At 65.9% G+C, this 55,953-nt stretch carries 54 protein-coding genes (2 of these 54 running past the window's edge); 17 read left to right on the top strand and 37 right to left on the bottom strand.

The annotated features are described in order from the left end of the window. The 3 genes in view from scpB to Mrose_RS01245 are tightly spaced (at most 34 nt apart) and all read left to right on the top strand, a layout consistent with a single transcriptional unit that may run on beyond the window. Positions 1–409 carry the 3' portion of an SMC-Scp complex subunit ScpB gene (gene scpB, locus Mrose_RS01255; protein ID WP_119275661.1) on the top strand. 110 nt of this gene lie to the left of the window's left edge, so 409 of the gene's 519 nt are visible here — the last part of the coding sequence; the start codon falls outside the window, past its left edge; the stop codon is at positions 407–409. Positions 410–443: 34 nt separating this feature from the next. Next, positions 444–1,184, top strand: a complete 741-nt coding sequence (locus Mrose_RS01250) for a 2-phosphosulfolactate phosphatase (protein WP_119275616.1) — start codon at positions 444–446, stop codon at positions 1,182–1,184. Further along, positions 1,184–1,903, top strand: coding sequence for a WecB/TagA/CpsF family glycosyltransferase (locus tag Mrose_RS01245; protein ID WP_119275615.1), 720 nt, complete (start codon positions 1,184–1,186; stop codon positions 1,901–1,903). Before Mrose_RS01250 ends, Mrose_RS01245 begins: the two co-directional genes overlap by 1 nt. Here Mrose_RS01245 and cimA read toward each other — a convergent pair. From cimA to Mrose_RS01180, 13 genes are all read right to left on the bottom strand, one after another. Next, positions 1,900–3,486, bottom strand: a complete 1,587-nt coding sequence (gene cimA / locus Mrose_RS01240; protein ID WP_119275614.1) for a citramalate synthase — start codon at positions 3,484–3,486, stop codon at positions 1,900–1,902. The two genes, Mrose_RS01245 and cimA, sit on opposite strands and share 4 nt — an antisense overlap. Beyond that, positions 3,483–4,028 carry a GNAT family N-acetyltransferase gene (locus Mrose_RS01235; protein WP_119275613.1) on the bottom strand — a complete coding sequence of 182 codons (546 nt, stop codon included), beginning with the start codon at positions 4,026–4,028 and terminating at the stop codon, positions 3,483–3,485. The genes cimA and Mrose_RS01235 overlap by 4 nt, the downstream gene beginning before the upstream one ends. After that, the gene (locus Mrose_RS01230) at positions 4,001–4,294 is read right to left on the bottom strand and encodes an antibiotic biosynthesis monooxygenase family protein (protein ID WP_027892711.1); all 294 of its coding nucleotides are present in this window, start codon (positions 4,292–4,294) and stop codon (positions 4,001–4,003) included. Before Mrose_RS01230 ends, Mrose_RS01235 begins: the two co-directional genes overlap by 28 nt. A gap of 72 nt (positions 4,295–4,366) precedes the next feature. Continuing rightward, positions 4,367–5,926, bottom strand: a complete 1,560-nt coding sequence (locus tag Mrose_RS01225) for a 2-isopropylmalate synthase (protein ID WP_119275612.1) — start codon at positions 5,924–5,926, stop codon at positions 4,367–4,369. Positions 5,927–6,015: 89 nt separating this feature from the next. Next, entirely contained in the window at positions 6,016–7,035 is a 1,020-nt protein-coding gene (gene ilvC / locus Mrose_RS01220) for a ketol-acid reductoisomerase (RefSeq protein ID WP_119275611.1), read from the bottom strand. A 64-nt stretch (positions 7,036–7,099) separates the two neighbouring features. Next, positions 7,100–7,612, bottom strand: coding sequence for an acetolactate synthase small subunit (gene ilvN / locus Mrose_RS01215; RefSeq protein ID WP_119275610.1), 513 nt, complete (start codon positions 7,610–7,612; stop codon positions 7,100–7,102). Positions 7,613–7,631: 19 nt separating this feature from the next. Further along, complete coding sequence (gene ilvB, locus Mrose_RS01210) at positions 7,632–9,320, bottom strand: biosynthetic-type acetolactate synthase large subunit (protein ID WP_119275609.1); 1,689 nt, start codon at positions 9,318–9,320, stop codon at positions 7,632–7,634. Between the two features lie 232 nt (positions 9,321–9,552). Beyond that, entirely contained in the window at positions 9,553–10,545 is a 993-nt protein-coding gene (locus Mrose_RS01205; protein ID WP_119275608.1) for a Gfo/Idh/MocA family protein, read from the bottom strand. A gap of 7 nt (positions 10,546–10,552) precedes the next feature. Further along, a complete protein-coding gene (locus tag Mrose_RS01200) occupies positions 10,553–11,530 on the bottom strand; it encodes a Gfo/Idh/MocA family protein (protein WP_119275607.1) in 978 nt (325 codons plus the stop codon). Positions 11,531–11,541: 11 nt separating this feature from the next. Further along, the gene (locus Mrose_RS01195) at positions 11,542–12,369 is read right to left on the bottom strand and encodes a carbohydrate ABC transporter permease (RefSeq protein ID WP_119275606.1); all 828 of its coding nucleotides are present in this window, start codon (positions 12,367–12,369) and stop codon (positions 11,542–11,544) included. 36 nt (positions 12,370–12,405) lie between these two features. Beyond that, positions 12,406–13,320 carry a carbohydrate ABC transporter permease gene (locus tag Mrose_RS01190; protein WP_119275605.1) on the bottom strand — a complete coding sequence of 305 codons (915 nt, stop codon included), beginning with the start codon at positions 13,318–13,320 and terminating at the stop codon, positions 12,406–12,408. 64 nt (positions 13,321–13,384) lie between these two features. After that, on the bottom strand, positions 13,385–14,653 hold the full coding sequence (locus Mrose_RS01185; protein WP_119275604.1) for an ABC transporter substrate-binding protein: 1,269 nt from the start codon (positions 14,651–14,653) through the stop codon (positions 13,385–13,387). 147 nt (positions 14,654–14,800) lie between these two features. Further along, positions 14,801–15,205 (bottom strand): hypothetical protein, encoded by a 405-nt coding sequence (locus Mrose_RS01180; protein ID WP_147371543.1) that lies wholly within the window; start codon positions 15,203–15,205, stop codon positions 14,801–14,803. Positions 15,206–15,411: 206 nt separating this feature from the next. On the opposite strand from Mrose_RS01180, the gene Mrose_RS01175 reads away from it, so the two are divergent. Next, a complete protein-coding gene (locus Mrose_RS01175; protein ID WP_119275602.1) occupies positions 15,412–15,675 on the top strand; it encodes a hypothetical protein in 264 nt (87 codons plus the stop codon). Positions 15,676–15,749: 74 nt separating this feature from the next. On the opposite strand, the gene Mrose_RS01170 is transcribed toward Mrose_RS01175, so the two are convergent. Continuing rightward, complete coding sequence (locus tag Mrose_RS01170) at positions 15,750–16,937, bottom strand: PQQ-dependent sugar dehydrogenase (protein ID WP_119275601.1); 1,188 nt, start codon at positions 16,935–16,937, stop codon at positions 15,750–15,752. A 92-nt stretch (positions 16,938–17,029) separates the two neighbouring features. Then, entirely contained in the window at positions 17,030–18,013 is a 984-nt protein-coding gene (locus Mrose_RS01165; protein WP_119275600.1) for a YpdA family putative bacillithiol disulfide reductase, read from the bottom strand. Here Mrose_RS01165 and Mrose_RS01160 point away from each other — a divergent pair. The 3 genes from Mrose_RS01160 to Mrose_RS01150 all read left to right on the top strand — a co-directional run bounded on the left by Mrose_RS01160 (position 18,005) and on the right by Mrose_RS01150 (position 20,797). Further along, a complete protein-coding gene (locus Mrose_RS01160; RefSeq protein WP_245969416.1) occupies positions 18,005–18,655 on the top strand; it encodes an MFS transporter in 651 nt (216 codons plus the stop codon). The two genes, Mrose_RS01165 and Mrose_RS01160, sit on opposite strands and share 9 nt — an antisense overlap. Before the next feature lie 12 nt (positions 18,656–18,667). Further along, entirely contained in the window at positions 18,668–20,062 is a 1,395-nt protein-coding gene (gene fumC / locus Mrose_RS01155) for a class II fumarate hydratase (protein ID WP_119275599.1), read from the top strand. Positions 20,063–20,191: 129 nt separating this feature from the next. Further along, positions 20,192–20,797, top strand: a complete 606-nt coding sequence (locus Mrose_RS01150) for a superoxide dismutase (RefSeq protein WP_119275598.1) — start codon at positions 20,192–20,194, stop codon at positions 20,795–20,797. Between the two features lie 56 nt (positions 20,798–20,853). On the opposite strand, the gene Mrose_RS18735 is transcribed toward Mrose_RS01150, so the two are convergent. From Mrose_RS18735 to Mrose_RS01105, 8 genes are all read right to left on the bottom strand, one after another. After that, complete coding sequence (locus Mrose_RS18735) at positions 20,854–21,276, bottom strand: DUF7452 domain-containing protein (RefSeq protein ID WP_182482624.1); 423 nt, start codon at positions 21,274–21,276, stop codon at positions 20,854–20,856. Positions 21,277–21,538: 262 nt separating this feature from the next. Continuing rightward, entirely contained in the window at positions 21,539–24,796 is a 3,258-nt protein-coding gene (locus Mrose_RS01135; RefSeq protein WP_245969387.1) for an ATP-binding protein, read from the bottom strand. A 228-nt stretch (positions 24,797–25,024) separates the two neighbouring features. Next, positions 25,025–26,065, bottom strand: a complete 1,041-nt coding sequence (locus tag Mrose_RS01130; protein WP_119275597.1) for a PIN/TRAM domain-containing protein — start codon at positions 26,063–26,065, stop codon at positions 25,025–25,027. Next, positions 26,062–27,375: a DNA repair protein RadA gene (radA, locus tag Mrose_RS01125; RefSeq protein WP_119275596.1), complete on the bottom strand. Its 1,314-nt coding sequence runs from the start codon at positions 27,373–27,375 to the stop codon at positions 26,062–26,064. Before radA ends, Mrose_RS01130 begins: the two co-directional genes overlap by 4 nt. An 85-nt stretch (positions 27,376–27,460) precedes the next feature. Next, positions 27,461–29,665 (bottom strand): ATP-dependent Clp protease ATP-binding subunit, encoded by a 2,205-nt coding sequence (locus Mrose_RS01120; protein ID WP_119275595.1) that lies wholly within the window; start codon positions 29,663–29,665, stop codon positions 27,461–27,463. Positions 29,666–29,870: 205 nt separating this feature from the next. Continuing rightward, the gene (locus Mrose_RS01115) at positions 29,871–30,656 is read right to left on the bottom strand and encodes an HAD family hydrolase (protein ID WP_119275594.1); all 786 of its coding nucleotides are present in this window, start codon (positions 30,654–30,656) and stop codon (positions 29,871–29,873) included. Then, positions 30,653–31,204 (bottom strand): protoglobin domain-containing protein, encoded by a 552-nt coding sequence (locus tag Mrose_RS01110; protein ID WP_119275658.1) that lies wholly within the window; start codon positions 31,202–31,204, stop codon positions 30,653–30,655. Before Mrose_RS01110 ends, Mrose_RS01115 begins: the two co-directional genes overlap by 4 nt. A 105-nt stretch (positions 31,205–31,309) precedes the next feature. After that, a complete protein-coding gene (locus Mrose_RS01105) occupies positions 31,310–35,806 on the bottom strand; it encodes a glutamate synthase-related protein (protein WP_119275593.1) in 4,497 nt (1,498 codons plus the stop codon). Between the two features lie 288 nt (positions 35,807–36,094). Here Mrose_RS01105 and Mrose_RS01100 point away from each other — a divergent pair, with 288 nt between their 5' ends. Both Mrose_RS01100 and Mrose_RS01095 read left to right on the top strand, forming a co-directional pair. Next, positions 36,095–36,367 (top strand): stage V sporulation protein S, encoded by a 273-nt coding sequence (locus Mrose_RS01100; protein WP_026234850.1) that lies wholly within the window; start codon positions 36,095–36,097, stop codon positions 36,365–36,367. An 84-nt stretch (positions 36,368–36,451) separates the two neighbouring features. Continuing rightward, the gene (locus Mrose_RS01095; RefSeq protein WP_182482623.1) at positions 36,452–37,132 is read left to right on the top strand and encodes a zinc metallopeptidase; all 681 of its coding nucleotides are present in this window, start codon (positions 36,452–36,454) and stop codon (positions 37,130–37,132) included. A gap of 69 nt (positions 37,133–37,201) precedes the next feature. On the opposite strand, the gene Mrose_RS01090 is transcribed toward Mrose_RS01095, so the two are convergent. The 8 genes from Mrose_RS01090 to Mrose_RS01060 form a co-directional block, all read right to left on the bottom strand. After that, on the bottom strand, positions 37,202–37,726 hold the full coding sequence (locus tag Mrose_RS01090) for a YceI family protein (RefSeq protein WP_119275592.1): 525 nt from the start codon (positions 37,724–37,726) through the stop codon (positions 37,202–37,204). Positions 37,727–37,778: 52 nt separating this feature from the next. Then, positions 37,779–39,077 carry an alpha/beta hydrolase gene (locus Mrose_RS01085; RefSeq protein WP_119275591.1) on the bottom strand — a complete coding sequence of 433 codons (1,299 nt, stop codon included), beginning with the start codon at positions 39,075–39,077 and terminating at the stop codon, positions 37,779–37,781. Between the two features lie 95 nt (positions 39,078–39,172). Further along, the gene (locus Mrose_RS01080; RefSeq protein ID WP_119275590.1) at positions 39,173–39,667 is read right to left on the bottom strand and encodes a fasciclin domain-containing protein; all 495 of its coding nucleotides are present in this window, start codon (positions 39,665–39,667) and stop codon (positions 39,173–39,175) included. Positions 39,668–39,798: 131 nt separating this feature from the next. Then, entirely contained in the window at positions 39,799–41,103 is a 1,305-nt protein-coding gene (locus Mrose_RS01075; RefSeq protein ID WP_119275589.1) for a cryptochrome/photolyase family protein, read from the bottom strand. 313 nt (positions 41,104–41,416) lie between these two features. Then, entirely contained in the window at positions 41,417–41,542 is a 126-nt protein-coding gene (locus tag Mrose_RS19585) for a hypothetical protein (RefSeq protein ID WP_275052646.1), read from the bottom strand. A gap of 122 nt (positions 41,543–41,664) precedes the next feature. After that, positions 41,665–42,168 (bottom strand): peroxiredoxin, encoded by a 504-nt coding sequence (locus tag Mrose_RS01070; protein ID WP_119275588.1) that lies wholly within the window; start codon positions 42,166–42,168, stop codon positions 41,665–41,667. Between the two features lie 111 nt (positions 42,169–42,279). After that, positions 42,280–44,271 carry a protein kinase domain-containing protein gene (locus Mrose_RS01065; protein WP_119275587.1) on the bottom strand — a complete coding sequence of 664 codons (1,992 nt, stop codon included), beginning with the start codon at positions 44,269–44,271 and terminating at the stop codon, positions 42,280–42,282. Further along, positions 44,268–45,026 (bottom strand): PP2C family protein-serine/threonine phosphatase, encoded by a 759-nt coding sequence (locus Mrose_RS01060; protein WP_119275586.1) that lies wholly within the window; start codon positions 45,024–45,026, stop codon positions 44,268–44,270. Before Mrose_RS01060 ends, Mrose_RS01065 begins: the two co-directional genes overlap by 4 nt. Before the next feature lie 24 nt (positions 45,027–45,050). Between Mrose_RS01060 and Mrose_RS01055 the strand changes: the two genes are divergently transcribed. The 7 genes from Mrose_RS01055 to Mrose_RS01025 all read left to right on the top strand — a co-directional run bounded on the left by Mrose_RS01055 (position 45,051) and on the right by Mrose_RS01025 (position 50,274). Continuing rightward, a complete protein-coding gene (locus tag Mrose_RS01055; RefSeq protein WP_119275585.1) occupies positions 45,051–46,835 on the top strand; it encodes a hypothetical protein in 1,785 nt (594 codons plus the stop codon). Positions 46,836–46,870: 35 nt separating this feature from the next. Continuing rightward, complete coding sequence (locus tag Mrose_RS01050) at positions 46,871–48,079, top strand: MFS transporter (RefSeq protein ID WP_119275584.1); 1,209 nt, start codon at positions 46,871–46,873, stop codon at positions 48,077–48,079. Positions 48,080–48,096: 17 nt separating this feature from the next. After that, the gene (locus Mrose_RS01045) at positions 48,097–48,411 is read left to right on the top strand and encodes a YbaB/EbfC family nucleoid-associated protein (protein ID WP_119275583.1); all 315 of its coding nucleotides are present in this window, start codon (positions 48,097–48,099) and stop codon (positions 48,409–48,411) included. A gap of 55 nt (positions 48,412–48,466) precedes the next feature. After that, on the top strand, positions 48,467–49,084 hold the full coding sequence (gene recR / locus Mrose_RS01040) for a recombination mediator RecR (protein ID WP_119275582.1): 618 nt from the start codon (positions 48,467–48,469) through the stop codon (positions 49,082–49,084). A 224-nt stretch (positions 49,085–49,308) separates the two neighbouring features. Continuing rightward, positions 49,309–49,641, top strand: a complete 333-nt coding sequence (locus Mrose_RS01035; protein WP_119275656.1) for a roadblock/LC7 domain-containing protein — start codon at positions 49,309–49,311, stop codon at positions 49,639–49,641. 22 nt (positions 49,642–49,663) lie between these two features. Continuing rightward, positions 49,664–50,017 carry a roadblock/LC7 domain-containing protein gene (locus tag Mrose_RS01030; protein ID WP_119275581.1) on the top strand — a complete coding sequence of 118 codons (354 nt, stop codon included), beginning with the start codon at positions 49,664–49,666 and terminating at the stop codon, positions 50,015–50,017. Then, positions 50,014–50,274: a DUF3467 domain-containing protein gene (locus Mrose_RS01025; RefSeq protein ID WP_119275580.1), complete on the top strand. Its 261-nt coding sequence runs from the start codon at positions 50,014–50,016 to the stop codon at positions 50,272–50,274. The genes Mrose_RS01030 and Mrose_RS01025 overlap by 4 nt, the downstream gene beginning before the upstream one ends. Before the next feature lie 113 nt (positions 50,275–50,387). Here the strand turns inward: Mrose_RS01025 and mobA are convergent, their stop codons facing one another. The 3 genes from mobA to hslO form a co-directional block, all read right to left on the bottom strand. Beyond that, positions 50,388–50,948, bottom strand: coding sequence for a molybdenum cofactor guanylyltransferase (gene mobA / locus Mrose_RS01020; protein WP_119275579.1), 561 nt, complete (start codon positions 50,946–50,948; stop codon positions 50,388–50,390). A gap of 74 nt (positions 50,949–51,022) precedes the next feature. After that, positions 51,023–52,606 carry a sensor histidine kinase gene (locus tag Mrose_RS01015; protein ID WP_119275578.1) on the bottom strand — a complete coding sequence of 528 codons (1,584 nt, stop codon included), beginning with the start codon at positions 52,604–52,606 and terminating at the stop codon, positions 51,023–51,025. Positions 52,607–52,711: 105 nt separating this feature from the next. After that, on the bottom strand, positions 52,712–53,638 hold the full coding sequence (gene hslO, locus Mrose_RS01010; RefSeq protein ID WP_119275577.1) for an Hsp33 family molecular chaperone HslO: 927 nt from the start codon (positions 53,636–53,638) through the stop codon (positions 52,712–52,714). Between the two features lie 149 nt (positions 53,639–53,787). Between hslO and Mrose_RS01005 the strand changes: the two genes are divergently transcribed. Then, positions 53,788–54,303, top strand: a complete 516-nt coding sequence (locus tag Mrose_RS01005) for an HNH endonuclease (RefSeq protein WP_119275576.1) — start codon at positions 53,788–53,790, stop codon at positions 54,301–54,303. 73 nt (positions 54,304–54,376) lie between these two features. On the opposite strand, the gene Mrose_RS01000 is transcribed toward Mrose_RS01005, so the two are convergent. From Mrose_RS01000 to Mrose_RS00990, 3 genes are all read right to left on the bottom strand, one after another. Beyond that, entirely contained in the window at positions 54,377–54,703 is a 327-nt protein-coding gene (locus tag Mrose_RS01000) for an AzlD domain-containing protein (RefSeq protein ID WP_119275575.1), read from the bottom strand. Between the two features lie 15 nt (positions 54,704–54,718). Continuing rightward, entirely contained in the window at positions 54,719–55,426 is a 708-nt protein-coding gene (locus Mrose_RS00995) for an AzlC family ABC transporter permease (RefSeq protein ID WP_119275574.1), read from the bottom strand. Between the two features lie 203 nt (positions 55,427–55,629). Continuing rightward, a protein-coding gene (locus Mrose_RS00990; protein WP_182482622.1) for an alpha-amylase family glycosyl hydrolase crosses the window boundary here: on the bottom strand, positions 55,630–55,953 show its 3' portion. It continues 1,842 nt past the right edge of the window; 324 of the gene's 2,166 nt are visible here — the last part of the coding sequence; its start codon lies beyond the right edge, outside the window; the stop codon is at positions 55,630–55,632.

Here is a 55,953-nt window from a genome sequence, read left to right as displayed (position 1 = left end):
GGCGGGCCTGCAGCACTGGCTCCTTCAGCATCCCATCGGCGTGCAGATCGAGCGGGTGGCGGGGGGGTGGCGGCTGGTGGTTCACCCCAGCTACCTCGATGCCGTCGAGCGGGTCCTGCGGCCTAATCCCCCCCGGCTTTCGCGGGCCGCGCTGGAGGTGCTGGCCATCGTGGCCTACCAGCAACCCATTACCCGCGCCGAACTCGAGGCCGTGCGCGGGCGCAGCGTGGACGGGGTGCTGGAGGGGTTGCTCGAGCGCGAGCTGATCCGGGTGGTGGGCGAGAAGGAGGCCATAGGCCGACCCAAGCTCTACGGCACCACCGAGCGCTTTTTGGAGGTCTTTGGCCTAGAAAGCCTCAAGGAGCTGCCCCCGCTCGAGGAGGGCCCGGTGCTGCTGCTGCGTGGCTGAGCCTTTATCCGCCGATTCTTGATAATATGCCGTGATGCGTTTGCGGGTCGACCTTCAACGAAACAAGGACAGTTATGCCGACCAAATGATCGTAGTCGCGGTTTTTCACGGCAGCGCGATCGGAGCCTTGCTCGGCCAGGGGGCCCGCGAGGTCTGGGTTGCGCCGAGTGTTCGATCGGCTCGGTCACTGGCCCAGCCCGGCGACGTCTTGCTGGGCGAGGAAGAGGGCATCCCCCCCGAGGGCTTCCATCACAGCCTTTCCCTGCGGGACCTGCTCAAGATCGACTTCAGCGACAAGCGGGCCATCGTCTTCGCCTATACCCTCTGCAAAGCCCTGGCCCCCACCGACACGCGGGTAATGCTGGGCTACTTCCGCAACGCCAGAGCGGTAGTGGAAGCCAACCTCCACGCCCGCGAGGAAGTAGCGCTGGTGTGTGCCTCCGACGCAAGCGGAGAACCCAGCCTGGGGAACATCCTGGCGGCGGGGTTTCTGGCTAGGCGCATCCAGCAACTCGCCAAGGCGGAGCGCCTCGAGGGCGCGCTGCTGGCCTCGAGCCTGCTCAAGGCCTTCCCCGACCCCCAGGAGGGGCTTTTCACCAGCGCCGCCGGGCAGCGACTCTACCGCATGGGCCGCAGCGAGGACCTGGCCCTGGCCAGTCTGATCGGCGTGGAAGACGTGATCCCCGAGCTCAAGGAGGTACGGGTGCTCGAGGCGAAAGAGCATGGTCTGAGCAAAGACCGTCCGGTCTATCGCTTTGGTCGCCGGGAGGAATGATGCCAAGGGTGGAGATCCTCGGCCTCCCGGTGGACCTGGTGAGCCTCGAGCAGGCCGTAGAGCGCATCGGGGAGATGCTGGAGTCGCCTGGAACCCATCAGGTCATCACCCTCAACCCCGAGTACGTGGTGCGGGCTCAGGGCGACCCCCAGCTCGTGCAGGCTGCACGGGAGAGCGAGCTGGTTACGGCGGACGGGGTGGGCATCGTGTGGGCGGTGCGCCAGCTGACCAAGCAGCAGCTGCCAGAGCGCGTCACCGGAGCCGATCTGGTCCCGGCCCTGCTCGAGCGCTTCGGCCCCAGATTGCGGGTCTTCTTCCTGGGGGCCAGACCCGGCGTGGCCCAGAAAGCCGCCGAGAACACCATGGCCCGCTGGGGAATCCAGGTGGTGGGGGTGCAGGACGGCTACTTCAAGGACGAAGCCCCGGTGATCGAGGCGATCGCCCAGGCCCGGCCCGACCTGCTGCTGGTGGGCATGGGCGAGCGCCAGGATTTGTTCATCCACCGCAACAAGGCCCGACTGGGCGCCAGAGTGGCTATCGGCATCGGTGGGATGCTGGACGTGCTCTCGGGCGAGGTCAGGCGCGTACACCCGCTATTCCAACGGCTGGGCCTGGAGTGGCTGGTGCGCATCGCAGGCGACCGCAAGCGCTGGGGACGCTTTCCCCGGCTCATCCAGTTCGTGCGGCTGGTGCGGGCGGCGAAGAGGGCTCATGGCTAATCCTGCGGTACCGGCTGGGCTTTCACCAGCGCGTAAGCATAACCGTCGGTGAGGGCCTTGAGCGAGGCCTCGAGGCTGTTGCGGCTGGCACCCACCGTAGTCCAGCGCTCGCCGGCGCGGTGCATCTCGATCATGACCCGCACCCCGCTCGAGGTGCCGCTCTCCTGCCCGCTGAGGATGCGCATCTTGTAGTCGGAGAGCTCGATCTCGCCGATCTCGGGGTAGAAGGCCTGCACCGCCTTGCGGAAGGCTACGTCCAGCGCCGAGACCGGGCCGAACTTGCTCTCTCCCGCCGTGTGCTGCACGCTCTCCCCCACCTTCACCCGCACCGTGGCCTCGGCCCAGGTGGGGGTGTCGGGCCGGTCGTCGTTGGCGTGCATGAAGACGCTGAAACCCATGAGCTCGAAGGGGAGCTTCCCGCCGCGCAGCCGGTGGGCCAGCAGGTAGAAGCTCGCCTCGGCGCCCTCGAAGGAGTAACCGGCGTGCTCGAGCTGCTTGACCTCCTCCAAGAGCGCCCCCGCCGTCTCCTTGGGCACCTGAACCCCGGCCTCGGCCAGCTTGGCCAGCAGGTTGCTTCGGCCCGAGAGGTCGGAGACCAGCACCCGTCTTGTGTTTCCCACCGCCTCGGGGGGCACGTGCTCGTAGGTGCGCGGGTTCTTGAGCACCGCCGAGACGTGGATGCCGCCCTTGTGGGCAAAAGCCGCGTCGCCCACGTAAGGCGCCCGCAGATTGGGCGTGAGGTTGGCCCGCTCGTCCACGTAGTGCGAGACCTCGCGCAGTTCCGAGAGCTTCTCCCGGCTGATGCCCTCTAGCTCGAGCCCGTACTTGAGGATGAGGTTGGGAATGGTGCTGGTGAGGTTGAGGTTGCCGCAGCGCTCCCCATAGCCGTTGATGGTGCCCTGCACGTGGGTCGCCCCCGCCCGCACGGCGGCCAAGGCGTTGGCAACGGCCAGCTCCCCGTCGTTGTGGGGGTGGATGCCGATGCGAAGGCCTGGGAAGGCCTCAACGACAATACGGGTGATCTCGGCAACCTCCTCGGGGAGGCTGCCGCCGTTGGTGTCGCACAGGCACAGCGTGTCGGCCCCGCCCCTCACGGCGGCCTCGAGCGTCGCGAGGGCGTAGCCCCGGTTGGCCTTGAAGCCGTCGAAGAAGTGCTCGGCGTCGTGGATGACCCGCCGACCCTGGCTCACCAGGTAGCGGTAGGTCTCCTCGATCATGCGCAGGTTCTCCTCCAGGCTCACCTCGAGCGCCTCGGTGACGTGAAAGTCCCAGGACTTGGCGACCACCGTGACCACCGGGGTGTGGGCTCCCAGCATGGCCTGCACCGAAGCGTCGTCCTGTGGCCTCAGCCCCTTGCGCCGGGTCGAACCGAAGGCCACCAGCCGGGTCTGGCCCAGGTCCACGCCCTTCATGCGGGCGAAGAACTCGGCGTCCTTGGGGTTCGACCCCGGCCAGCCGCCCTCGATGAGGGGCACGCCAAAGGCCGCCAGCCGCCGGGCGATGGCCACCTTGTCGTCGCTGGAGAGGCTTACAGCCTGCCCCTGGGTGCCGTCTCGTAGTGTGGTGTCCAGAATTTCGATCACGCCTCACTCCCCCTCAGGTCGCGCCAGCCGTACGCCCACTCCACCAGCTTCTTCCCCCCGACCTCGATCTCCCTCTCGCGCACCCTCACCCCGCCCATGTGCTCGTAAAAGTTCGTGGTCGGGTTCTCGGCCAGCACCCACAGCAGCGTGGAGGAATGGCCCCCCTGGGCCATCTCCTCCATGAAGCGCCGGAAGAGCTGCCCCCCGGTTCCCTTTCCCTGGTGTGCCCGCAGGAGATAGATGGCCCACAGCTCGCAGGAAAACTCCCCATCAGGCTCTTGCGGCGGGCCACCGGCCACGAAGCCCACGACCCCGTGTTCGGGGTCTTCCGCCACGAACAGCACGCCCTTCCAGCCGGGGTGCTCGAGCCCGCTGCGCCACATCTGCTCGCGCCGCTCGTAGGAGAGCGAGGCCAGGAAGTCGTCGGGGACCAGACCTGAGTAGGTCTCGCGCCAGGAGTCCACGTGGACGCGGGCGACGGCGGGGGCGTCGTCGGGGCGGGCCGGGCGGATGGTCACGGGTATACCTGGGTGTGGTGCCATACGGTGGGAAAGGGTTCGTAAAAGTGGTGGAGCAGCTTTTTCCAGTCCTGATACCGCGGCGACTGCCGGAAGCCGACGGTGTGGGCCTCGAGCGTGTCCCACTCCACGAGCAGCAGGTAGAGGCTGGGGTCCTCGAGGGTGCGGTGCAGCCGGTGCCAGCGGTAGCCGGAGGTCGAGGCGATCAGGGCCGACGCCCGGGCGAAAGCGGCTTCGAACTCCGGCTCCTGGCCGGGCTTGACGCTGAGGTAGGCGGACTCGAGGACCATCACCGCTCCTGCCCACGGCTATCGGCTATCAGCTATCAGCTATCGGCCATCGGCGAATTCTGAAAGAAGCCTTCAGCGCACGATGCCCTTGATCTGCACCTCGTCCAGGCTCGGCGGGTGCTTGGCCGCCTGCCCGGCCACCAGCTTGTTGGCCGCGTCGAGGTAGGCGCGGGCCGAAGCCTCGATGATGTCGGGCGAGATGCCGTGGCCGGTGGCGAGGACTTCGCCCAGCTTGAGCTTGACCGTGACCTCGCCCAGCGCCTCGGTGGTGCCGGTGACGGCCTCCACGCGGTAGAGCTCGAGTTCGGGCTGAATCTCGATGGCCTCGGAAAGCGCCTTGTAAACCGCGTCTACTGGCCCGTCCCCAATCGCCGTGGTGGTCACCTCGCCCTTGGGGGTCTTCAGGCGCACGGTGGCCGTGGGGAGCATGCCGTAACCAGAGAAGAACTGAAGCTGCTCGATGGCAAAGAGATGCGCGGTGGGCGCGGTCTCGCTCTCGACCAAAGCCCGCAGTTCCTCGGTAGAGATGGGGCCCTTGCGGTCTACGATCTCGCGGAAGCGCTGGAAGACGGTCTGCATCTGGCTTTCGTCGAGTTCATAGCCCAGGTCGTGCAGGGCCTTCTTGACCGCGGCCCGGCCCGAGTGCTTGCCCAGCACCAGCACGGCGGCCTCGCGGCCCACCAGCTCGGCGTTCATGATCTCGTAGGTCTCTTTGTTCTTGATCACCCCGTCCTGGTGGATGCCCGACTCGTGGGCGAAGGCGTTGTCGCCCACGATGGCCTTGTTGGGCTGCACCACCATGCCGGTGTAACGCTCGACCATGCGGCTGATGCGGTAGATCTCGCGGGTGTTGATCTGGGTCTCGGCCTGGTAGTGGTCGCGGCGGGTGTAGATCGCCATCACCACTTCCTCCAAAGCGGTGTTCCCCGCACGCTCCCCGATGCCGTTGATGGTGCACTCGATCTGGGTTGCGCCGTTCTCCACCGCCGCCAGGCTGTTGGCGGTGGCCATGCCCAAGTCGTCGTGGCAGTGGGCGGAGATGTGCACGTCGCGCCCGCGCACCACCTCGTCGTGGATGCGCTTGATGAGGGCGCCGTACTCCAGCGGCGTGCCGTAGCCGGTGGTGTCGGGGATGTTGATGGTGGTGGCCCCGGCGGCAATCGCCGTGTCGTAGAGACGCAGCACGAAGTCGAAGTCGGCCCGCATGACGTCCTGGGCGCTGAACTCTACGTCATCGGTGAAGGTGCGGGCGTAGCGCACCATCTCATCGGTGAGCTCTATGATCTGCTCAGGGGTCTTCTTGAGCATGTACTCCAGGTGCACCCGGCTGGCGCTGGTGAAGACGTGGATGCGCCGCTTCTCGGCGGACTCGAGGGCGGCGGCGGCCCGCTCGATGTCGAGCTTGTGGGTGCGGGCCAGGGCGCAGATCACCGGCCCCTGCACCTCGCGGGCGATGCGAGAGACGCACTCGAACTCGCTGGCCCCGTTCACCGGGAAGCCCGCTTCGATGATGTCGACGTTAAGGCGGGCCAGGGCGTGGGCGATCTCGAGCTTCTGCTGCAGCGAAAGAGCTACGCCAGGGGATTGTTCCCCGTCCCGAAGCGTGGTGTCGAAGATTCGGATGTGCCGCATAAAAATCTCCGGTTTCCGTCGAGGGTCAGGGGCTCAGGGTCTAGGGCTCAGAATGGCCCTCGACTCTCGACCCCTGACCCCCGACAAATTCACTGGGCTACCTCTTCCTTGCTGAAGCGCGACTTGAGGAAGGGCATCATGGCCCTGAGCTTAGGGCCGACAACCTCGATGGGGTGGTTCTTCCAGTAGTTGCGGTTGGCGTTGAGCACGGGCTGGCCGGCCTGGTTCTCCAGCATCCACTCTCGCGCGAACTCGCCCTGCTGGATCTGGCGCAGCACCTCGCGCATGCGGGCCTTGGTCTCTTCGCGGTTGATCACCATCGGGCCGCGGGTGTAGTCGCCGTACTCGGCGGTGTTGGAGATGGAGTAGCGCATCCCGGCGAAGCCCGACTCGTAGATCAGGTCCACGATGAGCTTGACCTCGTGCAGGCACTCGAAGTAGGCCATCTCGGGCGGGTATCCCGCTTCCACCAGCGTCTCGAAGCCCGCGGCGATGAGCTGGGTCAAGCCGCCGCACAGCACGGTCTGCTCGCCGAAGAGGTCGGTCTCGGTCTCGTCCTTGAAGGTCGTCTGGATGGTCCCCGCGCGGGTGCCGCCGTTGGCCTTGGCGTAGGCCAGCGCGGTGGGCAGGGCCGAGCCGGAGGCGTCTTGGTAGACGGCGACCAGGCTGGGCACGCCTGAGCCCTTCTCGTACTCGCTACGCACGAGGTGGCCGGGGCCCTTGGGGGCCACCATCCACACGTCGAGATCGGGCCGGGGCTTGATCTGGCCGAAGTGGATGTTGAAGCCGTGGGCGAAGGCCAATGCTGCGCCCTCCTTGAGGCCCGGCTCGATCTCCTCGCGGTAGACCTTGCCCTGGGTTTCGTCGGGCAGCAGGACCATCACCACGTCGGCCTTCCGCACCGCTTCGGCTACAGGGAGCACCTCGAGCCCCGCCCCCCTGGCCTTGGCCTCGTTGCGGCTGCCGGGCCGCAGGCCCACGACTACCTTGATGCCGGAGTCGCGCAGGTTTAGCGCGTGGGCGTGGCCCTGCGAGCCGAAGCCCAGGATGGCCACGGTCTTGTCCTTGATGAAGCCGATGTCTGCGTCGGAATCGTAATAGATCTTCATGTGCTTGCTCCCTTTCGTATACCGCTGCGTCTTTGCAATGAAAAGGCAGACCCAGAGGCCTGCCCTACACCGCCGGTTTCTTCTCGCGTACCTTCAAGACCTGCTCGCCGCGCGAGAGCGCGACCGCGCCGGTACGCATGACCTCCAGGAGGCCATAAGGCCGCATGGCCTCGATGAAGTTGTGCACCTTGCTCGAGTCGCCGGTGAGCTCGAAGATGATGGACTTTCGCGCCACGTCCACGATGCGGGCGCGGAAAGCCTCGGCGATATCCTTGATCTCCAGCCGCTCCTCCATGCCCGGCACCGCCACCTTGACCAGCGCCAGCTCGCGCTCGACGTGGGGCTCAGAGTGGTCGGTGACCTTGATGACCTCGATCAGGCGGTTGAGCTGCTTCTCGACCTGCTCGAGCACCCGGTCGTCGCCCGTCACCACCAGCGAGATGCGCGAAAGCCCCTCCTGGTGGGTGCGGCCCACCGCCAGCGACTCGATGTTGAAGCCCCGGCGGGCGATCAGGCCTGCGATGCGTTGCAGGACGCCGGGCTTGTCTTGGACCAAAACGGAAACCACGTGTCGCATGAATTCTCCTGTCTACCGGTCAATCACCGGCCTCCACCGCCTCGCGCGGGTTCTCGATGATCATGTCCTCGGCGGCCCCACCCGAAGGAATCATGGGGAACACGCCTTCCTCGTGGTGCACGCGGCAGTCGAGCAGCACCGGGCCCTCGTGCTCCAGCACCTCCTTCACCGTCTCGGCCAGCTTGCCCCTGTCGCTGAGGGTGAGCCCCTTGATGCCATAGGCCTCGGCCAGCTTGGCGAAGTCGGGGTTGGAGTCGGCGAGGTAGACCTCGCTGTAGCGCCTGGCGTGGAAGAGGTCCTGCCATTGCCGCACCATGCCCAAAAACCCGTTGTTGAGGATGACGATCTTGACGGGGAGGTTGTACTTCTTCACCGTCGCCAGCTCCTGCAAGGTCATCTGGAAGGAGCCGTCGCCGTCGAAGTCGATGACGGTCTCGCCGGGCCTCGCCAGCGCCGCGCCGATGGCGAAGGGCAGACCCACCCCCATCGTGCCCAGCCCGCCGGAGTTGATCCAGGAGCGGGGCTTGTCGAACTTGAAGAACTGCGCGGTGAACATCTGGTGCTGCCCCACCCCCGACGTCACGATGGCCTTGCCCCCGGTGGCCTCCCAGAAGGCGTGGATGACCTCCTGGCTTTGCAGGTAGGGCTTGGAGTTCCAGCCAAAGGGGTGCTTGGTGCGCCACTCGTCCACCTGCTGCCACCACTCGGCGATGGAGAGCTTCCTGGCTCCCTTGGCCAGCTCAGCGGCCACCCACTTGGCGTCGCCTACCACCGGGATGGCGGTGCTCACCAGCTTGCCGATCTCAGCGGGGTCGATATCGACGTGGATGATGGTGTGGGCGTTGGGAGCAAAGCGCGAAACCTTGCCGGTCACGCGGTCGTCGAAGCGCAGGCCGATGGCCAGGATGGTATCGGCGTTGTGAATGGCCCAGTTGGCCGCCACCGAGCCGTGCATGCCGGGCATCCCCAGAAACTGCCGGTGGGTGCCGGGAAAGGCCCCCAGCCCCATCAACGTGGGGATCACCGGGATGCCCGACTTCTCGGCGAACTCGATGACTTCAGCCGAGGCGTGCTGGGCCCCGCCGCCCACCATCAGGACGGGTTTTTTGGCTTTCGCGAGCGCCTCGAGGGCCCGCTCGATCTGGCGGGGATGCCCCTTGAAGGTAGGCTTGTAGCCGGGAAGGTCGATCTCGACGTCGAAGCTGCCGCTGAAGGGCGCGAGTTGCACGTCCTTGGGGACGTCAACGAGCACCGGCCCAGGGCGGCCTGTGGAGGCGATGTAGAAGGCCTCGGCGATGACGCGAGGGATGTCGCGCACGTCGCGGATCTGGAAGTTGTGCTTGGTGACGGGCTGGGTGATGCCGCACACGTCGGCCTCCTGGAAGGCATCGGTGCCGATGAGCGCCTGCGGCACGTTGCCCGTGATGGCTACCACGGCGGTGGAGTCCATTAGGGCGTCCTGCAGCCCGGTGACCAGGTTCAGCGCCCCCGGCCCCGAGGTCGCCATCACCACGCCCACCTTGCCGCTGGCGCGGGCGTAGGCGGTAGCGGCGTGGACCCCGCCCTGCTCGTGCCGCACCAGGATGTGCCGGATGGGAGAATCGTAGAGGGCATCGTAGGTGGGCATGATGGTGCCCCCTGGATGCCCGAAGATGATGTTCACCCCTTGTTTTTCCAACGCTTTGAGGATTGCCGCCGCTCCGTTCATACCCACTCCCCTTCAAAAAAAACTTCCCCCGGCTGGTATCCGGGGGTTTGCGATGCGCTCGTAGGTCGTATAGCTACACCCTATCCCCCGTAGACCCGATAATTACTAGGCCTACTACGACTAGGGTTAGGGTGAGGCTCTCAGGCATCTCGTCTGTGAGTCTAAGGGGCTTTGGTATACCGTGTCAACCACCTGGCTCGAGACCGGCGCGGCTTCCACGCCGCAGGAGCCGCTACAACGCCACCACCGAGCGGCTTTTGGAGGACTCGTAAGCCGCCAGGGCCACCCGCAGCGCCTGGAAGCCGTCGTTCCAGGTCACGCTGGGTTGCCGGCGCTCGCGGATGCTGGCGATGAACTCCTCGAGCATGGCCCGGTTAGGGTCGGAGCCGAAGCCCACCCAGCTCACCGGGCGCGGTCCATGGCGCGCGTAGAGCGTGAGGTGCTGGGCGAAAGCGTCCAGCACCACCGCGCCCCCCTCCCCCACCACCTCCATCTTGAGGTGGCCCCAGCGCGGATACCAGGTAGGGCGGCTCCAGCTACAGTCAATGCTGGCCTGAACCCCGTTGGAAAGCGACACCAGCAGGAGCCCAGCGGTGTCCACGTCCACCTCGCCAGGGTAGAAGAGGTTGTCCAGCTCGGCGTAGACCCCGGTGATCTCGGCGTCGAAGTACCAGCGCAGCAGGTCGGCCAGGTGGACGATGTGGTCCATCGCTGCGCCCCCTCCGGCCAGTTCCCTCTCGGCGAACCAGGCCCGGTGAGCCCTGGGGATCTCGCTGTGGTTGACGCCGTTGACCCCCAGGACGCGGCCTAAGCGGCCCTCCTGGATAGCCCTACGCACCGCCTGCACCGAGGGAGCGAAGCGCATGGGGAAAGCGGTCATGAAGCGAACCCCGTTGGCTTCGCAGGCGGCCTGCATGGCCAAGGCGTCGGCGAGATCGGTCTCGATGGGCTTCTCGCACAGGATGTGGCACCCGGCCTGGGCGGCTAGCTCAACGAGCTCAAGGTGGCGCGCGTTCTCCGAGCACACGATCACCCCGTCCAGCCCCTCGGCCAGCAGGTCCTGGTGGCGGGGAAAGCACTTCAGGCCGTATTCGTGGGCGAAGTGCTTGGCTTCCTCCGCGTTTTCGTGAGAAAAACCGACCAGTTCGACCCCCGGCATGTTTTTGAGGTGGGCCTGATAGCCTTCGGCGTGCAGGTGAGCGAAACTCAAGATGCCAATGCGCATGTCGTCCTCACAGCGAGACGGGCTTTCCGGTGGCGATGGATTCCCTGGCGGCCAGGGCCAGGCGCAGGGCCTCGAGGCCGTCCTGAGCGCTCACCTCGAAGGGCGCGCCGGTCTGGATGCAGCGGTAAGCGTGCTGGAGCTCGAGGGCGTAGGGGTCTTCGGCCAGCCCCGCCACCGGCAAGCCCACTGAGGCTGCCTCACCTGGCCTGTGCAGCACAAAGCTTCGCACGGGGCCATGCTCGTCGGAACTCCACTCAATGAGGCCGTCCGTGCCCGCGAGGTCGAGCGCGGTGCGGAACACCCCCGGCGGGTAGGCCCATCCCCCTTCGATGAGCGCCATCGGCCCCGACTTGAAGCGCAGGATGACCTGAGCGTATCGCCCCACGCCGTCGGCGCTGCGGGAGAGCCGGGCGAAGACCCGCTCGACCTCGCCACCCAGCCAGCGGGCGTAGTCGAAGTCGTGGATCATCAGGTCCACCACCATCCCGCCCGAGCGCGCTTCGTCGAAGTACCAGTTGTCGTCGGATTTTTGGGGCGGATACGAGACCCGTTTGAGCCGCATCACCCCCAGCTTCCCGATCTGGCCCTTGGTCACCAGCTCACGCGCCAGGCGGTACTGGGGAAAAAAGCGCACCACCATGGCCACGAAAAAGCGCACCCCGGCCCGCTCGCAGGCCTCGATCATCTCCTGGCCGTCTCGCACGCTCAGGGCGATGGGCTTCTCACAGATCACGTGCTTCCCGGCCCCAGCCGCCTGCAACACCATGGCCTTGTGCAGGTGGGTGGGCACGCAGATGTCCACGATGTCCACGGCCTTTAGCAGCTCACCATAGCTCGGATACACCTCGAAGCCGAACCGCTCGGCCAGCCGGGCGGCTTGCTCGAGATGGGCCGAAGTGCAGCCCACCAGCTCGGCCCCCGTGCTGCGCCAGCCCGCCGCGTGAACCTCGGCCATCACCCCGCTTCCCACGATTCCTACGCGCATTGAACCTCCCTTCACTTCACCGCCCCCGAGGTGATGCCCCGGATCAGTTGCTGCGAGAAGACGAAGTACAGCAGCACCGCCGGCACGATGGCCAGGGTTAAAGCCGCCAGCACCGCGTTGTAGTCGTTGACGAACTGGCCCAAAAACACGCTGGCCCCCAGCACCACGGTCTTGGTGGCCTCGCCAGGAGCGAGGATGAGCGGGAACCACAGGTCGTTCCAGATGGGGATCATCGAGATGGCCAGCACCGAGCCGATGGCCGGACGAATCAGGGGCAGGGTGAGCCAGTAGATGCGGTATTCGCTGGCCCCGTCAATGCGGGCAGCGTCTTTGAGGTCCTTGGGCAACTGGCGCATGAACGACGAGAGCACGAACACCGCCAGCGGGATGCCCTGGGCGGTGTAAACCAGGATCAGGATCCACAGGGTATTGACCAGCTCGAGGTCCTTGGCCAGTTGCAAGATGCCCACGGTGCCCAGGCGGATGGGCACCATGATCCCGATGGACAAGTACAAGCCGATGAGGTTGTTGAGGCGGAAGCTGTATTCTGCCAGAGCGAAGGCAGCCATCGAGCTCAGCAAAATCATCAGCGCCAGAGCCCCCACCGTGACGATGAGGCTGTTGAGGAAGTAGGCAGGGAAGTTGGCGGTGGATTGCAGGGTGCGGAAGCCCTCGAGGGTAAAGGTCTGGGCGTTGGGCAGAGCGTAGGGCGCGCTGAAGATCGTCAGCCGGTCCTTGAAGGCGTTGAGGATGACCAGCAGCACTGGAAACAGCGCCAGCAGCGAGTAGACGACTAGGGCGAGGTGCACGCCCAGCACTCCCAGCCAGTTGCGGGTCATGCAAGCCTCCTGGGCACTTGGCTCATGGCGCTTCTCCTAAAACTGGATGTTCTGCAATCGGCGCTGCCAGGCGAAGAGGTAGACCAGCACGCCACTGAGGATGATCAGGAGCATCACCCCGGCCACCGTGGCTCCCATGTAGGGGTCGCCAGGCTGGAGCTGGTAGCCGAAGAAAGTGCGGAAGAAGAAGGTTCCCAGGATGTCGCTGGCGAAGTTGGGTCCGGCCAAGGCACCTTGGGTGGCGTAGATCAGGTCGAAGGCGTTGAAGTTGCCCACGAAGGTCAGCACCGCCACGATGCCCGCCGTGGGCAGGATCAGCGGGAGCTGAATGCGCCAGAACACCGTCCACGCCCCCGCCCCGTCCACCCGCGCCGCCTCGATGAGCTCGTCGGGGATGCGGATGAGCGCCGCCAGGAAGAGCATCATGGGGATGCCGATGTTTTGCCATACGGAAATCAGTGAAAGGGTGGGCAAGGCGGTGGACTCGAGGCCCAGCCAGGGCTGGTTGAGGTGGCCCAATCCGAGGAGGTCGAGAATGCCCTGCGAGATGCCCCAGGCCGGGTTGAGGATGAGCTTCCAGGCGAAGCCGACGATCACCACCGACAGGATGGTGGGTGTGAAGATGACGGTGCGGTAGAGCCAGGCCCCGCGAATCCTCGAGGCCAGCAGCACCGCCAGGAACAGGCCCACGGGGTTCTGGATGAGCATGTGGTAAGCAAAGAACTCCACATTGTTCCAGAAGGCGTTCCAGAAGGGCTGGGCCCAGTTTTCGCTGGTGAACAGGGCCAGGTAGTTTTGCAGGCCGACGAACACCTCCACGCCGCTTTGGGTCTTGTTTTGCAGCGAAAGGGCCAGCGATCCGACCAGCGGGTAGACCATGAACAGCGTGTAGACGAAGACTGCCGGGGCGAGAAAGACCACGATGTGCCAGGGGAAGGGTCTGCGCTTCATGGGGATGGAGCCCTTTGAGCACTGCGGGGGCGCAAAAGCCCGCGCCCCCGCCTGAACTGCCGGGCTACTTGCCCTTTTGTGGCCCGTACCAGGAGGCCAGCCGCGACTGCACGTAGTCGGCAGCCTGCTTGGGGGTCATGGTGCCGTTGAGAACCTGCGCCGAGGCGTTCCACAGATCGTTCTCGTTGTTGGGGTTGGGGTTGCGGGAGAGGATCTGGTAGGCCGTGCGGAAGGAAGCCTGGCATTGCTTGCGCCAGTTCAGGAACTCCTGTGCTACGGGGTCGGAGACGGTGTAGCTCACGTTGGCCAGGGGGAAGAAGCCGGGCAGGGCGTTGGCGTAGAGCTGGGCGAACTCGTCAGAGGCCACCCAGGAGAGGAAGGTGCGGGCAGCTTCCTTGTTCTTGCTGGCCGAGTTCAGGCCGATGGCAATGTCGGGGTGGTCGTTGATGACGCATTGGCTGGCCCCCAGGTTGGGGAAGGTGTAAGGCTTGAAGGCGCCGAGCTCGAGCCGGGGGTTCATCTGGCGGAAGACGCCGATGTCCCACGAACCGGCGGGGTAGATCGCCCCGCGCCCCTGGGCGAAGAGGTTCTGCGCGTCGGGGTAGGCCAGGGCCTGGTAGCCCCTGGGCAGGAAGGGTCGCCACTTGGCCAGCGCTTCGAAGGCTTGCAGGAAGCCGCCCTTGTTGTACTGCTGGGTCCCATTGATCAGACCCTTGCGCCCGGCCTCCCCTTTCCAGAGGGTAGGGCCGATGTTCTGATAGCCCATGGTGGCCGACTCCCATTGGTCCTTGGTGCCCATGACCAGCGGGCTGTACTTGCCGCTTTGCTGGATGCGCTGGAGCACCTGCAGGAACTGAGCCTCAGTGGTGGGCACCTGCAGGCCCAGCTCGCGGAAGATGGCCCGGTTGTAGAGGAAGCCGTGGATCACCGAGGCCATGGGCACGCAGAAGGTGGTCTTGCCGTCGTCGGTGCTCCAGGCGGCTTTGGCCACCTCGGAGAAGTTGCTCATGCCCGGCAGGTCGTTGAGGCTGTCGAGTTGCTTGGCGTTGAAGAGCTCGAGGCTCTTGTCGAAGGGGCGGCAGGTGATGAGGTCTCCGGCGGTCCCGGCCTTGAGCTTGGTATCGAGCACCGCGTTGTACTCGGTGGGCGCGGTGGGCGCGAAGACCACCTCGATGTTGGGGTATTTCTTCATGAAGGCGGGCAGAATGGTCTCCTGCCAAATCTTCAGGTCGTCGTTGCGCCAGCTCTCGATGGTCAGCCGCACCTTGCCCTGAGCCAGGGCAGAGCCCATGGTTCCAATCGCCAGAAATGCCAAAACCAGCCACTTACGCATACTTCACCTCCGAAGCAGACTCCAGGGCCGATGCCAGCCAGCCTCGCCTGCCACACCCGCACGACAGCCTTGGACATGGGTGGCTCCTCCTGAAATATGGCTCTACCCAAGAAGCTAGTGCTTGAAGTAAAGTTTTGTCAAGAGGAGTCAACATAGATAAAACGTTACGCCTTGCCGAGCACCTCCAGAATCAAGCTTGGCCCGCGTGAGCCTCCAGCACCACCCTGGGCTCGAGCTACCCCTTGAAGCGATGGGTCCGGGGATGCCCCCCAGGTCGTCGCGGCTGACCTTCAGTCGCTTGGAGATAGCCAGGCTGAGATCTACGTAGACGCACTCGATGCGGTACTCGGCCCGCTCGGGGGTGAGGCCCAGGCGGTAGGCCGGGGCCCGGTTTTCGCGGATTTGCCCCCGCAAGGCCCAGATCACACGGGAGTAACTGATGGCCGGAGCGCGGTACGCCCCCACGCGGGGATTGAACTCGAAGGGCGGGGGTGGCGCACCCGAAAAACCCTCGAGCAGCAAGGTTCCCCGATCGAAGCGCAGTACCGCCATGGGCCACACCATAGCCCCCGATCTGCTAAGAAATAAATTTATAGCTTACGATCAGCATATAACAGAATGGTTTCGGAAAAAGCCCCGGTGTGACCCCGCGTTACCTCCAGCCCACGCCCCGCCCCTCGAGTCAGTAACGTTGGGGACAAGGTTTTGAACCGAGAGCATCCGTGCGACCTGCTACCCTTGACCCGAGGAGGTGGTTCATGCGCAGAAATACCCATATCGATAAACACGTGCGAACCGTCTACTCGGTGTTTGCCACGGGCACGCTCCTGTGGTTCGTGGGGGTGGTCGGTCTGCTGCTCACCCTTCAGGGCGGAACAGACACGGTGCGGCTGATAGCCGGAGTCGTCATGTTCGCCGGGCAGATCGTCGCGGCAGTGGCGGTCATCCTCAAGCAGTTCCCCCCCAAGGAGGGCCGCTCGAGCCAACAGCAACAGCCCCCACACCTAGCTGCCGAGCAGTAGCCGGGCGAACACCGTAGACAGGGCGCACCGCGGTGCGCCCCAACATTTGGCATTTTGCGATTAGCCATCAGCGCCTACTGGCTATCCGGTACGATGCGGTAAATCTTGCTGTCGTCGGTGGAGAAGTAGATGAAGCCGTCGGGGCCTACCGTCACGTCGCGCAGGCGGCCATAAGGACCGGCCTGATCGTTTAGATTGCCGATGATCAGCTCCTCCTTGGCGAGACTTTCGCCGCTGAGCTCGAGGCGGTACATGCGCCCGGTCTTGAGGGTGACGAAGAAGAGGCTACCCTTCCAGGCCAAGAAGGTGTCGGCGTTGTAGAAGGTCATGTCGGAGATGGCTATGGTGCTATTGGAGTAGTACTCCTTGGTGGCGGGCTGGTAGGGCTGGCGGTCGGGCCGGTCGCAGGGGGCTATTTCTGTGCCCATGCAGTCGGGCCAGCCGTAGTTGTACCCAGGCTTGATCAGGTTGAGCTCGTCCTTTTTGTCGGGACCGTGCTCGGTGGACCACAGCTTGCCGGTGGCGGGTTGGAAGGCTAGGCCCTGGGGGTTGCGGTGGCCCAGCGTCCATATGGCCTTGGCCTGCCCCGGCACCTCGGGGTCGTTGTAGAAGGGGTTGTCGGTGGGGATAGAGCCGTCGAGGTGGACGCGGAAGATCTTCCCGGCCAGCAGCTTCTTGCTCTGGGCCTTCTGGCTGTCGCCAGGCTCGCCAGGGACGTTGGAGGGGGCCCCGGCAGCGTCGCCCATGGTGATGAAGAGGTATTTCTTGTCGGGCGAGAGCAGCACCCGGCAACCGTTGTGGTTCCACCAACCCAGCATGTCGTCGAAGAGCTTGACCTCGCCGGTGAGGCCAGAGCCCGAGATCACGAAGCTCGAGACGCGGTTGCGGGCGTTGTCCTCGGCGCTGGAATCGCCGTCTTTCCAGTAGGAGTAGCAAATGTAGACCTTCTTGTTGGCGGCGAAGTTGGGGTCGAGCTCGAGGCCCAGCACGCCCCCCTCCCCCTCATCGCGCACCACCGCCGAGGAGGCATAGGTGGTGACGTTGCCGGAAGCCAGGTCGAGGGCCGAGAGCTCGACGCTGGGCTGGTCGCGGTCGGTGAAGTAGAGTCTGCCGTCGGGGCCGAAGTTGAGGCTCCAGATGACCCCGGCGTTCACGTCCTTGACCAGCTCGATCTTGTAGCTGATAGCCGGAGGCTGCCCTTGATCGGTCTTACATCCGGCAGCCAGCAATAACAACAAGCCCAGTGCAACCATGCGGTTCATGCGCGCTCAGCCCTCCCTCGTGCTCCTGGCTTAGGTTTACCCCTCGGCAGCTTCCAGAGCAGTAGGGCTGCATGAATTTCCCTTCACCAAAATCAGGGGTGGGCGGCGGGCTCGAGCCGGCGGACGATTTCCGCCGCCGCCACCCTGGCGTGTTCGCGGCCATTCTCGATGAACACGGTGCGGGTATCTGGGCCGAAGCCAGCGGAACCGGCCACGAACAGTCCCCGCAGCGAGGTCTCGAAGGCCTCGGAAAGCACGGGCTGATCGCTCTGCTCGTCGAAGCGGACACCCGCCTGGCGCAGCAGGCCATCCGTCGCCCGGTAGCCGATGTGCACGATCACGAAGTCGGCGGGGAGGGTCTGGAGGCCCCCAGGCCGCTCGACGGTGAGGCTGCGCAGGCCGATCTCCCTCACCCTCGCCCCAAGCAATAGCCGGATCGAGCCCTCCTTGACCCGGTTGTCGAAGTCGGGTTTGAGCCAGTACTTGACCCTGGGGCGAATCTCCGCCTCGTGGTGGACCACCGTGACCCTGGCCCCTCCCCGGTAGAGCTCCAGCGCGGCCTCGACGGCACTGTTGGAACCCCCGATCACCACCACTTCCTGCTGCCAGTAGCTTATGGTCTCCTCGATGCCATAACGCACGTGGGGCAGGTGCTCGCCGGGCACCCCCAGCCGGTTGGGGTTGTCGTAGTAGCCCGTAGCCACCAGCACGAAGCGAGCCTCGAGGCTGCCCTCCCCCTCACGGCTCCTGTACCGAACGCTAAAATTCCCCTCAGAGCCGCCGATGCCCGTCACCTCGGTGTAGGTATGCACCTCCAGCCCCTCCACCTCGGCCACCCGGCGGTAATAGACCAAGGCTTCCCGGCGGGTGGGCTTGGGCGCGAGCGAGGGGAAAGGGTGCCCGCCGATCTCGAGGTTCCTGGCCTCGCTGAAAAAAACCGTCTCCACCGGCCAGCGGCGGATGGTGTTGAGCAGGGTGCCCTTTTCCAGCACCAGCGCCCGCAGGCCAGCCCGCCGGGCCTCGATGGCGGCGGAAAGACCCACCGGACCTGCACCCACGATGATCAGATCCCACATGCCCCCCATGCTACAGGGCCGAGCTTATTCGGGGCGCTGGCTGCCCTGGCCCGGTACCCGCTGCTGCGCTCGCTGGCCTGGGCCATCCTGCTCAACAGCCTGGCGATGAACATGCTGGTCGCGGTGTGGATCCCCTACGTCGCCTACCGCTACGGCTTTGGCCCCGCCGAGAACGGCCTCACCCTGGCGGCCTTCGGGCTGATGACCGCCCTGGGGCAAGGGCTGGTGGTGCCCTGGCTGGTTCCGAGGCTGGGAGAACGGCAGGCCGTCGTGCTGGGCCTGGTCGTGAGCGCGCTCAGCCTCGTGCTCTACGGCCTCGCCAGCGCCCCCTGGATGCTCTTCGTGGTGCTGGCGGTTACCACGCTGGGCGCGGTGGACGAGCCCGCGCTGCAGGCCCTCATCAGCCGCAGCGTCCGGCCCGACGAGCAAGGGGCCGTGCAAGGCGCCTTGGCGACTATCGGCAGCCTGATGGGCGTCGTGGGCCCGGTGGCGGGCACCTACCTCTTCAGCCGCTTCACCGGGTCGCAGGCGGTGGTAGAGCTGCCCGGTGCCCCCTTCTTCGCCGGGGCCTTCTGCGTGGCGCTGGGCTTAGGGATTGCCTACCGCGCGCTGCGTCGTCTCGCCCCCCGGCCCAGCCGGTAAAATAGCAAAGCCATGAGCTACCGCATCGAAAAAGACACCATGGGCGAGATCCAGGTCGAGTCCAGCCGCTACTGGGGGGCCCAGACCCAGCGGTCCTTGCAGAACTTTCCCATCGGCACCGAGCGCTTCAAGATGCCCAGGAGCATAATCCGAGCCCTGGGAATCCTCAAGAAAAGTGCCGCTCTGGCCAACGCCGAGCTGGGCGAGTTGCCGCGTGAGAAGGCTGAGCTGATCGTGCGCGCTGCCGAGGAGGTGATCGCGGGGAAGCTTGACGAGCACTTCCCGCTGGTGGTCTTCCAGACCGGCTCGGGCACCCAGAGCAACATGAACGCCAACGAGGTCATCGCCAACCGCGCCATCGAGCTGGCGGGCGGGGTGCTGGGCTCCAAGGACCCCATCCACCCCAACGACCACGTCAACCGAGGGCAAAGCTCCAACGACACCTTCCCCACCGCCATGCACATCGCGGTGGTGGAAGAGTTGCACCGCCAGCTCTACCCCAACGTGAAGAAGCTGCGCGACACCCTAGCGGCCAAGGCCGAGGCCTACAAGGACGTCGTCAAGGTGGGCCGCACCCACCTGCAAGACGCCACCCCCATCACCCTGGGCCAGGAGATCGGCAGCTGGGTCGCGCAAATCGACTACTGCCTCGAGCAAGTCCGCCACGCCGAGCAGGGGCTCTATGAGCTGGCCATCGGGGGGACGGCGGTGGGCACGGGGCTCAACGCCCACCCCAAGTTTGGCGACCTCTGCGCGGCCTACATCGCCAAAGAGACCGGCTTTCCCTTCGTCTCGGCCCCCAACAAGTTCGCCGCGCTCGCGGCCCACGACGCCCTGGTGACCACCAGCGCCGCTTTGCGCACCCTGGCTGGGGCCCTGATGAAGATGGCCAACGACGTGCGCTGGCTGGCCTCGGGACCGCGCAACGGCATCGGAGAGCTGCTCATCCCCGAGAACGAGCCCGGCTCCTCCATCATGCCCGGCAAGGTCAACCCCACCCAGAGCGAGGCCCTGACCATGGTGTGCGTACAAGTCTATGGCAACGACGCGGCGGTGGCCTTCGCCGGCAGCCAGGGCAACTTCCAGCTCAACGTGTTCAAGCCGGTAATGGTCTACAACGTCCTCACCAGCATCCAGCTCCTGGGTGACGCCTGCCTCGCCTTCAACGACCACTGTGCGGTGGGCCTCGAGCCCAACCTCCCCCGCATCCGGGAGAACCTGGAGAAGAACCTGATGCTCGTCACGGCGCTCAACCGCCACATCGGCTACGACAAGGCCGCCGCTATCGCCAAGAAGGCCCACAAGGAGGGAACCAGCCTCAAGGAAGCAGCCTTAGCGCTGGGCTACTTGAGTGAAGAAGAGTTCGACCGCTGGGTGGTGCCCATGGAGATGACGAGGCCGAGCTAGGGTACAGGGTATGGGGGGGATAGGGTAGCCAGGACTTTCGATGTGTAGATACCCTATCCCCTGAACCCTTTCCTGGCTCACATCTTGATCACAAACCCGGCAATAGAGTACCTCTCGGGAGGTGGAAGTATGAGTTATCCGTTCAAACTACCCGAACTGCCTTTCGATAAAGCGGCCCTCGAGCCCTACATCGACGCTATGACCATGGAGATCCACCACGGCAAGCACCACGCGGCCTACGTCAACAACCTCAACGCCGCGCTGGAAAAAGCCCCCGAAGTCCAGGGCTGGAGCCTGGAAGAACTCCTTACCAAGATCAACCAGGTGCCCGAGGCCATCCGTACCGCCGTGCGCAACAACGGCGGCGGCCACCACAACCACACCCTCTTCTGGGACATCCTCACCCCCGGCGGCTCCAAGGAACCCACCGGCAGGCTGGCTGAGGCCATCAACGCCACCTTCGGTTCCTTCGAGAAGCTCAAGGAGCAGATGACCCAAGCCGGGCTCACCCGCTTTGGCTCGGGCTGGGCCTGGCTGGTCAAGGATAAGGACGGCAAGCTCAAGGTCTACAGCACCGCCAACCAGGACTCCCCGCTGATGGAGGGCGACACCCCGCTCTTGGGCATCGACGTGTGGGAGCACGCTTACTACCTCAAGTACCAGAACCGCCGTCCCGACTACCTGGCGGCGATCTGGAACGTGATCAACTGGGACAAGGTGGCCGAGCGGTTTTAGGCTCGAGCGCTAGGGAGGAGGCCGGGGATTTCCCCGGCCTCATTACCGTATGTGTCCTACGGGTTGAAGATCACGACGTGGTATTCGACGTCCGCGATCTGCGCGCTGTTGTCGTTGGCGCAAATAATCCATTTATTGCTCGACGCGAAGTAGGAAGCGCCGACCGGCTTCACAATTCCAGCGCCCAGGCGGCTGAAAGTGACCGAGAGCACGGCATTAGGTTTGTTATTGCTCGCAGGATGATCCACAACCGTGCAGTTACCTTGATTGGCCACTGCCGGAATCCGGATCGCTACAGGTTTAGCCGTCTCGAGGGAGTCCACCGCCGTGTCGAGCGCCGCGAAATTGGCATTGACTTTGGCCGCGCTGATCACCTCGCCAGCGCTGAAGGTGTTGGGAATGGTCACGGCCCCGGCCCACAGGCCGATGGCGACGGTCAAGCTGCCAAGGGCGAAGAATTTAAGGTTGCTTCCGCGCATACTGATCTCCTAGATCCTGAAAGCTCCGATCCGCTAAGGACCAAATTTGGTGCTACCGTCATCGAATTTGCAATTGGCGTTGTCGAAGACTGCCGGATTGGGGCAGGCGTTGGCGGGCGGGTTGCCGCCCCCACCACAGGCTGCCAACAGCATGAGAACAAAACTGACACCCAACAAAGACCACTTCCGCATGTTCACCCCCTTACCCAGTCCGAGCAGGACGATGATACGCGTTGCGGCGTTATGTCGGCGTTACAGCCGACTACGGGAGGGCTGGCTTCCTGGCCACCTTCGCCAAGGCCCACCGCACGAAGCGGTTGTTGAGCAGACGCACGGAGAGGTCGGGGGGAAGGCGCTCGGAGAGCGATAAGAGGTGTTGCTGGGTGCGCCCCAGCAGCTCGAGGCCCTCCTCATCGCCCAGGGCCCTGGCTCGGGCATAGAGGATGAAGGGCAGGTCGAAGATGCCCTCGGCCCACTCCTCGCGGCCCTCGTAGGCCAGGCTCGAGGCCTGGAGGGCCTTCTCCCGCTCGCCCCGACGCAGGTAGGACAGCGCCAATCCCGCCAGCGCCCTGGCTCGGTCCCTGCCCTGCTTGCGCTCGCCCCAGTGCTCAGCAGCGCGGGCGAGCACCTCCTCCCCCTCCTCGTAGCGGCCCAGCTCGACCTGGGTGAAGCCCAGGGAGAACAGCGCGTAGCCCAGGGTGGCCTGCTCGCCCAAGTCCCGCATCACCCGCAGGGCCTGCTGGAGTTCCTCGAGGGCCTCCTGGAGCCGGTTCTCGACCATCAGCGCCGTGCCCAATGCGGTGCACAGGATCGAGACGTCGCGGTAAGCCCGCACCGCCTCGGCCTCGCGCAGGGCCTGGCGCAGGGATTGCTCGAGCTCGGGGCTCAGGCCCACTGCCCCGGCGTTGAGGCTGAGGACGTGCAGCGCGTCCCACACCGCCCACAAATCCCCCCGCTCCCGCGCCTCGGCCAGCAGGGCCTCTCCGGCGGCAATGCTGCGGTGGTAGGCCCCGCGCACGAAGTCCACGATGGCGCCATCGGCCTTGAGGCGGCGCAGCAGCAGGTCGTCGGCCATGCCCTGGGCCAGCACCAGCGCCTTGTTATAGGCCTCATGGGCTTTGGCCTGGTTGCCGATGCGCGAGTAGTACCCGGCCAGGTTGCGCAGCGCGTGGGCTTCCATGGGGCGGTCGCCGGAGAGCTCGAAATAGCGGATGGCCTCGGTGAGGGGCTCGAGCTGGGCGTCGGGGTCGCCGCCGCGGTACTCCAGCCAGGCCAGCCGGAACAGGGCCTGCCCCTTCTGCCAGGCGGTGCGGGCGAGTTCGAGAGCCTGCCGCGCCGCCTGGACCCCCTCGGCAACCCGCCCCGACTGCACGGCGGCTTCGGCCTCGACCAGGAACACCCGGAATTGCTCCTCGGGCACCTCGCCGAGCAGCCGAGCCAGCTCGAGCCGCTCGGCTTGGGCCTCCTCGCCCAGCGCCAGCTTGAGCTCAGCACACTCGGCCAGCACCTGGAAGCGCTCCTGGGGCGGGGCCAGGGGACCCATGAGCTCGAGGGCCTTGCTGTAGTGGGCCAGCGCGGTGCGCCCCAGCGGGCCCACCCGCAGCTTGCGCCCTACCGCCAGGTGAGCCCGCGCGGCCTGGGTCAGTTGCCCGGCGGCCTCGAGGTGATGGGCCAGCCGCTCGGGCGGCGCGCCAGTGTCGCGCAGCACCTCGGCCAGCCGGTGGTGCAGGCGGCGGCGAGCAGCCTCGGAGAGGGTTTCCAGGATCGTCGAGCGCAGCAGGTCGTGCGCTAGGGCATAGCCTTCGGGACTCTCCTGGACAATGCCGCTGTAAAGCAGGTGCTCGAGGGCCGCGTCATCGCTGTCGAAGGCCGCCAGCACCGAAGGCTCGAGCAGCGCATCGGCGATGGCCAGCGCCTGGGAGAGTTCGCGCGCGCCCTGTGGGAGACGCTCGAGGCGCTGCTGCACCACCTCGCGCACCGAGGGGGGCAGGGGCAGCTCGCGGTAGTCGGCGGTGATGCTGTCGAAAGGGGTGTGCCAGCGTCCCCCTTCCACCCGCAACAACCCCTGATCAAACAGGAAGCGTAAAGTCTGCAACAGGTACAGCGGGTTTCCGCCGGTGGCCTTGTGCAGCCGCTCGGCGAAGAGGATTCCGCCAGGAGTGCCGGAGAGCCGCCGGACCAGCTCGCGCACTCCGGCCTGGGGTAGAGCCTCGAGGGTGCGCACCCACAGCAGCCTCTCGCCGCTCAGGGGCCGCAGGGCCTCGTAGAGGGGGTGCCCCCGCTGATAGCCCTCGCTGCGGGCAGTGCCCAGGAGGTAGATCCCCAGGCTGGCAGCCCGCCGGCTCAGGTAGCCCAGGAACTCCAGGGTGGGGGCATCGGCCCAGTGCAGGTCCTCCCACAGCACCGTGCCCCCCGGTCGAGCCAGGGTCAGCAGCATGCGGGCTAGGGCCTCGAAGAGCCGCAGCTTGGCGTTGGCGGCCCCACCCATGAAAGAACCCAGCTCGGGCAATAGCTGGGCCAGCTCGTCGCGCCAGACGGGCTCGAGCCCCTCCAGCGACTGCCCGGTCTCGATCGCGCCTCGCACTGCTTCGATCAGGCCGCCAAACCCCAGCTCGCGCAGGCTCTCGCGCTGGCGAATCTGAAAGACCTGGCCCCTATGCTTGGCGAAATCCTGGGCCAGGCGGCTTTTCCCCACCCCCACCTCGCCCACCAGCAGCACCAGGCCCTGGCCCAGATGGGTCTCGAGCCAGGCCCAGTCCTCACTGCGGGCCACCAAAGGCGGATCCTGCAGTGAAGCAGGCGAGGCCAGAGCCAGCACGACGGCATCCAGGCTGCCCTGCCGCAGGTGGCGGTAGAGGGCCTGGGTCTCGGGCGAGGGTTCGACCCCCAGCTCCACCCCGAGCAGCCGGGCGTACTGCTCGTACTGGCGCATGGCCGCCGGGACCTCCCCCAGCGCCGCCAGCAGCCGCATCACCGCCTGCTGTTCGGCTTCTTGCAGGGGGTCTTGCTCGAGCAATTTCTGGTAGACCAACAGCGCGTCCCGCCGCTGCGAAGCGGCCTCCAGGCTGCGGGCCCAGCCCAGCATGGCCTCGCGGTAGAGGTTTTGCCAGCGGGTCTGCTCGAGGGCCAGCCACTCCTCGAAGGCTTCGGTAGCCCGCACCTCGAAACCCGCCAGCAGCCCCCCCCGCCACAACCCCGCCGCCTCGGCCCAGCGCCCGCGTCTCAAGTGCTCGAGGAAGCGCTCTAAGTCGGTCTCGACGGCGGTGAGCGCGATCTGCTGAGAACCCTGCTCGAGCATCTGCTCCCAGGGCGTCCCCTTGAGCCGGAACAGCTCCTGCCGGAGGTTGCGCCGGGTGCTTTCCTCGTCCCCCTCCCACAGCAGCGAAGCCAGCGTACCCCGGTCGGCCTGTCTCCCCTGGGACGCCAGATAAGCCACCATGGCCACGGCCTTGCGGGGTAGCTGTGGCCAGGGCTGATCGGCGATCAGCAGTTGGGGGGGACCGAGGAGACTCAGAAACATCGCTATAGCGGAGCCGGCGAATCGGCAAACGTGGTCGGGTTCTTGGGGAAGGGCTTCGGCATTCTCGCACCCTCGCGTCACGACTGGGTCAAAACGCCACGACAACCCCAGCGTAGAAGCTGATGAGTCTGAGTCTACCCCCGCCACTGCCGTTGGAGGTCAGGCCAGGTACACCATTAAGATCAGGTTGCGCCGCTGCATCCGGCTATCGATCACCAACCTATCTACTCAGCTCGAGGTCGCGCTGCGCTCGAGCTTGCCAAAGAGCAGGCGCCCCACCTGGGTTTGGATGGACTGGGTGATCACCACCGACACCTCCTGCCCCCGGAAGGGCAGGGCGTCATCGACGACGATCATGGTGCCGTCGTCGAGGTAGCCCACCCCCTGCCCGGCCTCCTTGCCTTCCTTGGTGATGGTGATGCGCACCACCTCGCCCGCCACGTAGGGCGTGCGCAGCGCGGTAGCGAGGGCCTGCACCGAAAGAGCCTTGACCCCGTAGATGCGGGCCAGTTGCAGCAGGGCCGAGTCGTTGGTGACCAGCGCGGCGGAATTCTGGCGGGCCAGGGTAAGGAGTTGGTCATCGACGGGCTCGTCGCTGGCTGGTGCTTCGAGCACCTCCAACCCCACCTTTTCCTTCAGCCGCTCGAGCACCTCCAACCCCCGGCGACCCCGCGCCCGCTTCTGGGCGTCGGAATGGTCGGCGAAGCTTTGCAACTCGCGCAACACCATCCGCGGCACCAGCAAAGGGCCTTCCAGAAAGCCCAGATCGGCCACCTCGGCGATGCGACCGTCGATCAGCACGCTGGTATCGAGGATCTTGCCTCCCTTGGGGCGAGGGGGCGGAGCGGGCGGTCGAATGTGGAAGTAATCACGGTTGGCCAGGGCCAAAGCCGAGAGAAAGCCCGAGAGCAGCAGGGCCAGCAGCAGCGAGTACCAGGGAGTATAGCCGGCGAACTGCGAGAGCAGGTTGTTGATGAGCACCGTCAGGAGCAGCCCGGCGCTCGAGGCCACGATCAGGGCTACGGGCACCTCCGGCGGCAGCGACCCTAACCAGCGCTGCAGGCGGATCCACCAGCCTTCGATGAGCGCACTCAGGCGGGGCACCAGCAGGAAGCCCAGCAGCAACCCGACCAGCCCAAGGTAGAGGCGGTTGAGCGAGAGCATCCCGCCCGACTCCGCGCCCAGCACCCCGCGCTCCTCGAGCCAGCCTCCCACCTCGAAGCCGCCGAGCACCATCAGAAGGTAAAGCCCTAAGCGCAAAATGCTCATAACAACCGCTTCACTGCCTCCTCCACGTTGCGGATGACGCCCGGGTACAACAGCCGCTCGAAGCCTGCCCGCCGGCCCTCGCGCAATCGGCGCTCGAGGCCTTCCACGCTGCGCACCTCTCCCGCCAACCCGACCTCGCCCACCACGGCGAAATCCTGAGGGATGGGCTTGCCTACCACAGCAGAATACACCGCCAGGGCCACTGCCAGGTCCAAACCTGCGTCAAAAACCCTCAAGCCGCCGGCCAGGTTGACGTAGACGTCGAGGTTGCCCAACGGCAGCTCGAGCCGCCGCTCCAGCACCGCCAGCACCACGTCCACCCGGCGCGAGTCGAGCCCCTGCGAGACCCGGCGGGGAGCGGGAAAGGGGGTGCGGGCCGCCAGGGCTTGCACCTCCAGCGCCAGCGCCCGCTCGCCCGAGAGGGTCAGGGCCACCACCGAGCCCGGCGCGCCCACCGGACGCTCGGCCAGGAAGGCCTCGGAGGGGTTGGCCACTTCCTCCATACCCTCCTCCGCCATGTGGAAGACCCCCATCTCCCCCACCGGGCCGAAGCGGTTCTTGCTCGAGCGCAGAACCCTAAAGTTCCCGGCGGTCTCGAGGTAGAGCGTAGCGTCCACCACGTGCTCGATTACCTTGGGCCCGGCCACGATGCCCTCCTTGGTCACGTGCCCCACCAGCACCGCCGTCACCTTGCTGGCCTTGGCGAAGCGGGTCAGGGCCGATGTGGCGTCGCGCACCGCCACCAGCGAGCCCGCAGCCGAGGTGGTCTCGAGGGTCTGAATGGAATCCACCACCAAGAACTCGGGCGGGTCGGCCTCGAGGGTGGCCAGCACGGACTCCAGCTCGGTCTCGCGCAAGAGCTCGAGTTCACCCGAGATGCCCAGGCGCTCGGCCCGCAGGCGGATCTGCCCCGGCGACTCCTCCCCCGCCAGGTAGATCACCCGTCGGCCCTGGCGCAGCATCCGGTCGGCCACCTGGAGCAGCAAGGTGCTCTTGCCCACCCCCGGCTCGCCACCCAGCAACAGCACCTCACCCTTCACGAAGCCCCCGCCCAGCACCCGGTCCAGTTCGCCAATCCCGCTGCTGAAGCGGGCCTCGCTGCCGGAGTCCACCGCGCTCAAGCGCACGATGGCCTCGGGGTTAGGCAGGGGGCGCACCTTGGCCAGGCCGCCGCGCGAGCCTCCCGCCAGGGCACGGCCCACCGGGGCTTCTTCCTTGAACGAGTCCCAGGCCCCGCAGTTGGGGCAGCGGCCCAGGGCCTTGATGGACTTGTAGCCGCACTCGACGCAGGTGTATTGGGTCTTGGCCATAGATGCTATGTGACTCAACGACAAACGCCGAACGCTAAACGCCTTTGGGTCTTCGCGTTCGACGTTCGGCGTTTAGCGCTGGGCATCAGACCGTGAAGACTTCCTCTTCCTCGAAGTGGATCTCGTCCCCCTTGAGCGTCACGAAGAGGGTGCGCCCAGGGCGGGTCAGCAGGGCCAGCGACAGCGGGTCTTCGACCTTCTCCCGGATCAGGTTGCGCAGGATGCGGGTTGAGCCCTGCTTGGGCGCGTGCTCGACGAGCCAGGCCGCCAGGGCCGGGTCGAAGCGCACGATCTTCTCGCGGCTTTCGAGCTCCTTGGCGATGTCCTCGAGCATGATCTGGGCGACTTGCACCAGCTCGGACTCGTCGAGGTTGCGGAAGCGGACCACCTCGTCGAGGCGGTCGAGGAATTCAGGGGTGAAGAGGGCTTTGATCGGGCTCTCGGTATCGACTTCCTTGGAGGTGAAGCCGATGGCGGGGCCCACGTTGAAGCCGGTATTGGAGGTCATGATCAGGATGACCCGCCGGAAATCGACGGTACGGCCCAGGCCGTCGGTGAGGCGACCCTCGTCGAGCACCTGCAAGAAGGTGTTGTAGATGTCGGGGTGGGCCTTTTCGATCTCGTCGAGCAGCACCACGCTGAAGGGCTGGCGGCGCACGGCCTCGGTGAGGCGACCACCCTGCTCGTAGCCCACGTAGCCGGGGGGGGCCCCGATGAGCTTGGAGATGGAGTGCGGTTCCTGGAACTCCGACATGTCGAAGCGGATCAGAGCCCGCTCGGAGCCGAAGAGCACCTCGGCCAGGGCCTTGGCCAGGTGGGTCTTGCCCACGCCCGAGGAGCCGACGAAGAGGAAGCTGGCCGAGACCCGTGTGCGGCCACCCAGGCCCACCCTAGCCCGGCGGAGCGCGGCGGCGAGGGCCTCGATGGCCTCGTTCTGTCCGATGACCCGCTTCTTGAGTTCGGCCTCGAGGCCAAACAGCTTGCCATCGTCCTTATCATCGACGTAGACGCCGCCCCAGCTATCCACCACCGCTTCGATGTCCTCGCGGCTGACGAGGGGGGTGCCGTCCTCGTCCTCGGCCACCGGCAGGCCCAAGCTCGCGTTGAGGCGCACCCTCGAGGCCGCCTCGTCAATGAGGTCGATGGCCTTGTCGGGGAAGTTGCGCCCCGGCAGGCTGCGGATGCCGATCTTGACCGAAAGCTGCAGGATTTCGTCGGGAACCACCACGCCGTGGTGGGCCTCGTAGCGCGGGCGCAGCCCCTTGAGGATCTCCAGGGTTTCCTCGGGGCTGGGCTCGAGCACGATCACCGGCTGGAAACGGCGCTCCAACGCCGCGTCTTTCTCGATGTAACGGTGGTACTCACCGGTGGTGGTCGCGCCGATGACCTGGATTTCCCCACGCGACAGGGGGGGTTTGAGGATGTTGGCCGCGTCGAGGGTGCCCTCGGCCCCACCCGCCCCAATCAGGGTGTGCAACTCGTCGATGAAGGCCACCACCTTGGCGTTCTTGAGCTCCTCGATGATCTGGCGCAGGCGCTCTTCGAACTCCCCGCGGTACTTGGTCCCCGCCACCACACCCGCGAGGTCCACCGAGACGATGCGGGCCCCCCGCAGCACCGGGGGCACGCGCCCTTCGATGATGGCCTGGGCCAGGCCCTCCACGATGGCTGTCTTGCCCACGCCGGGGTCGCCCACCAGCACGGGGTTGTTCTTGGTGCGCCGGGCCAGGATCTGAATGACCCGGTTGATCTCCTCCGAGCGACCGATCACGGGGTCGAGCTTGCCCTCACGGGCTTCGCGGGTCAGGTCGCGTCCGTATTCGTCGAGGAATGGCGTTGCCACGGCCTTCTCCTTCTGGCCCTCGCCCGCTTGCGAGAGAACCCGCCAGCGGATGGTGTCCACGTCTTTGGCGTAGTGGGTCATGATCCGGTAGGCGATACCGTCGCCCTCGCGGATGATGCCCAGAAGGATATGCTCCGTCCCGATAACCTGACTCGACATATTGCGGGCTTCCGCCCCGGCCAGCTCCATCACCCGGCGGGCCCGTGGGGTGATCGCGGGCGGCTCGCCAGTGCGGCTGCCCTCCCCCCGGCCTACGAGTTCCTCGACCATGCGCCGCATGGCCTCGAGACTGGCCCCATATTCCATGAGGATGCGCGCCGCCGTACCGCCTTCGCGCATCAGCCCCAGGAGCAGGTGCTCCGGGCCGATCATGCTGTGGCCCAGACGGCTGCCTTCCTCCCTGGCGTAGTGAAACACCAACCGCGCGCGGTCGTCGTACCTGTTCAAAGGCAACCCCCTTCTGGCGTGTAAGCGGCGTCCATTTCTACCTCAATGATATACTACGCCCCCAGCAGATTTGGTGTTTGAGCCGCTACTTACATCCGTTATTAGGGCGTTATGAAGCAAAGATGGAGGTACCGTCCGGCAACGCTGGGATTTGGCTCGAAGGCTCACTAAGCGGAGCATCGGCCATCAGTTATCGGCAACTCATTCAGGCCAGTGTGTCGAGCCAGGGAAGCATTTCCAGGAGGTTGCGCACCTCGAGGCTGGCCCGGTAGCGGGGGTCAGGGTCCTTGAAGCCCCGGTTCACCAGCACCGAGCGCATGCCCGCACCCAGGGCCCCGGCCACGTCGCGTTCGGGGTTGTCGCCCACCATGACACAGGCTTCAGGTTCGACTTCGAGCTCCTTGCAGATGTGCTCGAAGATGCCGCGCTCGGGCTTGCCGATGTTCACTGTGCCCGAGATCACTGCCGCCTGGAAGCGGTGCAGCAGGCCGCAGCCCTCGAGCTTGTCCTGTTGCAGATCGGGCACGCCGTTGGTGACAATGCCCAGCTTGTAGTGTGGGGATAGGGCTTCCAGCAGCGCATCCACCTCGGGATAGCGGGGATAGACCCGGCGCTCATTGAAGAAGCGGTCGGCCAGCGCCTCGCACAGCGCCTCGTCGGCGATGCCCTGCTCGGCCAGCGCGTCGCGCCACACCGCCACCCGATAGCTCTTGGCCCACTCGTGCAGGCGGGCGATCTCGGGGATCTTGGTGTCGGCATAGCGGGCCCACAACCCCTCACCCGCGCTGTGGCCGATGCGCTGGGTGTAGCCATAAACCGGCGAGGTCTTCCACAGCCGCATGGCCTGGTTCCCGGCGGCCTCAACCAGGGCCTCGAGGTCGAGGCTGTACCAGGAGGCCGCGTAATAAGCGCAGTTCCACAGGGTATGCACCGACACCGGATGATCGAGGATTAGGGTCTCGTCGAGGTCGAAGAGGATGGCCCGGATCACACCTTCTCCCGCAACAACAGCTCAGCTCCCTGCATGAGCGCGGTCTCGCCCGAGGCCATGCCCGCGCGGATACCGGCCTCCACGGCCTCACTATAGCTCTCCTGGATGATGGCGAGTTCGATGGCGATGATCTTTTCAAAAGCCTCGACGGCGGCGAGCAGCTCGGAGGCTTTTAGCACCAAGTTCATGTGCTCTAAGGAAAGCTCCTGCACGATCCCCATGGCCGGGATGATAAAAGCGGGGCGGATGCCCAGACGGGCATGAATCAGCCCGATGCGGCGGCGCCCTTCAGCGTAGTGCTCGTCGTAGACCCCTGAGAAGAGTTCACGGTACCAGTCGGCAAAACGCCCATACAGCCGCTCGACCCGACCCGGCACCGCCCACAGGATCGCCCGCATCTCGGGGTCCCGGCCCAGGTAGTCGTAGAAAGCCAGTGCGACCTCGGAAGCCATAGGAGTCATATACCGGCCAAGATCTTGCAGCAACCTGGCGTGCTGCTCGGTAAAGCCGGTGCGACGCTTGAGGTCTTCCAGAAGGACCTCCGTCATCAGGGACATCTGTCCTATCCTATCCGAACGGATCGTGGGTGCCAATTGCCCAAAGCAACTGGCCGATAGCCCGACAACGCCACCGGCCACTGACTATCGACGCGCCTACTCGGTGCTGACTTCCTGAAGCACCTGCTGGTTAACCGGCACCACCATGCGGAAGTGGTGGGCGGGATCCTGCAGCAGGCGCTCGAGCCGCTCCGCCTTGTCCGAGCGCTCGGCGGCGTACAACTCGGCGATGTAGGCCCCCAGCAGCTCCTTCACGTCGGCCACCCCGCGCTCGTCGAGCTTCTGCACCACCACCTTAGCCCCTTTGGCCAGGCGGCGGTTCAGAGCGGTGTCGTCGAGACCCATCTCGGGCCAGTGGCGCAGGTAGACCCGCCCGCCGGTCATGCCCGAGCAGATCCAGGGGCCGGGGTCGCCCAGCACTACCGCGCGGCCACGGGTCATGTACTCGAAGGCGAAGCCCTTGGCCTGGGCACGGGTGGCGATGTTGCCCAGCTCGTCTTGCAAGGGGCGCTCGGGCTCACCGCCCAGCACCACGTCGGCGCCCGAGAGGCGGATGCAGAAGCGACTGTCGGCCATGCCCTCCACGATCAGCAGGCCGCTGATGGCCCCGTAGGCGAAGGACTTGCCCACCGAGCCATCGACATACTGGCCGTAGGGGTTGCGGCCTTTGAGGATGGTCACCTTGCCGCCGAAGGCGTTCTTGGCCACCCCGTCCTGAGCGCCACCTTCAACGTGGATCTCGAGGCCCTCGCAGTTGAAAGCCGCCAGGCCATTGCCAGCCACGCTCCCCGAGTCGAAGCGCAACTCCACCTCGGCGTCGAAGCCCTTGCCATAGAGGCGACGGCGGGCGATCTCTCCCGCCAGGTGCACGCCCAGGGCGCGGTCGGTGGAGCCCACCGGGCCTTCCTGGAAGATCAGGTCGCGGCTGCCCTCCTCGTAGGCGGCGGAGACCACCTCGGTGATGGAGCGGGTGAGCTGGTTGAGCGGCTTGCGCAGCACGTGGGCCGAGCGCTCGTTGATCCAGTCGGGCGCGCTCACCGGCTCGAAGAAGTAGCCCAGGTCGATGGCCTGCTCGAACCCCTCCTGGCGCAGCAGATCGCTGCGCCCAACCAGTTCGCGCAAGGATTTGAAGCCCAGTGCGGCCACCATGCGGCGCAGTTCCTCGGCCTTGAGGCTGAAGAAGCGCACCAGCTGCTCCACCGCCCGGTCCAGCTCCTGGGGCACGAAGCGCTTGAGGCCATGGGCCTGGGCCTGCTCGAGGGTCTCGATCTGGGTGGTGATGCCCACGTGGCAGGTGTCGAGCTGGCAACCCCGGCAGATGGTGCAGCCGATGGCCACCATGGCCATGGTGGCCATGCCTACCCGGTCGGCGCCCAGGAGCACCATGCGCAGGGTGTCGTAGGCGGTCTTGAGGCCCCCGTCGGCCCACAGCTCGACCCGGTCGCGCAGCCCAGCCCGCACCAGGGCGCGGTGGGCGCGGCGCACGCCGATCTCCACGGGCAACCCGGCATACTTCAGCGCGTGCCACCTCGCCGCGCCGGTGCCTCCTTCGAAGCCCGAAAGCGCGATGATGTCGGCTCCGGCCTTGGCGATACCCACGGCGATGGTGCCGATGCCGGGAATCACGGGCACCTTGACCGAGACCTTGGCCTTGGGGTTGACGGTCTTGAGCTCCTCGACGAGCTGGGCGAGGTCTTCGATGGAGTAGAGGTCGTGGTTGTTGGAGGGCGAGATCAGGTCCACGCCGGGCACCGCGTTGCGAGCCGCCGCCACCTTGACCGAGACCTTCTTGCCCGGCAGGTGGCCACCCTCGCCGGGCTTGGCCCCCTGGCCGATCTTGATCTCGATGACCGAGGCCGAGTTGAGCATGTAGCTGTGCACGCCGAAGCGCCCCGAGGCCACCTGCTGGCCGCGCCAGTGGGTGTACTTGCCCAGCATGTCGGGGATCTCGCCGCCCTCGCCGTTGATGCACAGCATGTTGAGCTTCTTCACCGCCTCGACGTAGGAGCGGAAGGCGGTCTCGCCCTGCGAGCCGAAGCTCATGGCGGTGATCACGAAGGGCATGGAGTGCCCCCCGACTCCAATGTCCACCTCCTCGGGCAGCACGCTGCTCTTGTCGGGGAACTTCACCTCCAGCAGCTGGCGGGCCGCCACGGGAGATTCCTTCTCCAGCCCCCGCACGCGCTCCTGGAAGGTGTCGTAAGGGGCTTCCCCGCTCGAGACATCCATGGCTGCCTTGAAGATGCGCGGGTTGAAGCGGAAGTCCTTAGCGGGCAGCACCTTCTCCTGTGAGAGGAAGGATAAGCGCTCCAAGGCGGTGCGCTCGAGCTCGTTGAAGCCGTAGCCGGCCTTTTGCGAGGCCAGGAAGGTGCGGATGCCCAGCCGCTCGGCCAGCTCGGGCTTGAGGCCCACCGCGCTGAAGATGCGCCCGTAGCCACGCAGCTCATGGATGCCCATGGTGCTGATGACTTTCTCCAGACCCTTCTTGAGCCCCTCGAGGATATTCTGCAGGGCCACCAAACCACCCGAGGCGTGGGCTTTGTGCTGCATCAGCCAGGGGGACACCGCGTCGGCACCCAGGCCCAGGCACACCGCCACGTCGTGCAGGTTTCGGATGCCGCCGGAGTGCACCACGATCGAGGTGCGGCGGCGCAGGCTCACGCCCTCGCCATCGCGGGCTTGCTCGAGCGCCTGTCCGATGGCGGCGAGGGCCAGGTACACGTCGAGCCAGACGCCGTTTTCGAAGGAGTTGCGGTCGGAGAGCACCAACAGCTCGGCCCCTTCCCGCACGGCCTCGACCGCCTGCTCCTCCAGCCGCTTGAGCCCAGCCAGCAGCCCCTCCTCGACGGTGAACTGTGACAGCAGCACAGTGTGTTTGAAGCGACGCAGGGCGTCCTCGAGGCTCAGGGTGCCTTGGCCCTGCACGATGGCCTGCACCTCCGGGCGGGTCTCTTCCAGCAGCACCGGAACCAGTAACTCTTCGGTCCAACCACCACCCACGCCGTTGGGCAGGGCTCGCCGTCCCAAGATGGTGCGCACCGAGAAGTGCTCGATCTCGCGCTCACGGTCGATGGCCGGGTTGGTCACCACCGCCACGGTCTCCTTGAGGAACTCGGAGAGGTTGGGCTTTTCGGGGTTGAGGGCGGCCAGCGGGCCGTCATAGCCCAGGCTGCCGATGGGCTCGTTGCCGTTTTCCGCCAGAGCATCGAGGTAGCCCGCGTCCCAGCGGTCCCAACCGAAGGCCCGCTCGAGGTTCAGGGAAGGCGGCGCGGGCTTCTCCTCGACCTCCGCTCCGGCTCCACCCGATAGGGGGGGCAGGCTGTCGTAGCGGGGGCCCTTCAGGTGCACGTTGTACTCGCCCAGGGTGCCGCTCTTGGCCAGGAAGCGCTCGAGCACCTGGCGCTGGTGGCGCTCATAAGGCAGCAGGCGCACGCCTTCGGGGGTCACGCGCAGGTAGATCTTCTCGCCGGGGGCCAGGGGACGGGGGTCGCCCACGAACTCCTCGGCGGTGAAGACCCCCCGCTCGGAGGAGAAGATGTACTCGGCCTCAGTCTCGATGAACCACAACGGACGCAGGCCCATGGCATCGGTACAGAACACCGCCTCCTCGCGGTGGCGCGTCACCAGGGCGGCAGGCCCCTGGGCCAGCGGGCCGAAGCGCTGCCGCAGGGCCATGTAGAGATCTTGCAGGGCGGGTGAATAATTTTTGATCTCGCCCACGATGGGGGGGAAGACGAGGTCGAGGGCTTCGGGCAGCGAGAGGGCGTAGCGGTAGAGCAGGCCCTCGAGCACCCGGTTGAGGTCTTGCGAGTCCGAACCGCCTGTGAGGGGAATGCCCAAAAAGCGGCCCTCGCGGCGCAGGCGCTCGATGGTGTTGATCTCGCCGTTGTGGCCCAGCAAGCCGAAGGGCTGCACCTGCTCGAAGGTGGAGAGGGTGTTGGTGGAGTAGCGGTTGTGGCCTAAGGTGATGGCCGACTTGTACTCTGCCCTCGAGAGTTCAGGGTAGTAGCGCTTGAGGATCTCGGCGGAACCGCGCACCTTGTAGACCACCGAGGAGGTCGAAAGCGAAACCACGTGCACCGGGAAACGCTCCTCGAGCACCAGGCCCAGCTCCCACAGCGGCCCGTCGCCGTCGGTGGAGAGCCCCGCGACTTGGTAAAACAGCGGCTCGGTGCGCCTGCCCACCGGCCCCAGCACGCTGGAATTGACCTCTCCCCTGCGCTCTAGCAGGAGCTTGATCCCCCGGCGGCTGCCCTCGACGCGGATCAGGTCCATGAGTTCTTGCACCCGCTCGGCGCTGCTCTTGGGGATGAAGAGATGGCCCACGAAGAAGCGGGGGTTGTTAGCCAGGTTGCCGTCGAAGCCGGCCTCCTCGAGGTAGCCCGCCCATAGCTCGCGCGGCAGGTCGGTCTGGATCCCCGTACCATCCCCCTCACCCCGGATCAGACCCGCACGGTGGGCCATGCTGTACAGGCTCTCGATCACCCGCTGCACGTTGGCGTGGGTGGGCCTGCCTGCCTTCTCGGCGATGGCGATGATGCCGCAGGCGTCGTGTCCGATAGGTACGTCGGGATATGCCTTCCTGAACTCCATTAGGGGGGCCTCCTGTGCTGCAAGTTGGGATGCGGGGGGACCTTCGCATACTCATGCAAAGGTTTCAGCGAGTATACGGTCCAAGGTATACCAAGTCAAGTCGGTTGAGGCCGAGAATGCTGATCAGCGCATGTCAAACATCGCAACAAGCACCATTCTTGGAGCCATTAGAGCCAAGCGAATCTTCACTTACCGAGAAAATGCTGTATTTATCGCACATTCGCGCCTTGACTTTTAAACATGTCCCCAACTACAATGCAATTCGACGGCGAGTGCCCAGGAGGGTATGTGGAAACGTTGCGCGTGTCTGGCAAATCTCGTCCTAATTCCGTAGCAGGTGCAATTGCCGCATTGTTGCGCTCGCAGGGTGAGGTGGAAGTACAGGCCATCGGGCCCGCCGCGGTCAACCAGGCAGTCAAGGCCATTGCCATCGCACGGGGGTACATCGCTCCCGACAACCTCGATCTGCTGGTCAAGCCAGCCTTCGTCAAGCTGGATCTCGAGTCCGAAGAGCGCACCGCCTTGCGCTTTACCATCAAGAGCCAACCTTTGGATTCGTAAGGTTCTGGCCATAGCAGAATACACGTGACCCAGCTTGCAGAAGCTGGGTTGTATTTTTTGTACCTTACGGCCTGGGGGAACGACATGGTGAGTGCAACTTACCTGCTGATGATCGCCGTCTTCATCGCTACGCTTTTCATCCAGTTCTGGTTACAGCGAACCTATGCCCGCTACAGCCGCGAGGCCAACTCGCGTGGGTTGACCGGGGCCCAGGTGGCCAGGGCCATCCTCGACGCCCACGGCCTACACCACGTGCGGGTCGAGCCCGTGCCGGGAGCCCTGACCGACCACTACGACCCCATGCAAAAAGTCGTGCGCCTGTCTGAACCCAACTTCGCCTCACCCTCCTCGGCGGCGCTGGCCGTAGCCGCCCACGAAGTGGGACACGCTCTTCAGGATGCCAAGGGCTATGCCTGGTTGCGGGTGCGGGCCCAGCTCCTGCCCGCGGCCAACATCGGCAGCATGTTCGGCCCCTGGATCTTCCTGGCTGGGATGCTCTTCAGCGCTACGGGGCTGATGAACATCGGCATCTGGCTCTTCGCCGCTGCTGCTTTGTTCCAGTTCGTGACGCTTCCGGTCGAGTTCGACGCCTCCAACCGTGCGCTGGCCATCCTCAAGCGCATGAACTTCCTGGATAACCGCGAGATGGACGGAGCCCGCACGGTGCTGACCGCCGCAGCCCTGACCTACGTGGCGGCGCTGGCCAACTCGCTGGCCACTATCCTGCACTACGTCGCCATCATGCAGACCGCCCGCGAGGAGTAAAGCCCACGCCACCGAGGGGCTCCCCGGTGTCGGGGAGCCCCTCCCGTTAGACCAGGGCTGGAGGTCACATCAGCGCACAGGAACGGCGCGAGCCTCCAGACGCACCTCGAGCCCATCCTCCACGGTGAGGAAGAGGACGGTAGGCGGCTTGAGGTTCCACTCGGTGAAGCGGGTCCTGAAGCCCCCAGCGAAGCGGTAGGCATCGCCCTCGGGCCTGAGCGTGCCCTCGATACGCATAAATTTCCGCACCCCGTGGATCTCGAGCATCCCCTCGAGCACGACCTGCTCCCCGTTGCGGCGCAAGGCGCTCACGTCAAGGCAGCTCTGCGGGTACTTGGCGACCTCGAGCACCTCCCGCGCGTCGTTGTCGCGCAAGCCGATGCCGGAGTCGAATTTGGCCATGTCCACGCAGACCCGCCCGGAGGCCTCGGGCTCAGCCCAGCGCACCTGGCCTCGGGCGGTGGGGTTGGTCCCCTGCCAGCTCCCCAGCAGCATCCGCCCCACGTAGGTCACGCTGCCCTCGACCGCATAAAGTTGCGGCGCCTGGGCCAGGGCACCCCAGAGCCAGGCCAAAATTACTGTGAAGAGGCGCATGCTGGACCCCCTTCCCGCCTGTTCGAAGTACGCACCCCTGTCCCAGGTGGATTCACGGCAGGGTCTCGAGGTAGCGGGCGAGGGGCCCCACGGCCGGCCCCTGGCGCCCCAGCAGGATGTCGAGGTGGGTGAGACCGGGCAGGACTTCCGCGTGTACCTCGGCGCTGGGGAAGAGCGCTCGGGCGGCAGCGAAGCGGGCCGCGTCGGTGACAGCGCCGCGCCCGGCCCCCAACCCCAGCACCCGGAAGCCCAACCGGCGGGGCTTCAGTTCGGGCACTGCAAGGTCCCAAGCAGCGAGGTCGAGGGAGAGCCGTACGGGGAAGAACCACTCGGAGAAGCCGGTCTCGGGCCAGGCGTACAGGCCGAGGAATTCACGCGGGTCGGTGGCCTCGCCGGTGTCCTGCCACTCCACCCGCCTCCCCCTCGCCCCAATCACCGAGTAGCCCACCTGCCCCTGCAGCAGCCGCAGTAGGCTAAAGCCCTCGCGCCCCCAGGCCCGCCCCACCGAGGCCGAGAAGAGGGCAACGGGGTTGTAACGGTCGTCGATCTGGGACAAGGCGGCGGCCTCGAGGCTCGCCGGGAAGCGCGCCGCGCCGGGCGGAGCGTCGGCTTCGGGGTCGCGGGCGGCCAGGAAGGCCAAAGCCTCGGCGCAGGCCAGGAAGGCTGGGTTCAGCCTCAGGCCCAGGAAGCTGAACTCGAGGTAGGGCGTGGCCCGGCCTGCCAGCAGTTCGTCGAGCCCGGGCGAGCGGCCGAAGCCGCCAAGGCCGCCCTCGAGGTACTGCTCACGCGTGAGCCGGTTGGGGCTGGGAGCCCCGTCGATCCAGGCCAGGCCGGCCAGCTTCTCGCCCCTCCACTGGGCGTAGGCCGCGCTCAGGCTCGCCCCCAGCGAGTGCCCCGCCAGCACCACCGGGCCGCGCTGGCGGGCGGCGTCCACCAAGGCGTCGAGGTCTTGGAGGTGCACCCGTAGGCCCCAGTCCTTGAGGAAGGGGGCGTCGGGGAGGGTGTAGCGCTGGTAGTAGGCCCAGGGGTCGGCGCCGAGGAAGCCCTGGCGGTCCTCGAGGCCGTTGGCGCGGCGGTCCCAGGCCCACACCTCCCAGCCCGGGGCGGCGAGCACCAGGCGGCGGGCCAGCGCGTCGAAGCTGGTGGCCCCGCCCAGCAGGCCCGGCACCAGCAGCACCGTGCCCCGGAAGGCCCCCTGGGCCGGGTAGACCAGGGCGTAGCTGCGGTCGAGCGCAGGACCGGCGCTCGTGGGGGCTCCGGCGAAGCTGCGGTAGTCGGGTTGCCCCGTCCAGCGCGCGGGCTGGGCCAGGGCCATGGCACCGAGCAGCAGGATCCAAATCAGCGGCCGCATGAGCCTATCCTCGAGCATCCCCCGCCCCTGCGGGTGCAAGCCCCACCACAAAAAACCGGAGAGCGATTCGCTCTCCGGCCGGTGCCGTCGCCGGGCTACTTAGGCAGGAGCACGGTGTCAATGACGTGGATCACGCCGTTGCTGGCTTGGATGTCCACGGCCGTGACCTTGGAGTTGCCGTTGAGGGTCACCGTGCCCCCGCTGACCGCGATGGTCACGCTCTGGCCCTGCACCGTCTTGGCTTCCTTCAGCTTGACCACCTCGGACGACGTCACCCTGCCCGCCACGACGTGATAGGTCAGGACCTTGGTGAGGGCGGCCTTGTCCTTGAGCAGGGCGTCGAGGTCGGCCTTGGGGATCTTGGCGAAGGCCTCGTTGGTGGGCGCGAAGACTGTGAAGGGGCCCGGCCCCGAGAGTGTCTCGGTCAGGCCCGCCGCCTGCACCGCCGCCAGCAGGGTGCTGAAGTTGGGGTTCGAGGCCACGACCTGGGCGATGGTCTGGTTAGCGGTGGTGTTCTGGGCACTGGTGAGGGTCATCCCCATAGCGGCCAGGGCCAAGCTTCCTGCGACGAGCAACAGTTTGATCTTCATGGTTTCGCCTCCTGCTTTACAGGTCGGCAAAAGGCCACCGCGCTCGAGGGCTCACGCCCGGCCTTTGCCTTTCCCGCTATGAGCGTAGCTGTTCAACTAACGTACAATTTCTGTCCATACTACGTTTAGGTTTAGTTCGCCCGGCCAACCCGCCCAGCCGCCTCGAGGTAGCGCCGGCGGGCGGCCTCGAGGTCGAGCACCGAGCGCCCATAGGGTTCGGGCCTCCCCCCACATTCGGGCACCCAGCGCCGCAGCCAGGCGCCGCCGGGGTCGTGGGTGTGGGCCTGGGTGAGGGGGTTGAACACCCGGAAGTAGGGGGCCGCGTCCACCCCCAGCCCCCCGGCCCACTGCCAGCCCTGTAGGTTGGAGGCGTTGTCGCCGTCGAGGAGCAGGTCGCGGAAGGCCCGCTCGCACTTTTGCCAGGGCAGCAGGGCCAGCTTCACCGCGAACTGCGCCACCACCATGCGCGCGCGGTTGGAGAGGAAGCCAGTCGCCCGCAGCTCGCGCATCCCGGCGTCCACGGCGGGGACGCCGGTGCGGCCCTCGAGCCAGGCCCCGAACACTTCCGCGTCGTCGACCCAGGGCAGAGCGTCCCAGCGCGGGTCGAAGGCCGAGCGGGCCATGTGGGGGAAGTTGTGGAGCAGGTCGCCGCTGAAGTCGCGCCAGGCCAGCTCACCGACCCACTTGCGAGCCCCCTCGCCCCCCGCCTGCATAGCCCGCTGCGCCGCCAGCCGGGGCGAGAGCACCCCCAGGGTGAAGTAGCAGGAAAGCCGCGAAACCCCGCTCCCGTCGAGCTTGTCGCGGGCCTGGTGATAAAGGAGCAGCCCATTGCGGAGGAAGGCCTCGAGCGCCCCCAGCGCGGCCTCCTCACCCGCGGGCGGCAAGGGCACGTCGGAGGGCTCGTTAGGAACTGAGCCCAGGTCGTAGCCCGGTGGGAGCGCCGCCGGGGGGAAGCGTCCGGGCGCTTCCAGCAATTGCGCCTCGGGCGCGGCCCACCACCGCCGGGAGTAGGGCGTGAACACCGTGTAGGGGCCGCCGCCCGGCTTGACGATCTCCCCCGGCTCTTGGACGTATTGGCCCTGGAACCACGCCACCCGGCCCGGAAGGGCCTCCTCCACCTTCCGATCGCGGAAGCGGGCGTAGGGCGTCGAGTTGCGCACCGCGAAGACCCGGCGGGCCTCGAGTTCGGCCACTACCCGGGGCAACACCTCCCAGGGCACCCCAGACCGCACCAGCAAGTTCCCGCCGCGCCGGGCGTAGGCCTCGCGCAGGGCGGCAACGTTGCGGCAAAACCAGGCCCGCCGCCGGGCGGAGGTGCCGCTCAGGATGTTGGGGTCGAGAACGACGAGGCCCACTGCAGGACCGCTTTGCAGGGCAGCTGCCAGGGCGGGATTGTCGTGGGTGCGCAAGTCGGCACGGTGCCAGACGAGATACATGCTCCCCTTTTACCCGCGGAGCCGCACGCCGCCTTTAGCGTGACCTACAAAGTCGGGGGCTACCCTCCGGCTTTATAAAGAGGCGGTCATCGGGCTCATCAGCGTGGGCGAGCCCGCGGGGCACCAGCCCAGCCACCCGGACTCCCCCATCGCCACAGCCAGGACCGATTGGCCGGGGAAGACGGGTTTCCCTCACCCGTCACAGGTTGACGAAAGGGGTACACGGCAAGAGCGTGCGCAAGGGGCGAGCCCAGGAGTAGCCCCACCCAGTCGTCCTAGCACGAGGTGTCGTAGGCGTGGGTGCGCGTCGGAGCTACCACTCCCAGAAGACCTCGAGTTGCACCTCCAGTTCGCGCCCCACCGGGTGGTCCACGGTTCGTCCTCGTCCATCCAGCAGCCAGATCCGCATCAGGGGCTCGCCGGCCTCGAGCCGCCGCACAGGGAACTCCACCCCCAGCCTGCGGCCTCGCCTCTCAAATACCCCGCCGGGATCGAGACCTGCCAGCAGCGTGACCCCGGCGTTGGAGCGATAACTCCTGTGGAAGAAGGTTCTGACCCCGCCTACTTGCCGAGCTTTTGCTTGAGGTAAGCCAGCACGGTGTCGGGGTCCTTGAAGGGGTTGACGCTGCGCCATACCTTCTCGATCCTGCCCTGGGGGTTGATCAGGAAAGTATCGCGGGCGTAAAAGCCGAAGAAGCTGCTGACTTTGTAGGCCCTGGCCAAGGTGCCCTCGCGGTCGGGGATCATGGCCCCTTTGAGGGCCAGTTTCTCGATGAACTCGCACTGTTCGGCGGCAGGGTCGTGGCTCACGCCGAAGATCTCCACGTTGTACCTGGCGAATTCCTCGTACAGCTCAGCGTAGCGCTTGCCCTGAGCCGAGCAGCCCGGCGAGGAGGCTTTGGGGTAGAACCACAGCACGATGTACTTGCCGGACTTGGCGACCTCGGCCAGGTCTACGGGCTTGCCGTAGGAGTCGGTGACTTTGGGCAAAGGAGCAAGATCGCCCGGCGCGATGGCCCTGACCCCGAAAATCGAGAGGATCAAAACCCACAGCAGGCTTCTCATGCCCAAAGTGTTCCAGATCTTACGCCCTCGAGCTGTAAGCCAAGGCGGAAAGGGAGTCGCCGGGGACCTGCCTGCCCCTCCAACAGGCATTCGGCGTTTTGCCTCCAGCGCCTAATCCCTCGGCTCTTCTGGGTTGAACCACAAGTCCAGGCCGCGCACGGCGGCGTAGACCTCGAGCGGTTGCAGAGGGGTGCCGTTTTCCTGGATGCGGTGGATGCGGTTGGCTCCCCGTCGCACGGCGTAGATGATGCCCTGGTGCATGCGCATCTCGACCAGGCTCGAGGCGTCCTCGCCCTCGAGCACCGGCAGGGGGTAGGAGGCCACGATCTGCCCGTCCAAGCTGACCTTACGGACCTTCTGACCATCGGCGTCGTAGACCAGGAGGTGCTCGTCGGTAGTGATGCCCAGCCCGCCCAGCAGGCGCAACTCGGCAGACTCCTTGCTGCGGCGGAAGGCGTAGCGCGAGAGGTACTCGCCCTCGAGGCTCAAGCGCTGCACCTGGCGGTTGCCGTAGTCGAGCACGTAGAGGTAGTGCCTTCCGGCGATGAGCATGCGTGGGGTGTCGAAGCTGCCCTTGCCGCGCCCGGCCTCCCCGAAGCGCCTGACGGGAGTTCCGGATAGGTCGAACTTGGTGATGGTGCTGGTCTCGGCGTCGAGGACGTAAACGGCTTCCTGGCTGGCCGCCACCGAGATCGGGTAGAGCACCTCGCCGAACTTCATACCATACGGAGCGATGGAGAGCTTGAGTTCGCCCTCGGGGCTGAAGCAATGCACCAAGCGCACTGCCCCACCGCCGAACTCGTAGAGGCTGATCCAGAAATCACCGTTGCCATCGACGGCCACCGCCAGGGGGGGTGAGGGAAACATGCCCCTGCCGCTGCCCACCCCGCTCCACATGCGCGCCAGCACCCCGTCGGAGGACATCAGCCGCAGGGTGCCGCGCTTGGCCTCGACCGCCAGGCCCAGGTAGAAGGAGGCCACCAGGCCGGGGTTCTGCTCCCACTTGCCCGAGAGCACCTCGAGCACCTGGTCGAGGCCCGGACGCTTGGCCGGGTCTTTCTCCAGCATCCGCTGGATGATGTCGGAGAGGGCCTGGGGCACTTCGGGGTTGACCTGCTTGGGAGGGGTGGGCATCTGGAAGATCTGCTGGTGGATCACCGCCTCGTAGCCCCCCTGGAACGGGGGCTGGTTGCACACCGCCTCGTAGAAGACCACCCCCAGGCTGTAGATGTCGCTCTTGTGATCGATGCGCTGGCCCTTGGCCTGCTCAGGGCTCATGTAGACCGGCGTGCCGATGCGGGCCCCGGTGATGGTCAGGCGGGTGAGCACCTTGCCCGCGGCGATGCCGAAGTCCATCAGGCGCACCCCGCGCGGGTCCACGTCGCCATTGGGCTGGATGGCCCCGCGCAGCACCATGATGTTGCCGGGCTTGATGTCGCGGTGGATGATGCCCTGGGCGTGGATGTGCTGCAGGGCTTCGGCCACGCGGGCGATGATTTGCACGGTCGAGCGGATGGAGAGTTTGCGGTTTTCGATCAGGCGGTCCAGGCCCTCGCCGTCGAGGTACTCCATGGCGATGAAGTGGGTGTCGCCCACGTTGCCATGGTCAAAGACCTTGACGATGTTGGGGTGGGAGAGGTGAGCCAACACCTCGGCCTCGCGGTGGAAGCGCCGCACGAAGCGGGTATCGCCCACGTACTTCTCCTGCGGAATCTTCAGCGCCACCATGCGCCCGTCAGCGCGGGAACGAGCTTTGTAGACGGTAGCCATGCCGCCGATTCCCACCTTGTCGAGAATTTCGTAGGTGCTCTCGAGCCCGGTCCCCCCCTGAACCACGGGAGCAGACCGGCTCTTTTCGGGCCTGACGCGCTTGGCTTTGGGAGGACGATTGACCTTCGGCGAACGGTCGAGGTTGAGACGGGGCAGCACAGCCGTGGTGAAGCCCAACAACGCCATGCTAGCCAGCACCCACGGCTGGACGCCAAGAGCGGCCAGAGCAATCAGGAGCAAAGCCAACAGTGAAGTCTGCAGCCAACTAGCCTGCAAGCGCAGGGCCAGGGCTGAAGTCAGACCCACCAACAGAATTCCCAGCAGCACACTCATCTATACCTCGCCGCAATCACGGTGATGTTGTCATTTCCGCCCCGCACCAGCGCCTTGGTCACCCAGTTCTCGAGCGTGGCCTTCAGGTCCTTGCCCAGTTCCCACTCCTCGGGGGGCACCAGGCCGTACAGCCCATCGGTGGCGAGCACGTAGACCTCGCCGGGTGAGAGCGTGAAGGGGGTGATGTCCAGCCGGATGTCCTCCAGGCCCAAAGCCTGCGTCAGCATGTGCTTCCAGGGATGGGCCTCGGCTTCGGCCTCGCTGAGCACGCCTTGGCGCACCTGCTGGGCTACCCAGGAGTGATCCTGGGTGAGCTGTACCCACTTCCCCCGGCTATGGCGGTAAGCCCTGGAGTCGCCGATGTGCCCGATGGCCCCCCGGCTGTTCCACTCGCTGATGAGGATGGCGGTCAGGGTCGTGCCCATACCCTTTCGGTCAGGGTTGTTGATGCTCTGGTCACGGATGCGGCGCTGGGCGAGCTGGAAAGCTTTTTCCATCACCCGCTCCAGCGGCACCACCGGGCGACCGAGATCGATGAGGCCGGCGTACGAGCGAACCGCCTCAGTAATCCCCTCGATGGCCAGCTTGCTGGCCCACTCCCCTGCCTCGGTGCCGCCCATGCCATCGGCCACAGCCAGCAAAGCCAGGTTGCCCATGCGCGAAGACACCACCAATGTGCGGTGGAAGTCCTCGTTGAGGCTTCGCTTCCTGCCGATGTTTGACTCGCTGGCAATTTCCAGCCTGGAACCCCGCATCTCGGGCTTTATAATACGCTACAGATGGAAGCGGGCCTGGTCGAATTACTCGATCTCTTCGAATATAAGGTGGCCGACTTACTCGAGGGCCGCCCCCCTAAGGGGGGTCGCTCGAGCGTGGTCCGGTTGCGCCAGCAACTCCTGCAGAGCAACCTCCCCCCCACCCTCGCCCGCCGCTTCCGCCAGATTGACGCGGAGTACCGCAGCCTGCGGGGCCAGCCCGAAGAGCACTCACCGGCCACCGAAGCCGACTTCGAGGGCATCGTGGTCGAGGATGAGCCTAGCCTCGACACCCCCGAGCGGGCGGTGCTCGAGCAACTGGCCGAGGCGGTGTACTGGCAGCGCACCGCCCGCGAGGTCACCCGCCAGATGCGCCACTTCAACACCGGCAAGCGCGAGGCCCTGCGGCTGGCCTATGCCGTGTTGCAAAACCTCGAGAGCTACGCGGCCACCCCCTACTTCACCCAGGACTACAACCTCTCCCGCTTCGAGGTCGCCCACCCGATCCCCGCCTACTCCGACCCCCTGGTGCGGCTCGAAGACACCGAGGTAGGGCGCAATCTGATCCTCGAGCTCGTGCGCGAAGCCCACACCCTCTCCGAGCGGCTGCGGCTCCCTTCAGAGGAAACCCTGCCCTACCTGCGCCGCTTCCTGCGCCGGGTCATCGATAAGGGGCTGGCCCTGCGCTACGGCGGGGGTAAGAGCGTCTCGCAGGAGGTGCTGCGGCGTACCCTCGAGGAGGCCCGGCGGCACAACCTCACCAGCACGCAAATTCGCCAACTCGAGCAGCGCTTGCGCGAGCAGCACATGGAAGATCGCCGCCTGGCGATGGTCATGGAGCAGGACCGGCAAGCCTTCGGCGCGGCTGCCGAGAAGCTGCTCGAACTGTTGCAGAAGCTCCTGCCCTATCCCAAGGGCGAGGCCCAGCCACCCACCCTGCCCGCACAGATCTGGCTGGGCCGGGACCCGAAGCTCAGCCTGCAGGAGATCCCCGACGACCCCCCCGGCCTCACTCTGCGACTGGTGCCCGGCTCCTTCAAAGCCTGGAACACCGAGTTCACCGTGACCCAGGCCGGCAACGAGTTCAGCCTGGTGGTAGGCGGAAGTGAATATCCCCTGAGCGAGGCGGAACCGCTGGCTGTGCCCTGGGGCAGCTTCGAGCTGTGGGCCATCCGGCGGGGTCAGTACGCCCACCTGCGGCTGGAGACCAGGGGCGAAGCCCTGCTGTCGTCGCTGCTGGCCGAAGGGCGGGTGCTGGCCTATCTGCTGCGCCCGGATAAGGCCTTCGCCTACCTGCGCCTCCTGCGGGCCTTCTCCAGTCGGCTCAAGGGTCCGATCACCTACCACGACTTCACCCCCGACAAGGCCACCCGCTACCAGGAAGCCTCCCCGGAAGCCCTGCAGGACTTCGCCCGCAAGGGGCTGGAGGTCGTGCGCTCGCGCATGGAGCGCTCCAGCGACTGGCCCGCGTTGATGCGCGAGGTGGGGATGGCGCTGGGGCTCGAGGAAGAGGCCGAGCTGATGAGCCAGGAACTCACGGCCTGGCTCAGCCACCGCTCGGACAGCCAGACCCAGACCCACAGCCTGGGCAGCACCACCTTGAACGACGGACCCAGCAGCCTCAAGGTGGGCTCGGTGGTGCTCTCGCTGCGGCAGGAGGGCGAAGCTGTATACGTCTCGGCTCCGGGGATAATGGCCCGCCGCCTGAGCGACCTGCTGGTGTGGCATCTGCCCGAAGGCAGCGCGGTGCTGGCGCGGGAAGGCCCTTGCGTGGCCCACACCTTCGTTCCCTTCGATAGCCGTGTTTGAGCTTATTCCGAGTGAGCGGGTATACTGACCCGCAAATGCAAGGGGTGCTGCAACTCCCTCACTTCCGCCGCCTGTTTCTGGCCGCGCTGGTTTCTCAGGCAGGGAGCCGTATGCATCGGGTGGCGCTGCTGGCGTTCATCTACCTGCTGACCAGCAACACCCTGTGGGTGTCGCTCGCACTCATCGTCAAGCTGCTGGCCTCGGCAGTGGTGGGGCCCTTGCTGGCCCCCTGGGCCGACACCCAAAACCGCAAGCAGCTCATGGTGCTCAGCGACGTGGGCCGGGCCTTCCTGACGTTGTTGATCCCTTTTCTGGGGGTGAACTCCCTGCCAGTGCTGCTGCTGCTGGTCTTCGGCATCGAGGTGCTCAGCAAGATCTTCGACCCCGCCGCCCAGGCAGCCATCCCTGAGCTGGTACCCGAGTCCAAGCTCGACAGCGCCAACAGCTTGATGATCTTTGCCGCGCGCATCTCCGAGGTGGTGTTCGTGGGGGTGGCCGGGGTGCTGGTGGCGGCAGTTGGTGCTCAGCTGGTGTTTTTGCTCGACTCGCTCACCTACTTGATCTCGGCAATGATCCTGCGGCGCCTGCCCGATCTGTCCGGCGGCGGCGGGGGCCAGAGCTACTGGAGACGAGCGAAGGAAGGCCTCGAGCACCTGCTGAAGAACCTGGCCATCCGCCGTACGGTCACCACCTTGTTCACCGCAGCCTGCTTCGGCTCGGTGGAGGGTGTGCTGGGCATCGTGATGGCCGTGAAGGTGCTCAAAGTCGGCACGCCGGGTTTCGGGGCGATGGAGTCGGCGCTGGCGGTGGGCGCGGTGCTGGGCACCCTGATCGTGCCCCGAATCGCCATGCGCCTCCGCCGGGAGCAGATGTTCTTCGGTGGGCTCATCATCTTCGGGCTGTTTGAAGCTTCCCTGGGAGTGTGGCCGGTGTTCGCCTGGGTCCTGGCCGCCCTCTTCCTGAGCGGGGTCTTCAACCAGGTCTTCCTGGTCCCCGCCAGGAGCATCCTGCAAAGCCACACCCCTGGCCCCCTGCGCGGGCGCATCTTTGCCGCCTTCTTCGCGATCATGGACACCGCAGTGATCTGCGGGGCGCTGCTGGCAGGGCTGCTCGAGCCCGTGCTGGGGGCCCCCACCGTGTTCCTGCTGGCGGGCCTGATGGTGAGTGGGGTGTCGGCCCTGATGCTCCTGACCGGAGGCATCCCCGTCCCCAAACCCCAGCCCAGCCCCCAGTCTCACCTATAATGCGTTGCGGAGGCACGATGAACCTTCAGAAACTCATGAAAGAGGCCCAGAAGGCCCAGAAAAAAGCGGCAGAGGTGCAGGAGAGGCTAGGTCAGATGACCGTGAAGGGCTCCGCCGGGGGCGGGCTGGTCGAGGTCACGGCCACGGGTCACGGACAGATCGTGGGGCTCAAGCTGCAAGCGGGCGCGGTGGACCCGAGCGACCTCGAGTCCCTCGAGGATCTGCTGCTCGTAGCCATCCAGGACGCGCAGAAGAAAGCCCAGGATCTGCAGGAGAAGGAGATGGGCCGCGAGCTGGGCGGCATCGGCCAGATGCTGGGGGGGATGTTCTAAGTCGAGGGTCAAGCGCTAAGCCCATCCACCCTCAGCCCTTAGCCTTCGACTTTTTATGCGCTACCCTGAACGCCTGCTCAAGCTCATTCGTGCCCTCTCCGGACTGCCTGGCGTGGGGCCCAAGAGCGCCCAGAAGCTGGGGCTTCACCTCGTACAACAGCAAGAGGTGGCTAAGGAGTTGCTCCAGGCCCTCGAGGCCGCCCAGGGCCTACACACCTGCCCCATCTGCGGCAACCTGGCCGAGGAGGAGCTGTGCCCCATCTGCGCCGATCCCGAGCGCCAGCGGCACATCATCTGCGTGGTGGAGGGCATCAACGACCTCATGGCCCTCGAGCGCTCCGGCGAGTACAGTGGGCTCTACCACGTCCTGGGCGGCGCGCTCAACCCGCTGGAGGGCATCGGCCCCGAACAGCTCAACCTGGCCAGCTTTTTCAAGCGCCTCAACCCACAAAACCGCGAAGCGTTAGGCGCTGAGATCCAGGAGGTGATCCTGGCTACCTCCATGACCGTGGAGGGTGAGGCCACAGCCGGCTACCTGGCCGAGCAACTCGCCCAACGCGGCATCGCCGCGACCCGCCTGGCCTACGGGCTGCCGGTGGGGGGCAGCCTCGAGTACGCCGACGAGGTCACCCTGGCGCGGGCGTTGGAGAATCGCCGCAAGCTGGCCGAATGAGCCCGGCAGGAGGAGGCGAAGAGCATGTGCAGTTGCGCCGGAACACCGCTTGGGGCTGTGTTACCCTGAACAAGTATGGTCATCTGGACTCTGCCCCCTGAGGGGTGCGTTGGAGCGTCGCTTTGGCGAGGGGTAACGCCGGAAGCCTGGGGCGCACCTTCACGTGAGTACCGGCGTTGGCCGGGGTGCGCGGGCGCACCTTCACTGCCATGGGAGGCCAAGCTATGAAAATGCTGAATAGCCTGGTGCCATTGGGGATTCGCCGTGCTGTCCTGACCGGAACCGACGGCCTGGTCATCGAGAGCGTGGGACGGGGCGGGCCCTCCCCGGAAGTTCTGGCAGTCGAACTTGCCAACCTCACCCGGGCCATGGGCAACACCGCCCGGCAACTCGGCGGGGAGCTGCGCCGCTTCACCCTCGCCACCGATGACCAGGAGATACTGGCAGTGGTCTTCGAGGGCTATTGCCTGGGGGTCCTGCTCGAGCGCGGCACCGACCGCAAAAGCGTGGGCAATGAACTCACGAGGCTGGCCCTGCGACTGGCCGAGGAGATCTAAAGAGCAGGCTCGAGGAGGAGATGTGCTACAGGACGTATTGAGCGAACTCCAAGCAGTGCGGGGGGTTCTGGGCTCCGCGCTGGTCGCCGAGGATGGCTTCGTGATCGAGAGCACCCACAGCGAGGGTGGCGCCGACTTGGACTTTCTGGGGGGCTCGGCCTCGACGGCCCTGGCCTCGGCCCGTGCCCTTTCACAGGAACTGGGCCGCGGTGAGGTCGAGGAGGTCATGGTAGAGTACCCCGAGGGTCCGTTGCTGCTGGTTCCGCTGACTCAAGGGTATCTGCTGGTAGTGCTGCTGGACTCCATGCAGAGCCTTGGGCGAGCGCGGTTCCAGCTCAAAAAGAGCATCCCCCGCCTGAAGGAGGCTTTGTCGTGAACGAGTTGCGTCTGGACATTGATAAGGAAACCGCCATTGGCCGCTACGCCAATCTGGCCCTGCTAGCCCACACCAAGAACGAGTTCTTCCTCGACTTCGCCACCCTGCAACCCCAGGGCGGTGCGATGGTAGTTTCCCGCATCATCACCAGTCCGCAGCACGCCAAGGCGCTGCTGCGCAGCCTGGCCGAGAACATCGCCAAGTACGAGGAAACCCACGGCCCCATCCCGGAGCCGGTGGCCGAAAACCAGGCCTGAGGCAGGTTTCCTGCCGTAGCCGCCGATAGCCAAAGCACGCCAGACGCGGAACACCTCGCGTCTGGCGTTTTGCGTACATCACCACGTACGTGGCTCGCCGCTCACCCTCCGGCTCAAAGCTGGGGGAGGTCTTCGATTTGGTTGGCGTTGAGGAAGAGTTCGGGGCCAAAACGCGCCTCGAGCCCCTCCCAGGGCAGGCTCACACTGGGATGTTCCTCGAAGAGGGATTGCAGGCGTAGCCTCCCCTTGCTCAGGCGGCGCTCTACGTCCTCGAGCAGGCTGCGGTGGTAGAGCGCGGCCAGCGGCTCGACGAAGCCCGAAGCCGATACCCCGGCCACCAGGCGAATCCCCGGCCAGGTGTGCTCGAGCAGCAAGCGCCAGTAATCACGGCTCAGAAAGGGCAGATCGCACGCCGCTACCGCCACCCACTCCTGCTGGGCATGATAGAGCGCGGTGTAGACCCCCGACAGCGCGTCTCCTCCCGGTTTCACGTCGGCCAGAACCGGCAACCCGAACTCGGGGTAAGCGCGGTTGGCGACGATCACGCGCTCTCTGGCTTCGCAGAGACTCTCGAGCACCCACTCAATCAGGGGACGACCCCTAAAGACGAAGCGCGCCTTGTCCTGCCCAAAGCGCCGGGATTGGCCACCTGCGAGTACCGCTGCGCTGAACACGTTTAGAGTTTACGTCGATGTGTCGGGAGATATCCACGAGCCACCCGCCTCCCGTCATCCTTCACCCGGTGGCTTCAATACGGCAATTCCGCCCGTACCGTGGTTCCGCTGCCCACCACTGACTCCACGGCAAATTGGCCGCCCCTGGCCTCGACCCGCTCGCGCATCTGGGTCAGGCCGAAGCCACCCATCCCTCCGGCATTCTGACCCTGGGTGAAACCTTTGCCATTGTCGCGGATCTCGAGCCTGGCTCCCCGCTCTCCCAGGGGGCTCAGGCGCACGTGCACCAACGAGGGGCGGGCGTGCTTGGCCGCGTTGGTGAGGGTTTCCTGCAATACCCGGAAAAACACCAGCTCAGAGGCCGGGGAGAGCTCGAGGTGCTCGGGCAACTCCAGCCGCACCCGGAAGCCCGCCTGCTCGGCGAAGGCGTTGGCATAGCGCCGCACCGACTCGAGAAAGCCGTAGCGCTCGAGGTCGATGGGCCGCAGTGCAAAGATGCTGCGCCGAACCTCGCGAATCTGCGAGCGCAGGGTCTCCTTGACCACCGCAATTTCGGCCAGGGCCCGCTCGGGATCGCTCTTCAGCAGGCGTTCGGCCAGGTCGAGCTTGAGGGCCATGAAGGCTAGGGCCTGGGCAATTCCGTCGTGAATCTCGCGGGCAATGCGGTTGCGCTCCTCGCCCAACGCCAGTTCCTCGGCCCGCAGGTAAGCCTGGGCGTTGCGCACGACCAGCGTCACCTGCGCAGCCAGGAAGCGCAGGAAGGGCAGCTTTTGCCGCAGGTTCTCCCCTTCAGCCTTGACCACCAGCACCCCCACCGGCTCCTGCTCGCGCAGGGGCAGGGCCAGCACGTCCTCATGCACGAAGGTGGGGGCCTCGAGCGCGCTCTTCCAGGGCCCCTCGGGCAAAAAGGCGTAAGCGGGCAGGTCGAGCCCCCGGCGCACCTGCGACTTGAGCAGGTGTCCCTCGTCGAGCAGGAGCACCGCGCCCTCCTCGGCAGAGGCCCAGGAGAGGATGCGGTCTAAGAGCCGCTCGAGCATCTTGTCCAGGTTGGCCTCGGCCCGCAGCGCTTCATCGACCTCGTATAAGGTGAGCAGGTCTCGCGTGCGCGAGAGCACATTGCCCAAAGCCCCAGCCACCTCGCTGGAGAGCAGGTCCAGGAAGTCGAGGTCTTCTGCCGTGGGGCGGCGGGGCAGCTGCACCTCGAGCAGGCCATCCAGCCCCGGCAGATCAAATCTCAACGTCTCGCGCCCGGCGGAAAAGTCCGGGGTGCTGGCCCGCACGCCCTCGAGGGTCAGTTGCACCGCACCCCCCACCGCCTGCGCCAGTTGAGCGGCCACCTTTCTCAGGCCATCCTCGAGGTTCTCGGCGCTCAGGGCCCGCTGGGTCACCTGCTCCACCGCTTCCAGGCGTCGATTGGCCTGCTCCAGGGCCTGCTGGACGCGTTCGCGCTCGAGCACCTGCGAGGCGATCCACTCCAGCGTCATGAAGGTGACCAGCGGACCCACCAGAGCGTAGAAACCCAGGTGAATCCAGAAGGTCTGGTCGTTCTGGTCTGTCCGCAAGGCCAGCTCGAAGACCACCACCACCAGCACGATCAGCAGTGGCAAAACGACGCGGGCGATTTTGATCAGCCGGTAAAGGCTGGGTGCAGCTCTCACAGCGATAGGGTACAGGAAATGGGGCGCTGGCCATCAGCAGCGAAAGGCAGATGGTTGATAGCCACCCGCGTTTAGCGTTCGACCTTCGGCCCCAGACGCACGACCTCACGCCTTGGGAATATTCCGCGACTCCGCTTCGCTCAGGGGCAAGGAGCGAATCTCCTCGGGGGTGATGCGGTACTTGTGCCCGCACCAGTGGCACACCACCTCGGCCCCGCCGTCCTCGGCGATCATCTCTTCGCGCTCCTGGGAGGTGAAGTATACGAGCGAGGCCGTAGCCCGCTCGCGGGTGCAACGACAGCCAAAACGCACCGGGATATGCCCTTCGCTAAAGCCCACCGCCGCCAGATTGGTAGGCTCGTAGTCAAGCCCCTGCATCAGCGCCTGCACGGTCCCCTCCAGGCCCTTCGAGAGCAGCAGGTCGGTGACGCTGAGCCGCCCGGCCAAGTTGGCCTCGAGCCTGCTGATGGCCTCGTCAGGGCAGCCCGGCATGACCTGGATCACCACGCCGCCGGCCACCTGCACCTCACCCTGACCGTGGACCCGCACCCCCAGCAGCAAGGCCGAGGGGATCTGCTCGGATTGCCAGAGATAGTGGGCCAGGTCCTCGGCGATCTCGCCGGAGACCAGCTCGAGGCTCGATTCGTAGAGTTCACCGTTGTTGAGCACTCGAGCCACCTTCAGCGCCCCGCGACCCACCACTCCACCTACGTTTAGTTTGCCGTCCGGACGCAGGGGCAACTCCACGGTGGGGTTCTTGACGTAGCCCCGCACCAGGCCATCGGGCGCCGCTTCGACCACCGGCCCGCCCATGGGGCCATCGCCCTGGAAATGCAAGGCGATGCGCTCCTTAGGGGTCTTGGAAAGCAGGTAGGCTAGCAACACTCCGCCGGTGAGGGCCCGGCCCAGAGCAGCAGTGGGGGTCTCCGAGAGGCCGTGCCGCTGCCGCGCCTCCTCCACGATGTCGGTACTTTCTACAGCCAGCACACGCAAATTGCCTTCTGCGGCCAGCCCGCGGATCAAACGTCCCATACCGTTTTATGGTAGCGGGCTTCCACGCTTAGAAGGAAAGATAGAACAGCTTTGCGGACTCGAGGGGTCCGGCGAGCCCGAAGCCGCCCCGATTTTCAGATGGTAAGTTTGCCTGTGAGCCCATGACACAAATGCGGTATCTTGTAGGCATGAACCTAGATATGCCGCGCATTCTGGTGCTCAACGCCGGTTACGAGCCGCTGGGGCTGGCCAGCGTGAAGCGTGCGGTAATTCTGGTGATGAACGGCACTGCCGACGTGGTCGAGGAAAGCGGTGAGTTCCTGCGAACTCCAGGGCAGCCTTACCCTGTTCCAAGCATCATCCGCTTGAAACGTCTGGTACGCCGCCCTCCGGGGCGGCTACCGCTTAACAGGCGCAACATCCTGCGCCGCGACGGCTACACCTGCCAGTACTGCGGGCGGCGGGGAGGCGAGCTGACCATTGACCACGTAGTACCCAAGAGCCGAGGAGGCCGCAGCATCTGGGAAAACCTGGTCACCGCCTGCCGCAGTTGCAACCTGCGCAAGAAAAACCGCACCCCCGAAGAGGCCAACATGCGCCTGGCCAGACGCCCCATGGCCCCCCGCCACAGCCTGCTCCTCGTGGCCGACCTGCCTAAGCTGCCGGAGGCGTGGAAGACGTATCTGCCTGATATGGATCACTAGGTCGATAGCTGTTGTACGTCGCGCGCCAAACGTAAGCCCCTGTAGGGCGAGCCACCGACCTCCATCCTCCCGCTCACAGCCCCAGCGCCTGCAACGCCCACAGCGCCAGCATCCCTGCTACGGTCGTCCAGAGCACGTTCTTGGTGCGCCAGGCCACGCCTGCGGCGACCACGGCAGCCAGCAGCCGCTCGTTGGAGAGCGTGAGTTGCAGGGCTCCACCGTAGTAGACCAGGGCCTTGCACACCAGCGCCGAGAGCACTGCCGCGGGGACGAAGCGCAAAGCGCGCCGAAACCACGCGGGGGTCTGCATCCGGTGGGAGTAGCCGATGAAGGAGTAGCGCAGGTAAAAAGTCACCAGGCCGGCCAGCAAAATGCTCATCCAGATCGTGAACTCGCTCATAAGATTGGCGCCGCGTCAAGACAGGCGTCTGCCCTCGAGCCACATTCCCGCCCCAATCCCGGCCAGGGAAGCCACGATCAGCCCGAGGTTGTAGGGTAGGGTCGCCGCGAACATCGCCGAAAGCCCGCCCACCAGGGCTGCCGCCGCCGTCGGACGGTCGCGGATCGAGGCGAAAACCATCGCCATGAAGGAGAGGGGGATGGCGAAGTCGAGCGACCAGGAGGGTGGAACCTTAGCCCCCAACCACGCGCCAATCCACACGGCCACCTGCCACACCACCCAGGTCAGGACGGAGCCAGTGATGTAGTAGACCCAGCGCGGCAGAGGGCTCGAGAAGCGCTCCTCTCGGAAGCGATGCAGGGACAGCGCGTAAAGCTGGTCTACCAGGATGTAGGCCCCTGTAATCTTCCACCAGAATTTCCAGTCGGCCAGATAGGGTGCCAAAGAGGCACTGTACATCAAGTACCGCAGGTTGACCACGGCGACCGTCAGGACCACCACCAGCATGGGCGAGCCGGAGTCCATGAGCTGGTAGGCCGCCAGTTGCGCCGCCCCGGCGAAGAGCACCAGGGACGAGGCCATGGTCTGCAGCACGCTGAGCCCGGCACTCACGCCCGCCGCCCCGGTGATCAACCCGAAGGGAACCACCCCCAGCAGGCTCGGCCAGACGTCGCCGATGCTCTGCGCGGTTACGCTTTGCGTGTGTTCTCTGGGCAAAGCCATGTAGGGAAGTTTAATCGCAGTTGGCCAGAAGGGACATACGCCGTATGTCTTACGCCGTGTGAGGGGATATGCCGAATGTTGAACGTCGATAGCCAATAGCCGAATGCCCTACGCTAAACGCGGGTCATACGTTCTACGTCGTACGCCGTACGCCTCGGCCTAGCCCCTCGACGGCGGTTCAGCACGGACCACAAGCCTCTCGCTTACCGCTCACCGCCCCCCGTCCGCACCATATAGCGCCAGCCCAGAGGGGCCAGCTCGAGCTCGCCCCGGTAGGTGCGGGCCTCGAGCGCGTCGCGCCAGGCGCCAGCGGGGAGCTCGAGCCGGGCGGGGTCGCCCCCGTTGTTGAACACCGCCAGCACTTCGCCCTCGCCGGGCTCGCCGCGCAGGAAGGCCATCACCGACCCCTCACCCTTGAAGGTGCGAAAGACGGGACTGCTGAGGCCGGGCAACTCCTTGCGCAGTAGCGCCAACTGCTTGAAGTGGGCCTGGAGGTCAGACCTGCAGCGCTCCCACTGCACGGGGTA

The sequence above is a fragment of the Calidithermus roseus genome, from assembly GCF_003574095.1.
GTDB lineage: Bacteria > Deinococcota > Deinococci > Deinococcales > Thermaceae > Calidithermus > Calidithermus roseus.
Note: the sequence above shows the minus strand (reverse complement) of the source record. Positions and strands in the feature narration are given on the sequence as shown.

Coding starts and splice junctions, on each gene's coding strand:
- recR (WP_119275582.1), top strand. CDS start 48,467: ATGCGCTACCCTGAACGCCTGCTCAAGCTCATTCGTGCCCTCTCCGGA.
- Mrose_RS01050 (WP_119275584.1), top strand. CDS start 46,871: ATGCAAGGGGTGCTGCAACTCCCTCACTTCCGCCGCCTGTTTCTGGCC.
- Mrose_RS01200 (WP_119275607.1), bottom strand. CDS start 11,530: ATGCGCGTAGGAATCGTGGGAAGCGGGGTGATGGCCGAGGTTCACGCG.
- ilvB (WP_119275609.1), bottom strand. CDS start 9,320: ATGAACGGAGCGGCGGCAATCCTCAAAGCGTTGGAAAAACAAGGGGTG.
- Mrose_RS00995 (WP_119275574.1), bottom strand. CDS start 55,426: ATGGCTTTGCCCAGAGAACACACGCAAAGCGTAACCGCGCAGAGCATC.
- Mrose_RS01070 (WP_119275588.1), bottom strand. CDS start 42,168: ATGAGAAGCCTGCTGTGGGTTTTGATCCTCTCGATTTTCGGGGTCAGG.
- Mrose_RS01045 (WP_119275583.1), top strand. CDS start 48,097: ATGAACCTTCAGAAACTCATGAAAGAGGCCCAGAAGGCCCAGAAAAAA.
- Mrose_RS01135 (WP_245969387.1), bottom strand. CDS start 24,796: ATGTTTCTGAGTCTCCTCGGTCCCCCCCAACTGCTGATCGCCGATCAG.
- Mrose_RS01185 (WP_119275604.1), bottom strand. CDS start 14,653: ATGCGTAAGTGGCTGGTTTTGGCATTTCTGGCGATTGGAACCATGGGC.
- Mrose_RS01245 (WP_119275615.1), top strand. CDS start 1,184: ATGCCAAGGGTGGAGATCCTCGGCCTCCCGGTGGACCTGGTGAGCCTC.
- Mrose_RS01230 (WP_027892711.1), bottom strand. CDS start 4,294: ATGGTCCTCGAGTCCGCCTACCTCAGCGTCAAGCCCGGCCAGGAGCCG.
- Mrose_RS01005 (WP_119275576.1), top strand. CDS start 53,788: ATGAACCTAGATATGCCGCGCATTCTGGTGCTCAACGCCGGTTACGAG.
- Mrose_RS01175 (WP_119275602.1), top strand. CDS start 15,412: ATGCGCAGAAATACCCATATCGATAAACACGTGCGAACCGTCTACTCG.
- Mrose_RS01225 (WP_119275612.1), bottom strand. CDS start 5,926: ATGCGGCACATCCGAATCTTCGACACCACGCTTCGGGACGGGGAACAA.
- Mrose_RS01170 (WP_119275601.1), bottom strand. CDS start 16,937: ATGAACCGCATGGTTGCACTGGGCTTGTTGTTATTGCTGGCTGCCGGA.
- Mrose_RS01195 (WP_119275606.1), bottom strand. CDS start 12,369: ATGACCCGCAACTGGCTGGGAGTGCTGGGCGTGCACCTCGCCCTAGTC.
- Mrose_RS01085 (WP_119275591.1), bottom strand. CDS start 39,077: ATGCGGCCGCTGATTTGGATCCTGCTGCTCGGTGCCATGGCCCTGGCC.
- Mrose_RS01090 (WP_119275592.1), bottom strand. CDS start 37,726: ATGCGCCTCTTCACAGTAATTTTGGCCTGGCTCTGGGGTGCCCTGGCC.
- radA (WP_119275596.1), bottom strand. CDS start 27,375: ATGGCCAAGACCCAATACACCTGCGTCGAGTGCGGCTACAAGTCCATC.
- ilvN (WP_119275610.1), bottom strand. CDS start 7,612: ATGCGACACGTGGTTTCCGTTTTGGTCCAAGACAAGCCCGGCGTCCTG.
- Mrose_RS01110 (WP_119275658.1), bottom strand. CDS start 31,204: ATGACGGAGGTCCTTCTGGAAGACCTCAAGCGTCGCACCGGCTTTACC.
- ilvC (WP_119275611.1), bottom strand. CDS start 7,035: ATGAAGATCTATTACGATTCCGACGCAGACATCGGCTTCATCAAGGAC.
- Mrose_RS01080 (WP_119275590.1), bottom strand. CDS start 39,667: ATGAAGATCAAACTGTTGCTCGTCGCAGGAAGCTTGGCCCTGGCCGCT.
- Mrose_RS01035 (WP_119275656.1), top strand. CDS start 49,309: ATGAAAATGCTGAATAGCCTGGTGCCATTGGGGATTCGCCGTGCTGTC.
- Mrose_RS01105 (WP_119275593.1), bottom strand. CDS start 35,806: ATGGAGTTCAGGAAGGCATATCCCGACGTACCTATCGGACACGACGCC.
- Mrose_RS01150 (WP_119275598.1), top strand. CDS start 20,192: ATGAGTTATCCGTTCAAACTACCCGAACTGCCTTTCGATAAAGCGGCC.
- Mrose_RS01235 (WP_119275613.1), bottom strand. CDS start 4,028: ATGGCACCACACCCAGGTATACCCGTGACCATCCGCCCGGCCCGCCCC.
- Mrose_RS01075 (WP_119275589.1), bottom strand. CDS start 41,103: ATGTATCTCGTCTGGCACCGTGCCGACTTGCGCACCCACGACAATCCC.
- Mrose_RS01250 (WP_119275616.1), top strand. CDS start 444: ATGCGTTTGCGGGTCGACCTTCAACGAAACAAGGACAGTTATGCCGAC.
- Mrose_RS01180 (WP_147371543.1), bottom strand. CDS start 15,205: ATGGCGGTACTGCGCTTCGATCGGGGAACCTTGCTGCTCGAGGGTTTT.
- Mrose_RS01205 (WP_119275608.1), bottom strand. CDS start 10,545: ATGCGCATTGGCATCTTGAGTTTCGCTCACCTGCACGCCGAAGGCTAT.
- Mrose_RS01000 (WP_119275575.1), bottom strand. CDS start 54,703: ATGAGCGAGTTCACGATCTGGATGAGCATTTTGCTGGCCGGCCTGGTG.
- hslO (WP_119275577.1), bottom strand. CDS start 53,638: ATGGGACGTTTGATCCGCGGGCTGGCCGCAGAAGGCAATTTGCGTGTG.
- Mrose_RS18735 (WP_182482624.1), bottom strand. CDS start 21,276: ATGCGCGGAAGCAACCTTAAATTCTTCGCCCTTGGCAGCTTGACCGTC.
- Mrose_RS01055 (WP_119275585.1), top strand. CDS start 45,051: ATGGAAGCGGGCCTGGTCGAATTACTCGATCTCTTCGAATATAAGGTG.
- Mrose_RS01130 (WP_119275597.1), bottom strand. CDS start 26,065: ATGAGCATTTTGCGCTTAGGGCTTTACCTTCTGATGGTGCTCGGCGGC.
- Mrose_RS01165 (WP_119275600.1), bottom strand. CDS start 18,013: ATGTGGGATCTGATCATCGTGGGTGCAGGTCCGGTGGGTCTTTCCGCC.
- Mrose_RS01060 (WP_119275586.1), bottom strand. CDS start 45,026: ATGCGGGGTTCCAGGCTGGAAATTGCCAGCGAGTCAAACATCGGCAGG.
- fumC (WP_119275599.1), top strand. CDS start 18,668: ATGAGCTACCGCATCGAAAAAGACACCATGGGCGAGATCCAGGTCGAG.
- Mrose_RS01190 (WP_119275605.1), bottom strand. CDS start 13,320: ATGAAGCGCAGACCCTTCCCCTGGCACATCGTGGTCTTTCTCGCCCCG.
- Mrose_RS01095 (WP_182482623.1), top strand. CDS start 36,452: ATGGTGAGTGCAACTTACCTGCTGATGATCGCCGTCTTCATCGCTACG.
- Mrose_RS01065 (WP_119275587.1), bottom strand. CDS start 44,271: ATGAGTGTGCTGCTGGGAATTCTGTTGGTGGGTCTGACTTCAGCCCTG.